This is a genomic window from Methanohalophilus sp. DAL1 (genome assembly GCF_001683555.1).
Lineage (GTDB): Archaea > Halobacteriota > Methanosarcinia > Methanosarcinales > Methanosarcinaceae > Methanohalophilus > Methanohalophilus euhalobius.
Window position 1 is genome coordinate 1 of record NZ_MAFX01000006.1, and the last position, 48,142, is coordinate 48,142.

Annotated in this window: 55 protein-coding genes and 1 pseudogene; 41 read left to right on the plus strand and 15 right to left on the minus strand. The window is 40.6% G+C overall.

From position 1 onward, the window contains the following. Positions 1–16 precede the first annotated feature (16 nt). Positions 17–1,615 carry a CHAD domain-containing protein gene (locus A9957_RS01555; protein ID WP_292342951.1) on the minus strand — a complete coding sequence of 533 codons (1,599 nt, stop codon included), beginning with the start codon at positions 1,613–1,615 and terminating at the stop codon, positions 17–19. 142 nt (positions 1,616–1,757) lie between these two features. Between A9957_RS01555 and A9957_RS01560 the strand changes: the two genes are divergently transcribed. After that, positions 1,758–2,132 (plus strand): hypothetical protein, encoded by a 375-nt coding sequence (locus tag A9957_RS01560; RefSeq protein WP_128753993.1) that lies wholly within the window; start codon positions 1,758–1,760, stop codon positions 2,130–2,132. Between the two features lie 15 nt (positions 2,133–2,147). Here A9957_RS01560 and A9957_RS01565 read toward each other — a convergent pair whose 3' ends face one another. Then, positions 2,148–3,191 carry a phosphate uptake regulator PhoU gene (locus tag A9957_RS01565; protein WP_128753994.1) on the minus strand — a complete coding sequence of 348 codons (1,044 nt, stop codon included), beginning with the start codon at positions 3,189–3,191 and terminating at the stop codon, positions 2,148–2,150. A gap of 398 nt (positions 3,192–3,589) precedes the next feature. Here A9957_RS01565 and psmB point away from each other — a divergent pair, with 398 nt between their 5' ends. Together psmB and A9957_RS01575 are read left to right on the plus strand one after the other, a co-directional pair. Continuing rightward, a complete protein-coding gene (psmB, locus tag A9957_RS01570; RefSeq protein ID WP_096711550.1) occupies positions 3,590–4,222 on the plus strand; it encodes an archaeal proteasome endopeptidase complex subunit beta in 633 nt (210 codons plus the stop codon). 78 nt (positions 4,223–4,300) lie between these two features. Further along, the gene (locus A9957_RS01575; protein ID WP_096711549.1) at positions 4,301–6,214 is read left to right on the plus strand and encodes a beta-CASP ribonuclease aCPSF1; all 1,914 of its coding nucleotides are present in this window, start codon (positions 4,301–4,303) and stop codon (positions 6,212–6,214) included. A gap of 4 nt (positions 6,215–6,218) precedes the next feature. Here the strand turns inward: A9957_RS01575 and A9957_RS01580 are convergent, their stop codons facing one another. Further along, complete coding sequence (locus tag A9957_RS01580; RefSeq protein WP_096711548.1) at positions 6,219–6,887, minus strand: HAD family phosphatase; 669 nt, start codon at positions 6,885–6,887, stop codon at positions 6,219–6,221. 86 nt (positions 6,888–6,973) lie between these two features. Between A9957_RS01580 and A9957_RS01585 the strand changes: the two genes are divergently transcribed. Further along, the gene (locus tag A9957_RS01585; RefSeq protein WP_258082578.1) at positions 6,974–7,099 is read left to right on the plus strand and encodes a hypothetical protein; all 126 of its coding nucleotides are present in this window, start codon (positions 6,974–6,976) and stop codon (positions 7,097–7,099) included. A gap of 169 nt (positions 7,100–7,268) precedes the next feature. Here the strand turns inward: A9957_RS01585 and A9957_RS01590 are convergent, their stop codons facing one another. The 5 genes from A9957_RS01590 to A9957_RS01610 all read right to left on the minus strand — a co-directional run bounded on the left by A9957_RS01590 (position 7,269) and on the right by A9957_RS01610 (position 10,440). Further along, a complete protein-coding gene (locus A9957_RS01590) occupies positions 7,269–7,631 on the minus strand; it encodes a transcriptional regulator protein (protein ID WP_241645728.1) in 363 nt (120 codons plus the stop codon). A gap of 460 nt (positions 7,632–8,091) precedes the next feature. Beyond that, complete coding sequence (locus A9957_RS01595) at positions 8,092–8,463, minus strand: YigZ family protein (protein ID WP_105460556.1); 372 nt, start codon at positions 8,461–8,463, stop codon at positions 8,092–8,094. Between the two features lie 183 nt (positions 8,464–8,646). Beyond that, positions 8,647–8,859, minus strand: a complete 213-nt coding sequence (locus A9957_RS01600) for a hypothetical protein (RefSeq protein WP_181079267.1) — start codon at positions 8,857–8,859, stop codon at positions 8,647–8,649. A gap of 143 nt (positions 8,860–9,002) precedes the next feature. After that, positions 9,003–9,803 (minus strand): ABC transporter permease, encoded by an 801-nt coding sequence (locus tag A9957_RS01605; RefSeq protein ID WP_105460557.1) that lies wholly within the window; start codon positions 9,801–9,803, stop codon positions 9,003–9,005. Continuing rightward, complete coding sequence (locus A9957_RS01610) at positions 9,796–10,440, minus strand: ATP-binding cassette domain-containing protein (RefSeq protein WP_105460558.1); 645 nt, start codon at positions 10,438–10,440, stop codon at positions 9,796–9,798. The genes A9957_RS01605 and A9957_RS01610 overlap by 8 nt, the downstream gene beginning before the upstream one ends. A gap of 407 nt (positions 10,441–10,847) precedes the next feature. Here A9957_RS01610 and mtaA point away from each other — a divergent pair, with 407 nt between their 5' ends. The 10 genes from mtaA (at position 10,848) to A9957_RS01660 (ending at position 18,584) form a co-directional block, all read left to right on the plus strand. Further along, positions 10,848–11,864, plus strand: coding sequence for a methylcobamide:CoM methyltransferase MtaA (gene mtaA / locus A9957_RS01615; protein ID WP_292342953.1), 1,017 nt, complete (start codon positions 10,848–10,850; stop codon positions 11,862–11,864). Between the two features lie 44 nt (positions 11,865–11,908). After that, the gene (locus tag A9957_RS01620) at positions 11,909–12,967 is read left to right on the plus strand and encodes a GTP-binding protein (protein ID WP_292342955.1); all 1,059 of its coding nucleotides are present in this window, start codon (positions 11,909–11,911) and stop codon (positions 12,965–12,967) included. A 56-nt stretch (positions 12,968–13,023) separates the two neighbouring features. Further along, on the plus strand, positions 13,024–13,287 hold the full coding sequence (locus A9957_RS01625; protein ID WP_096711541.1) for a hypothetical protein: 264 nt from the start codon (positions 13,024–13,026) through the stop codon (positions 13,285–13,287). Positions 13,288–13,438: 151 nt separating this feature from the next. Beyond that, complete coding sequence (locus tag A9957_RS01630; RefSeq protein WP_072357887.1) at positions 13,439–13,660, plus strand: sulfurtransferase TusA family protein; 222 nt, start codon at positions 13,439–13,441, stop codon at positions 13,658–13,660. Between the two features lie 14 nt (positions 13,661–13,674). Further along, complete coding sequence (locus A9957_RS01635) at positions 13,675–14,094, plus strand: DsrE/DsrF/DrsH-like family protein (protein WP_096711540.1); 420 nt, start codon at positions 13,675–13,677, stop codon at positions 14,092–14,094. An 8-nt stretch (positions 14,095–14,102) separates the two neighbouring features. Next, positions 14,103–15,269 (plus strand): cysteine desulfurase family protein, encoded by a 1,167-nt coding sequence (locus A9957_RS01640; protein WP_096711539.1) that lies wholly within the window; start codon positions 14,103–14,105, stop codon positions 15,267–15,269. A gap of 10 nt (positions 15,270–15,279) precedes the next feature. Beyond that, positions 15,280–15,915: an iron-sulfur cluster assembly scaffold protein gene (locus tag A9957_RS01645; protein WP_096711538.1), complete on the plus strand. Its 636-nt coding sequence runs from the start codon at positions 15,280–15,282 to the stop codon at positions 15,913–15,915. Between the two features lie 44 nt (positions 15,916–15,959). Beyond that, positions 15,960–16,532 carry a flavodoxin family protein gene (locus A9957_RS01650; protein ID WP_277749679.1) on the plus strand — a complete coding sequence of 191 codons (573 nt, stop codon included), beginning with the start codon at positions 15,960–15,962 and terminating at the stop codon, positions 16,530–16,532. 141 nt (positions 16,533–16,673) lie between these two features. Beyond that, a complete protein-coding gene (locus A9957_RS01655; protein WP_128753996.1) occupies positions 16,674–17,159 on the plus strand; it encodes an arsenate reductase ArsC in 486 nt (161 codons plus the stop codon). A gap of 162 nt (positions 17,160–17,321) precedes the next feature. After that, the gene (locus A9957_RS01660; protein ID WP_292342957.1) at positions 17,322–18,584 is read left to right on the plus strand and encodes a diaminopimelate decarboxylase; all 1,263 of its coding nucleotides are present in this window, start codon (positions 17,322–17,324) and stop codon (positions 18,582–18,584) included. A 37-nt stretch (positions 18,585–18,621) separates the two neighbouring features. Here A9957_RS01660 and A9957_RS01665 read toward each other — a convergent pair whose 3' ends face one another. After that, positions 18,622–21,654, minus strand: coding sequence for a tetratricopeptide repeat protein (locus A9957_RS01665; protein WP_292342959.1), 3,033 nt, complete (start codon positions 21,652–21,654; stop codon positions 18,622–18,624). Positions 21,655–22,322: 668 nt separating this feature from the next. Here A9957_RS01665 and A9957_RS01670 point away from each other — a divergent pair. Genes A9957_RS01670 through A9957_RS01680 form a run of 3 tightly spaced genes read left to right on the plus strand, consistent with a single transcriptional unit; the run spans position 22,323 to position 24,253 of the window. Then, positions 22,323–23,645: a TIGR00297 family protein gene (locus tag A9957_RS01670; protein WP_096711533.1), complete on the plus strand. Its 1,323-nt coding sequence runs from the start codon at positions 22,323–22,325 to the stop codon at positions 23,643–23,645. Positions 23,646–23,684: 39 nt separating this feature from the next. After that, positions 23,685–24,080: a Mov34/MPN/PAD-1 family protein gene (locus A9957_RS01675; RefSeq protein WP_096711532.1), complete on the plus strand. Its 396-nt coding sequence runs from the start codon at positions 23,685–23,687 to the stop codon at positions 24,078–24,080. A gap of 47 nt (positions 24,081–24,127) precedes the next feature. Further along, positions 24,128–24,253, plus strand: a complete 126-nt coding sequence (locus A9957_RS01680; protein ID WP_277749672.1) for a hypothetical protein — start codon at positions 24,128–24,130, stop codon at positions 24,251–24,253. Between the two features lie 9 nt (positions 24,254–24,262). Here A9957_RS01680 and A9957_RS01685 read toward each other — a convergent pair whose 3' ends face one another. Then, positions 24,263–24,454 carry a hypothetical protein gene (locus A9957_RS01685; RefSeq protein ID WP_292342961.1) on the minus strand — a complete coding sequence of 64 codons (192 nt, stop codon included), beginning with the start codon at positions 24,452–24,454 and terminating at the stop codon, positions 24,263–24,265. Between the two features lie 10 nt (positions 24,455–24,464). Further along, the gene (locus A9957_RS01690) at positions 24,465–24,773 is read right to left on the minus strand and encodes a hypothetical protein (protein WP_292342963.1); all 309 of its coding nucleotides are present in this window, start codon (positions 24,771–24,773) and stop codon (positions 24,465–24,467) included. A gap of 148 nt (positions 24,774–24,921) precedes the next feature. Between A9957_RS01690 and A9957_RS01695 the strand changes: the two genes are divergently transcribed. Beyond that, on the plus strand, positions 24,922–25,644 hold the full coding sequence (locus tag A9957_RS01695; protein WP_164908983.1) for a PAS domain-containing protein: 723 nt from the start codon (positions 24,922–24,924) through the stop codon (positions 25,642–25,644). Between the two features lie 191 nt (positions 25,645–25,835). Beyond that, the gene (locus tag A9957_RS01700) at positions 25,836–26,387 is read left to right on the plus strand and encodes a DUF1614 domain-containing protein (RefSeq protein ID WP_292342965.1); all 552 of its coding nucleotides are present in this window, start codon (positions 25,836–25,838) and stop codon (positions 26,385–26,387) included. On the opposite strand, the gene A9957_RS01705 is transcribed toward A9957_RS01700, so the two are convergent. Together A9957_RS01705 and A9957_RS01710 are read right to left on the minus strand one after the other, a co-directional pair. After that, complete coding sequence (locus A9957_RS01705; RefSeq protein WP_096711527.1) at positions 26,364–27,272, minus strand: ATPase domain-containing protein; 909 nt, start codon at positions 27,270–27,272, stop codon at positions 26,364–26,366. The two genes, A9957_RS01700 and A9957_RS01705, sit on opposite strands and share 24 nt — an antisense overlap. Before the next feature lie 72 nt (positions 27,273–27,344). Then, a complete protein-coding gene (locus tag A9957_RS01710) occupies positions 27,345–28,712 on the minus strand; it encodes a dihydroorotase (protein WP_105460569.1) in 1,368 nt (455 codons plus the stop codon). Between the two features lie 166 nt (positions 28,713–28,878). Here A9957_RS01710 and A9957_RS01715 point away from each other — a divergent pair, with 166 nt between their 5' ends. The 11 genes from A9957_RS01715 to A9957_RS01765 all read left to right on the plus strand — a co-directional run bounded on the left by A9957_RS01715 (position 28,879) and on the right by A9957_RS01765 (position 37,758). Next, the gene (locus A9957_RS01715; protein WP_164908984.1) at positions 28,879–29,034 is read left to right on the plus strand and encodes a hypothetical protein; all 156 of its coding nucleotides are present in this window, start codon (positions 28,879–28,881) and stop codon (positions 29,032–29,034) included. 305 nt (positions 29,035–29,339) lie between these two features. Continuing rightward, positions 29,340–30,227: a PstS family phosphate ABC transporter substrate-binding protein gene (locus A9957_RS01720; RefSeq protein WP_292342967.1), complete on the plus strand. Its 888-nt coding sequence runs from the start codon at positions 29,340–29,342 to the stop codon at positions 30,225–30,227. Between the two features lie 178 nt (positions 30,228–30,405). Then, positions 30,406–31,296: a PstS family phosphate ABC transporter substrate-binding protein gene (locus A9957_RS01725; protein ID WP_292342969.1), complete on the plus strand. Its 891-nt coding sequence runs from the start codon at positions 30,406–30,408 to the stop codon at positions 31,294–31,296. Positions 31,297–31,329: 33 nt separating this feature from the next. Further along, complete coding sequence (gene pstC / locus A9957_RS01730) at positions 31,330–32,223, plus strand: phosphate ABC transporter permease subunit PstC (protein WP_292342971.1); 894 nt, start codon at positions 31,330–31,332, stop codon at positions 32,221–32,223. Continuing rightward, positions 32,224–33,075 (plus strand): phosphate ABC transporter permease PstA, encoded by an 852-nt coding sequence (gene pstA, locus A9957_RS01735; RefSeq protein WP_292342973.1) that lies wholly within the window; start codon positions 32,224–32,226, stop codon positions 33,073–33,075. It begins immediately after the preceding gene. Between the two features lie 17 nt (positions 33,076–33,092). Then, positions 33,093–33,860: a phosphate ABC transporter ATP-binding protein PstB gene (gene pstB, locus A9957_RS01740; protein WP_292342975.1), complete on the plus strand. Its 768-nt coding sequence runs from the start codon at positions 33,093–33,095 to the stop codon at positions 33,858–33,860. Between the two features lie 4 nt (positions 33,861–33,864). Next, positions 33,865–34,515 carry a phosphate signaling complex protein PhoU gene (gene phoU, locus A9957_RS01745; protein WP_096711519.1) on the plus strand — a complete coding sequence of 217 codons (651 nt, stop codon included), beginning with the start codon at positions 33,865–33,867 and terminating at the stop codon, positions 34,513–34,515. 106 nt (positions 34,516–34,621) lie between these two features. Further along, the gene (locus A9957_RS01750; protein WP_292342976.1) at positions 34,622–35,749 is read left to right on the plus strand and encodes a methanogenesis marker 9 domain-containing protein; all 1,128 of its coding nucleotides are present in this window, start codon (positions 34,622–34,624) and stop codon (positions 35,747–35,749) included. Positions 35,750–35,760: 11 nt separating this feature from the next. Continuing rightward, positions 35,761–36,681 carry a triphosphoribosyl-dephospho-CoA synthase gene (locus A9957_RS01755; protein WP_128754007.1) on the plus strand — a complete coding sequence of 307 codons (921 nt, stop codon included), beginning with the start codon at positions 35,761–35,763 and terminating at the stop codon, positions 36,679–36,681. Beyond that, complete coding sequence (locus A9957_RS01760; RefSeq protein ID WP_105460574.1) at positions 36,681–37,304, plus strand: DUF447 domain-containing protein; 624 nt, start codon at positions 36,681–36,683, stop codon at positions 37,302–37,304. Before A9957_RS01755 ends, A9957_RS01760 begins: the two co-directional genes overlap by 1 nt. Further along, the gene (locus tag A9957_RS01765; protein WP_241645734.1) at positions 37,276–37,758 is read left to right on the plus strand and encodes a nucleoside deaminase; all 483 of its coding nucleotides are present in this window, start codon (positions 37,276–37,278) and stop codon (positions 37,756–37,758) included. Before A9957_RS01760 ends, A9957_RS01765 begins: the two co-directional genes overlap by 29 nt. A gap of 6 nt (positions 37,759–37,764) precedes the next feature. Here the strand turns inward: A9957_RS01765 and A9957_RS01770 are convergent, their stop codons facing one another. Continuing rightward, complete coding sequence (locus tag A9957_RS01770) at positions 37,765–38,631, minus strand: tetratricopeptide repeat protein (RefSeq protein WP_164908985.1); 867 nt, start codon at positions 38,629–38,631, stop codon at positions 37,765–37,767. A gap of 65 nt (positions 38,632–38,696) precedes the next feature. On the opposite strand from A9957_RS01770, the gene A9957_RS01775 reads away from it, so the two are divergent. The 11 genes from A9957_RS01775 (at position 38,697) to A9957_RS01825 (ending at position 47,922) form a co-directional block, all read left to right on the plus strand. Continuing rightward, on the plus strand, positions 38,697–39,176 hold the full coding sequence (locus A9957_RS01775) for a DNA-deoxyinosine glycosylase (RefSeq protein ID WP_096711514.1): 480 nt from the start codon (positions 38,697–38,699) through the stop codon (positions 39,174–39,176). A 142-nt stretch (positions 39,177–39,318) separates the two neighbouring features. Beyond that, positions 39,319–41,841, plus strand: a complete 2,523-nt coding sequence (locus A9957_RS01780) for a PAS domain-containing protein (RefSeq protein WP_292342978.1) — start codon at positions 39,319–39,321, stop codon at positions 41,839–41,841. A gap of 72 nt (positions 41,842–41,913) precedes the next feature. Next, complete coding sequence (locus A9957_RS01785; protein ID WP_105460576.1) at positions 41,914–42,789, plus strand: hypothetical protein; 876 nt, start codon at positions 41,914–41,916, stop codon at positions 42,787–42,789. A 214-nt stretch (positions 42,790–43,003) separates the two neighbouring features. Next, a complete protein-coding gene (rpl7ae, locus tag A9957_RS01790; RefSeq protein WP_096711624.1) occupies positions 43,004–43,366 on the plus strand; it encodes a 50S ribosomal protein L7Ae in 363 nt (120 codons plus the stop codon). Between the two features lie 29 nt (positions 43,367–43,395). After that, entirely contained in the window at positions 43,396–43,611 is a 216-nt protein-coding gene (locus tag A9957_RS01795; RefSeq protein ID WP_013037328.1) for a 30S ribosomal protein S28e, read from the plus strand. A 6-nt stretch (positions 43,612–43,617) separates the two neighbouring features. Then, the gene (locus tag A9957_RS01800) at positions 43,618–43,806 is read left to right on the plus strand and encodes a 50S ribosomal protein L24e (protein WP_072357968.1); all 189 of its coding nucleotides are present in this window, start codon (positions 43,618–43,620) and stop codon (positions 43,804–43,806) included. 14 nt (positions 43,807–43,820) lie between these two features. Further along, positions 43,821–44,270 carry a nucleoside-diphosphate kinase gene (ndk, locus tag A9957_RS01805; protein WP_096711511.1) on the plus strand — a complete coding sequence of 150 codons (450 nt, stop codon included), beginning with the start codon at positions 43,821–43,823 and terminating at the stop codon, positions 44,268–44,270. A gap of 44 nt (positions 44,271–44,314) precedes the next feature. Continuing rightward, the gene (infB, locus tag A9957_RS01810; protein WP_096711623.1) at positions 44,315–46,090 is read left to right on the plus strand and encodes a translation initiation factor IF-2; all 1,776 of its coding nucleotides are present in this window, start codon (positions 44,315–44,317) and stop codon (positions 46,088–46,090) included. Between the two features lie 28 nt (positions 46,091–46,118). Next, positions 46,119–46,523 carry a 30S ribosomal protein S6e gene (locus A9957_RS01815; protein WP_096711510.1) on the plus strand — a complete coding sequence of 135 codons (405 nt, stop codon included), beginning with the start codon at positions 46,119–46,121 and terminating at the stop codon, positions 46,521–46,523. A 676-nt stretch (positions 46,524–47,199) separates the two neighbouring features. Further along, on the plus strand, positions 47,200–47,592 hold the full coding sequence (locus tag A9957_RS01820; RefSeq protein ID WP_164908986.1) for a hypothetical protein: 393 nt from the start codon (positions 47,200–47,202) through the stop codon (positions 47,590–47,592). Between the two features lie 51 nt (positions 47,593–47,643). Beyond that, positions 47,644–47,922 carry a transcriptional regulator FilR1 domain-containing protein gene (locus A9957_RS01825; protein WP_165868953.1) on the plus strand — a complete coding sequence of 93 codons (279 nt, stop codon included), beginning with the start codon at positions 47,644–47,646 and terminating at the stop codon, positions 47,920–47,922. 7 nt (positions 47,923–47,929) lie between these two features. Here A9957_RS01825 and A9957_RS01830 read toward each other — a convergent pair. Beyond that, a pseudogene (locus tag A9957_RS01830) lies at positions 47,930–48,142 on the minus strand (pyridoxamine 5-phosphate oxidase); the annotation flags it as partial.

Consider the following 48,142-nt stretch of genomic DNA (forward strand, 5'->3'; position numbering starts at 1 on the left):
GTACTAAAAATATTAATCAAATATTCTTTGAATACATTCCTGCAATGGATTCTGCAAACATCTTCCCAAATTCCGGTTCGGTAATACTTTCCCATTCAGCAGGGAATTTATCCCGCAGTTTTTTTATTTCTTCTTCTTTGTAATGGATGAATGCATCAATGTGGCCATCAACAGCATTGTTTTCCTTTTCTCCCCATGAGGTACTTTTGTCTCCCCAGTGTCCACTTTCCTTGAACCCGTTCAGAAGTTCGACAGCAACGGCTGCATCGTGCATGTCTCCCAAATTATCCTGAAGACTCTTCAGCCGCTTTATTGTCTGTTTGGCTTCGTCTCCCAGGACTTCCTGGAAGAATTCAAAGGTATAACGCAGGATTTTCACATCTATACGTAATCTGTGCAGTACTTCCAGGGGTGCTTCATGGGGGTCAGGACCTACTTTGTCTTCATAGGCAAGAACATTTGCATATTGGCCATAAACAAGTGTGGGAAATACTTCTCGTACACTGGTAGGACGGGGAGTTCCTTTGCTATTTTCATCTTCCATCTTCCAGTAATTCTTTTTCCCCAGGGCATCCTCAAACTTTTTCTTGAACCTGTTGTACCTTTTGCTATCCAGGTATTCCAACATATTCCCTCTTTCTTTGGCCCTTTCTATCTCGATGTTATCTTTCAGGAAATCGAGTTCCCTTTTACGTTTTTCTGGTAACTCTTCACAATAATGGTCAATACGTTCAAGGAATACGTCCATGTCCCTTACATTACCTAGTGCTTTACGGGTGCGTTTTATTCCTTTGAGGTATCGGCCAAGTTCTTTCATATCAAGGTAGGGATTGAGAACTTCAAAACCGGCTTTGATACGCATTGCAGCCACCCGCATGTCATGTAGCTCTTCTATGTCCCTTCCAACTTTTGTTCCTATTTCATGCTTTTGCATTTTCTTGAAATGTTTCTGGAAGATCTTCCGGGCGGCTTCGGCCATTGTGTCATCGGTTTGGATTTCAATCTTCTTTTTTGATTTTTTGTTATCTTCTTTTTCTTCTTCAGGAGCGGCTTCTATCTGTTTTTCTTTCAGCTCCTCTGTAACTTTTAGTTCTTCGTCATCCTGATTCATAATGTATTCTCCCCCAATCTTGCTTTGGTATTCTTCCTCTTGATTACCTGTAAGTTCCATCATTATAAGTTGGGCCAGGGCAATAAAAAATGAATTATTTTTAGAGTTGTTTTTTAATTTATTGATCTCTAAAAGATGATTAAGCATTTCTTTGAAGATCCTTGTTATAAGAAAGAGTGTAGTGGCTAGATACCCCAGTGCAATATAGGACACGTTTGGATATATCCATTTTTCAGGATAGAGGGAAATAAACCCGCCTATAATGATTGCATATAAGATGGCACTTATCAGGGTGTAACCGTTTTCCTGTTTTATTAATAGATTCAATCCCAGCATTATGAGTGCTAGCCCTGTTGCAAATGCACCCATGGTCACCAGTATTTCCCCTGCCGGAGAATAACGGTTCAATTCCATCAACATAAGGGCCACAGCGCCCCCGATCCCCAGTGTTGCGCCTGCTATTACTGCAAAAAGACCAATTATCAATGATTTGCCCGAGCCCATGATGCTCTATGTATATTTGATTACTTTAAAAACTTCCCATCGTAATCAGAACTATTTTTAGATGAAGGTCTGGAATTCATGAACATTGTTACTTAATATGTGTACATCAAGTTAATAGAGATGTACATACAAGATTTTAATTATGGATTTCCTCGACTCATCCACCTTTGAGTATTCAGGAAAGGATTTGTTTGTTTTCCTTTCTGACATCAAATACATTATCCTATTCTACGTCTTCGGGGATTTCCTTACTACCATAGGTGCCCTGAATTTCGGGGTCGAGCAAAACGGATTTATAGCAGTCGTACTGGCGGAATTTGGCCTGGGGGCCTTTTTGCTTTTGAAAATCCTCTTTATTGGGGTGGTTTATTTGAACTACAAACTCATCAGGCAATCCGGCCTGTCCTGGAGTTCATTTCTGTGGAATACGTCCAAATTTGCTATTGCTTTTTTGGGTATTGTACTTGTAGTGAATAATTTGATGGTTATGCTGACCCAAACCAGTTTGATAGTCTAATCCTAAAAAAGTAAATTATGTGTTCAAGTCCTTTGTACTCATATTAATGGATATTTCTGCGATATCGCCACTGTATTCAGCAATCCTTTGCAGGCTTTCCACAATGAAGCCAAATTGGTGTGAGTTGGTGTTTGCCTGCCTGTTCTTGTATAATGCAGTACCTTCCAGGGAAATTTTCTTTGCATTCTTTATGACCATATTTGCTTCCATGGGATCGAGATTTGAAAGTAGGGCCATGGACTGCTTGAAGATAGTCTGGACATCTTCTGCCATTTTGAATACAGGGTCATCAGGTTCCACTTCATTTTCCATTTCAATCAGGTTCTTTGCAATCCTGACCACATGGTCTCCGATCCTTTCCATGCTTTTAGTAACAAGCCGATAGCCCAGGCACTCCCTGGGCCTTTCTATACCAATCTTTTCTGAAAGGTTGCGGTCTTCAATGGCTGCTTTCAACTGTCTTACAGTCAAAAGGTAAAACCTGTCTATCTCATTGTCCCTGAGGATTATATCCTGGGCGACTTCTTTGTCATTTTTCTCAATTGCTTCCATTATGTCGCTTAACATTGATGTTAATAGGCCGGACATATTTTGCATAGCCCTGTGGAGGGAAAGGTCCCTGTAATTGAGCAGGCTTTGCAGCACAAGTTCATGGTGGCTTTCCTCCACCACTTCAAGACCTACAAGCCTTTTGCGGGATGCATCTTTTATGAATTTACGATCGGCTGCACTGAATCCCTCTTTTGACTCCATTTTAATTATATCATAGCCAGCAAGATAATGAGAAATAAGTATCCTGAAAATGTCTTCCGGCTCGGCTACAGGAGGCTGATTATACATTTTTCCTTTTTTGGGGATCAGGCGATTAATTTCAATTTTGGTTTCGTATCTTTGATTTTTGTTGAGTGTATCAGAGGATATCAGGAGTGAACTTTTATTCTGGGGTGCAAGGATTACGCTATCTCCAGCTTCAAGACCGGCCCCTCTCACCCAGTTTATGGGGAGAGATACTATAAAGGTGGACCCTCCTGTGAGTTGTACTTTTCTTCTTTCAGACATGATAGTTTCCTTTGATTTTCATAAAAATATTTTTCAATTAATAATAGTAAGTGTTTTTTGATATAATGGTTGATTTGCCTGAGTGTTGTTATTGTTGGTTAGAAATATCTCAATGTGTATTCATATGGTTAGTAAATTATATATTTTGTCAATATATAATATATATTGATATTTTGTATATGTATTTTAATTACATAACACTAATACCTGTGTTTCTGGGGGTCAGTAGCAGTTGAGCAATTACTATTGGTTCATCTGTGCGATAAACTAAATTATAAGTGCAATATCTCTTCAACAGAAACTCTTATATAGCTAAATTGCCAATCATTTACTGTATTACCCTATACCATAGGTGTGTTTTTACAAATTAATTTCTCGTTTTTTGCTGAGGTATACTGATGGATAATGACAAACATTTAAAAGGCACGACCACTGTAGGCATAGTTTGCAGTGATGGAGTTGTTCTTGCCACTGAAAAAAGGGCAACTATGGGCAACTTCATAGCCAGCAAGACCGCAAAGAAGATTTACCAGATCGATGACCTGGTCGGGATGACCACTGCTGGCTCGGTAGGTGATGCCCAGCAACTTGTGCGGATGATTAGTGTGGAATCCAAACTCTATAAAATGAGGAGACAGGAATCAATAACCATCAAAGGCCTCACAACTTTACTCTCCAACATCCTTGGTGGGCAACGCTATTTCCCTCTAATGGTCCAACTCCTGGTAGGTGGCGTAGATAAGAATGGACCTGCCATATTTTCACTCGATGCGATGGGTGGAAATATTGAGGAGACAAAAGCCGTTGCTACGGGCTCTGGTTCACCGATGGCTTATGGTGTTCTTGAAGACCGCTATCATGAAGGTATCAATGTCGAAGAGGGTATGGAACTTGCAATCCGTGCTCTTTACAATGCCATGAAAAGAGATTCAGCTTCTGGAAATGGTATCGATGTTGTCAAAATAACTGCGGATAGCTATAATAGGCTTGATACCGGAGAGGTGGACAAAATACTTGAAAATCTGAAATAAGCTACCTTATTCATCTTATTTTTTAAAATACTCTTTCCCACATTTTCTACTTTTTTATAATACAGGAAGGCATTTTTAATGGTCATAGAAGATATCCTAGAAGGATTAAAGAAAAAAATCGAGAAGAATCTTCCGGCTGGCACTACAATTTCAAATGTAGAATTTGAGGGTCCTCAGCTTGTGGTATATACAGAAGAACCCCGGAAATTTGCTGATAATGGAAACATCGTACGGACCCTGGCCAAAAATTTAAGGACCAGAATAGTTGTTCGTCCTGATCCAAAGGTACTTTTGGCACCAGAAGAATCTATCGACCTTATCGATCAAACAGTTCCCGAGGATTCAGGAGTCACAAATTATGATTTTGCTCCGGATGTCGGGGAAGTGATAATTGAGGCGGAAAAACCCGGCCTTGTAATAGGCAAGCATGGGGAAACCCTTCGTGAAATAACCAAGAAGATAGGCTGGACCCCGAAAGTTGTCAGGACTCCGCCGATAAAATCCCGTACTGTGAAAAATATACGGGAATTTATGAAAAAGAACCATTCCGATAGAAAGAATATCCTTAAAACAATTGGGAGGAAAATTCACAGGGAATGTACTTCCAAGGACCAATGGGTACGTCTTACGTCCCTTGGTGGCTGTCGTGAAGTGGGTAGAAGTTGTTTCCTGCTCTCCACTCCGGAATCCAAGATTATGATCGATTGCGGTGTCAATGTAGGTTCCGACGATGACATGACTCCTTATCTTTACATTCCTGAAGTACAGCCCCTAAATCAGATTGATGCGGTTGTTATTACCCATGCACACCTTGATCATCAGGGTCTTGTGCCTCTTCTCTATAAATATGGTTATGATGGGCCAATTTATTGTACCCACCCAACCAGGGATATGATGGTCCTGCTTGAACTGGACTTTATCGACGTGGCTGCCAAAGATGGAAAGCGGGTCCCATATGAATCTGCGGATGTACGTAATGCACTAAAGCACAGCATCGTACTGGAATACGAAGAAGTGACTGATATTGCACCTGACATCAAGCTTACGTTCCACAATGCAGGCCATATTATTGGATCTGCAATATCCCATTTCCATATAGGGGACGGTTTGCATAATGTGGTAATAACCGGGGACTTCAAGTATGGGCCGACACGCCTTTTCAATCCTGCAGTAAACAAGTTCCCCCGGGTTGAGACCGTTATTACGGAATCAACTTATGGTGCCTCTAATTCTATGCAGCCTGCATTAAAAGATGCCGAAAAGAACCTGCAAAAGATTATCAAGGAAACTATAGATCGACAGGGTGTTGTGCTTATTCCTGCATTTGCTGTGGGAAGAAGCCAGGAGGTTATGATTGTCATAGAGGAAGCTATCAGGAAAGGAATTATTGATGAGGTTCCGGTTTATCTCGATGGTATGATATGGGAAGCAACTGCCATCCATGCTACCTATCCGGAATATCTAAATAATGATCTGAGACGCCTGATTTTCCAGAAAGGACAGAATCCATTCCTCTCTGAATGTTTCAAACCTGTGGATTCTAATGAACTCAGGAGAAATATTATTGAAAATCCACATCCATGTGTGATCCTGTCCACTTCCGGTATGATGAGCGGTGGGCCGGTCATGGAATATTTCAAAGCCTTTGCACCGGGTGAAAGAAATACTTTAGTGTTTGTTGGTTATCAGGCCGATGGAACTTTGGGTCGCCGTATCCAGAAAGGCTGGAAGGAAATCCCCCTGTCTTCCGGAGGCAAGGGTTCAGAAACTGTGCGAGTGAACATGGATGTTGAGATTGTGGATGGTTTTTCCGGTCACTCGGACCGCAGGCAACTCATGGAATTTTTCAAGCGCATGAAACCACAACCAGAACATGTGTTCACAGAGCACGGCGATGAACGTTCGTGTATAGACCTTGCAAGTTCTGTCCATAAAAGAAAGAAAATTGATACAAGAGCTCTTACCAATCTGGAAACTATAAGACTGGTATAAAGCTTTAATCAAGGAGACTGCGGAGGTACTCTACAAGTTCCCTGTGGTCTCTTACAACAATATCTGCCTTGTGGAGATGATCAGCGCTGACATAGGTTGGAACTGCAATGCAAAACAATCCTGCATTCTTTGCGGCTTCAACTCCCAAGGGTGCATTTTCCAGGACAATACATTTATCTTTTTGTACTGCAAGCCTTTCCACAGCAGTCAAATAAGGCTCGGGGTCAGGTTTGCCTTTTTCTACATCTGTTCCTGCAATCATTGTATTGAATATTTTGGGATAGAATTTTCTCATCAGCGTTTCTACAATGGCACGGTCGGATCCTGAGACTACTGCAAGTTTGAACTTTGCTTGCAGGGATTTGAAAGTTTCATCCATTCCATCAAATACACATGCTTTCTGGTTCTTGAAAAAAAGTTCTTTTTTCCGTTCATGTATCTGCTCAATATCCTCTTCAGTAGGCACCATTCCTTGCTTTTCAAATATTTTTTCTATAATCCCTCTGTGATTTGATCCTTCGAGAATGTATATTTCTTCTTTTTCGATATCTATCCCTGCTTCTTTGAAGGACGTTTTCCAGGCATGTGCATGGAATGGCATCGAATCTACCAGCACTCCATCGACATCTGATATGATTGCCTCTAAGTTTTCAGGTATTGCAGTTTTATCCATGACGGTTGAGTACTATTTTAGCTTATTAAAAGGTTGTTCGAAAAGATTATAACGATACAGGTCCCATGTTATTATGGTGAATTCGCATGTCTAAGTTCAACAAAAGGGATACAGAGAGAAAGGGTGCGAAAAAAAATGAAAACCTTGAAGAAAAACTCATTCAGGAAAATCTGAATGACCTTAAATCGGAAGGTGATGATTTTTCGGAATAAAAGCTTTTTTGGTGTGAGGTTATCCCTTTTGCAGTCTGTTATCTGCATTTCAGGATGGCCTGTGAAAAGTAGTTGAACATTCTTGACATATATCAAGAAACATTATTGATTCAAAAAAAGCCCAACCGGCCACTTATGGGCCGGTTGCCTCTCTACTAAATATAAAAAATTAGTCTTTGGAAAGTGATCTCAGCCTCTTGACGAGGGTGATCCTTGCATCGTTTTCTTCTTTAACTTTCTCTTCAAAATGTCTGACGATCTTGTTGAGAGGAGCTGCAAGACTGTAAATCTTTGTAGGCCTTCCTTTGCCGTTTAGTTTTTTGCTGCTTTCCTCTATCCAGTTATTCTTTCTCATGGAACGCATTGCAACACTTACTTCAGGTTGTCGCAATCCTGTGTTCATTTCAATATCCTGAGATGAAGCTTCGTCAACATTTTTTAAGTAAGCAATAGTAGTTGCCAGGTTTCTTGAAACTCCAAGGCCTCTAAATGCTTCTATCATCTCTTCATCTGACTCGTTTATTCTTGTCATGTACATCTTTAATCCTTCCTTTCATATCATTTGTCGAAGAGTCATACCCTACGGTAATTGGAATATTTTATTCTTCGATACCACCACTTCTATATAAGTACTATATTACACATGGTTTATATATTTTACGTTAAATTGACATTCATATAAAAAATTTAATGAGAAACGCAATTTGAATATTTCATCTCTGCGTCTGATCCCAACAGGCGGATAGCCTTTGTCTACTCATCCTGCTATTCATATACGATGATAGCATCGTATGCATGTATACATAGCAGTAAAAAAATTGTATGGATATTATAACATAATCCTGGGTGCTGGATTATTTGCCAAATGTTGGTTGTAGATCTATTATAGAGGAATTTAGTAATTATTGTTCTTCAAATAAGAGTTTGTATTTCCTTTTTATGGGTGAATTTATTTTCTTTTAAAGTCGGGTTATCTAAGTGTCTGGAATTTTCTAATTAATCAGTTTTTCCAATTCACCAATTTTGTCTTCTGCAACAGCAACTACGATTTCCACTATATCAGAATAGTGTTCATCCAGGATTGTGGCACAATTTTCAAGCATATGTTTTACAAACTGAATATTCCCATAGTCCACTATGATTTTCATTTCCTTTGTGGGCCTCTGCTCAACAACCCCGGCATCGTCTATAGCCTCAATAGCGGTTTGTTTGTAAGCACGGGATAGTCCGCCAAAGCCAAGTTTGATTCCACCAAAATACCGGCTGATTATAACCACAACATTATCAAGCCCCTTCAGTTCAAGGACTTTGAAAACAGGTTTACCAAAATTTACTGAAGGTTCTCCGTCATCATCATATTTCATAATCAGGTTTCCGTCACCTGTGATAGGTATGCAAATACATTATGGTTGGCGTCGGGATATCTTTGTCTGATGTCTTTCACAAAACGCTGTGCTTTAGTTTCGTCTGCAACCTTATAGTGCTTACACGTACGGCTTTTGGAATATAAGGAAGAAAGTCAAGAAGTCCCAACATTTATACTTTTTTTAAAGCATATCCCTGAACTTAACCCATCTGCGAGTCATGATAACAGTTTTATCAGTGCCACGAATGACCTGTTCAGGGAAAACATCCTTCATGAAGTTCTTGAAGAATGGGTGGGTAGTTGAGCCCAAATAAATCACATCATGATTCTCTGCTTCTTCATCGATAACAGAGACTGCATCATCACCAACAATAAACTTGCTTTCTGTTTCCACTCCCGATAAATGAGTGAAAACTCCCTGAAATACCTTGAAGAGAAAGGAGAAATACTGGGTAAGATTTTCTCTTTATGTGTTTGTATTGTTCGATAACAGAGGATAACTGATATCGATTTTTCAACTTTTCCATACAGATTTCTTCATGAAACATCCGGTGTATTTCGGAACACCTGATCATTCAATATCCCGTATTCATCAAAACAAATACGTGATGTCAGGAAAATTGCAAGTGTCACACATGTAACAGTGGATACATAAACAGAAACCATTACTGCAATCTGGTACTTGATTGCCAGGATCGGTGATGCTCCGGCTATCAACTGGCCACTCATCATGCCGGGGAGGTGAACTATTCCTATAGTAGAAATATCTCCTACAGCCGGTTTCAGGGAAGAACGGAGGCCTTTTCTTACATAGGGCATAAGTGCCTCATTCATTCCGGCACCAAAAGAAAGTCTGGATACATAGCGGTTCTCATTCCTTTTCAGGCTGCTGTAGAAATTTCCTACACCAATGATAGTTCCGCCAAGGGAATTACCAAGCAATATACCACCTATGGGTATGAGGTAAGGGGCTTCAAATACATTGGCCAGGTCAATTACAAAGAGGTTCACATACATAAGAATCAGGAACGTACCTCCCAGGAAAGCGCCAAGTGTAGGAATATAAAGGGATTTGAGATCCATTTCCTGACGCTGGACGGACTCAAATGCTGCAAATGAAACCATCAGGAAAAACCACAACAAATTCAATACAGGATTGTTCATATCAAACACAAATGTCAGGAATAGACCGGCAAGGAAAAGCTGTATCGTCATCCTGAAAATAGCTGAAAGGGATTCTTTACCCATATTCAGCCGTACATATCTCATTATCAATAAAGGAATAATGAGCAGAAGAAAACCAAAGAATAAACCTGTGTAGGAAATCTCATCAGGCATTTATTTCACATCCGTCAACAAATATTTCATCCATAGCTACTCTGTCCCATGTGTTGTCGTGGGACACAACAAGAAGTGTCCAGTCTTCATTTTCAAGAAAAAAATCCACAACTTTTTCCTTAAGTTCGGGATCCAGTGCCGATGTAACTTCATCAAGCAGGAAAATCTCCTTGCCCAGTAACACAGAAATTATTATGCATATTCTCTGTTTCTCCCCGCCTGAAAGATCCTCAAACTTCTTGTACACAATGGACCTGTCCAGCCCAAAGTATTCAATCAGGGAATTACGCTTCCTGTGATACTTTCTTCCCCGGTTATGGTCGAAAGAAAATATTTCGTTGATCAAATCCTTAACAATTCCCTCACCGATATCAGTATCCTGTGATACATATGCGATTTCTTTCCTGATGTCCCATATGTTAGAGGCCGAAACTTTCCTCCCCCTGTAAAAAATCTCCCCACCGTCGACATGTAAAATTCCCAAAATTATTTTGAGAAGAGTTGATTTACCGCTTCCTGACCGCCCTTTAAGTATCAATTTATCACCCTGATTGACAATCAGATTAAATTTAGAAAAAAGACGAGAACCATGAAAATCAACACATATATCCTTATAACGTATCAGTTCTGAACTCATTTATAAGCACCTCGCTCAAAAATCCTCCTTTCAGTAACACTTAAATCATAAATTGGAAACTTAATCATTCAATACAACATACCTATTACTTCTGCCATACATTTTGTTTTTTGTAAATTCGAACAATTAAATCCACTTTATTTGTTTTAATAATTAGATCATTTCAATTAAGAACCTATTATGCGCACATTAAATATGAATCTTGTTGATTATTTTTAACACGAAAGTTGTACTTGATTCTAAAAAAATCCATTATAATAACACCCATATTCCACATCGACAAAATACTATCAATGAAGCTAAAAACAAAAAGATTGAAGGATAACACTGAAGTACTAACCAAACTAAATCTAAAGGAAATAGAGAATAGAATAACTAGAATAGAATAACTTATACAAAGGTCAACCATGCAACAAAAACAGAGAATCATCAATGCACTGGAACGTAAACCAGTAGATAAAATTCCTGCAGGATTGTTCACAACCGCTGCTCCGCTGGAAATTATGGATTCATGTGGTGTTGCCAGACCCGAAGCTGACTTTGATGCTGAAAAGATGGCTGAGCTGGCAATAGCCACCCAGAGTATCCTTGGATTTGAGACTATACGCTACCCCTTTGACTTAACAGTGCTGGCAGAAAGTTTCGGCTGTAAGATTCACAGGGGATCAAAGGACATACCTCCTGCTGTACTCGAAGGACCGGAGATCAACATTGAAGGCATAGAAGTCCCTGAAGATTTGATGCAAAGAGGAAGAATGCCTGCAATTCTTGAAGCCACACATATTATAAAAAGGCAAGTCGGGAATGAAGTTCCACTTATATGTGGTTTTGCCGGTCCTGTGGACCTTGCTGTTAATCTGATGGGCATGAAGCCATTCCTGTTAAAAATACTGAAAGAACCACATAAAATAGAAAGATTAATGGAAGTCACTACCCAGGCATGCATAAAGGCTGCTAATGAAAGCCTGGAAGCAGGAGCAGATGTAATATGTTTCGGAGAAGCAGTTGTTTCCCCCGACATTGTTCCACCGGCTATGTTTAAGTCCGTCATAAAACCATACTATAGACAACTTGTAGATTCTGTTAACGGGAAATGTGTAATCCATGTATGCGGAAAATCTGATCCCGTAATAAAAGATATTGCCGAATGTGGATTTTGTGGTATAAGTGTTGAAGAAAGTGTTGAAGATCTGCAATACGCCATAAAAATGGCACATGAAGGTGGTGCTGCATTGATAGGCAATGTTTCAACTTCCACTACCATATACAATAAAAATGCTGAAGAAGTAAAAGCAGAAGCTTTGAAATGTCTGGAGGCAGGCGTGGACATCCTGGCTCCGGGTTGTGGGATCGCACCACAGTCACCCATAAAGAATATGCAGGCCCTTACACAGGCACGGAATGAATTCTGCGAGGAAAGATAAAAAACGGATCAAGAAGTAACTTACTTTTTCAAAAGGTGTAATAAATGAAAGTAATAATCATTGGCGGATTTCTGGGCAGCGGTAAAACTACTACCCTGCTTAAGCTGGGAAAATATCTCAATGATAAAGGCGAAAAAATCGCTATTATCGTAAATGAGTTAGGTGAAATCGGAGTTGATGGGACAACACTGGATATAGAAGGAGTGGAAACCAGGGAAATCACCAACGGATGTATTTGCTGCACTTTGAAAATCGATATGGAACAGGCGCTTGACTCCCTTGCCGAGGAATATGGACCGAACACGGTAATTATTGAACCTACAGGTGTTGCGTTCCCCCGGCAGATCAAAGAAGAAATTAAATTGATGAAAATTGCAGATATGGAGTTTTCCCCAATAATAAATCTGATAGATGGAAGCCGGTTCGATCTGGAAATTGAGCAGGTTCCAAAATTCATGAAGACCCAGATCGAGGATGCAGATATCCTGGGCATTAACAAGATAGACGTCGCGACAGATGAACAGATCAGTAAAGTCAAAGCGTTATTGCAACACTATAATACTGATGCAAGAATTCTGGAATTTTCTGCAAAGGAAAATGAAGGAAATTTTGAAGAATTAATAGAAACCATAAGTGGAGAAGGAAAACAAAGAGACCATTCTATAAAACAAAATTCTATTGCCGAATCAAATGTATCATCACATGCTATTGAATTTGCAATTGAGACAAATGATCTGGAAATCAAGAAAGGGCACAAACTGGCAAATGAAATTGTTGATTCCATACATAGCCAGTTCATTCAATTGAATCCGGATTTTATAGGCCATATAAAGATGTCCATGGACCTACCGAAAACTTTCCTGAAAATCAGCCTCACATCCTCTACAAACAAACCTGAAATAGAAATTTTTGAGAGGGAAAATGTTGCAAACCAAAAAGTTAGAGCATTGGCAGCTGTGACAAATATCAGACAGGATGATGTAGTCAAAATACTGGAAAACACTATTGAGGAAATGTTTGCGGAAACAGGAATTGATCTTCAGAGACTTCAGCAACATACAGACACAAAAAATATCATTAACCTGTGTGATATTTCTATATAAACAGAACCGGGGGTCTAATAATAACTGATAACAAATCGGAGCAAAATCAGAGAGTGATGCCTATATGGGTATCTGCAGGATCTATTGCGGGTGCACTCTACGGCAACCTGTTACTTGGACCGTCTATAGGAAGCGTGGGGCTTGGCACTATAATGGGTATAGCAATAGGGTCACTTGGTGGTGTTTCTTTCGGATTATCACAGATACGAAAGCAGGAAGGAGATGATAAATATGCCTTTGAAGGTGAAGAAAATCTCATGAAGATCATGGGAGCGGTCGCTATCATCCTTTTTGTAATTACTCTTGCTATGTTGTTCTGACCAGAAGAATGCCGATAAGGGTGATCGACATTCTTCAAATGAGCCATGCAGCCTGTTATGCTATGCGAGAAACTTATATATCATTTGCAAACATATAAACATGTTAACAATTGTGAAATTGCAGATATGATAGATATTCAGGGGAAAAGAAATGACAAAAATAGAAGTAGATACAAGGGGAGAGACCTGCCCGGTACCGCTAGTTGAATGCAGGAAGGCACTGAGAAAAGCTACACCGGGAGACGAAGTCATAGTCACCGGCACACATCCAGCTTCAAAGAAGGAGATACCAATGGCCTGTGAATCCATGGGGCTTGAAATTATAGGTATCGATGAAGAAGCTGATGAGTGGAAAATCAGAATTAAGCGTTAAAAGGGTTGGTTTCTGTGAGCAATAAAACCGTCATAATAGTCCATAGCGGAGACATGGACAAACTGTACAGTGCACTCATTATTGCAAATGGTTCACTGTCGATGGGAATGGAAGTTTCCCTGTATTTTACTTTCTGGGGCCTTGAGCGGTTGAAAAAAGGAGGACTCGAAAAGGGTCCCTTCTCCAAAATGAATTTCCTGGGGCTTGGAAAATGGATGGTCAAAAGCAGGATGAAAAAGGCCAATGTAGCTCCTCTTGAAAAAATGATGACCGATTTCAAGGAACTGGGGGGTAAAATAATTGCCTGTGAAATGACCATGGAAATTATGGGAATCAAACAAGAACAGCTACGTACCGAATGGATTGATGAATATGGTGCTGTGGGCACCTATGTCCATGAAGCAAAAGATGCAGAGATTACATTGTTTATCTGAGGAATTGTATGGAAGACAAAACTGCTTATTTTGATAATTCCGCAAGCACACGGTTGGATGAAAGAGTGTTTGAGGCAATGAAGCCGTATTATTTTGATACTTATGCAGTGGCAACATCAGAGTTTGCCTATTCGATGGGTATTGATGCAAAGGAGGCGCTTGAAGAAGCAAGGTCCACAATTGCAGATTCATTAAATGCTTCGCCGGGAGAAATTGTTTTCACATCCGGAAGCACCGAATCAAGCAATATGGCAATAAAGGGAGTAACATCTGCGCTCAAAAAGAAGGGGAAACACCTTATTGTCTCAAAAATCGAGGATTTCCCCGTCCTGAACACCGCAAAAGCACTGGAAAAACAGGGTTTTGAAGTCGATTTCATTGAAGTGGATGACACTGGTCGGCTAAATACAGAACAACTTGCCGAGACGATCACAGACGAAACTGTTCTCGTCTCGATACAGCATGCCAATCAGGAAATAGGTACGCTGCAGGATCTGGAAAGCATTTCAAACATATGCAGGGAGAAAGGAGTACTTCTGCATACAGATGCCACCCATAGTTTCACACGCGTTCCAATAGATGTACAAAAAATTCCTGTGGACCTGATAACGGTTGCATCACATACCATACATGGACCCCGTGGTGTTGGAGGGCTCTATATACGCAAAGACACACCTATCAATAAATGGATGGACGGTGGATTCCAGGAATTCAACCTCAGGGCGGGCCTTGAAAATATACCGGGGGCCGTAGGATTTGCAAAAGCAGTAGAACTTGTGACAGAAGAGGAAAACAGGCAGATCAAAGCACTTAGAGACCATCTTATAGAGAGAATATCCAGTGAAATTACGGATGTAATATTAAACGGAAGTAAGGAACACAGGAGTCCACATAATGCCAACATAACGCTCCATTATGTAGAAGGTGAATCACTTACTCTACATCTGGATATGCGTGGATTTGCGGTCAGCACTGGTTCTGCGTGCTTTAGCCGCTCCCTTGAAGCAAGTCACGTTATACTGGGCATAGGGGGAGACCATGAAAGGGCCCATGGGTCATTGCGCTTTACCTTCAGTCGTTACAATACCCTTGAGGAAACCGATGCCATGGTGGATGCGATAAAGGAAATCGTTGCTCAATTAAGAGAAATTAGTCCATTGTACGAGAAAAAGTGAGGTGTTTAATGTGAAATTCCCTTACAGTGAAAAAGTTCTTGATCACTTTAAAAACCCCCGGAATGTGGGTAAAATAGAAAACCCGGATGGCAAGGGGCTGGAAGGAAGTCCGGCATGTGGTGACATGGTGGCAGTATACCTGAATGTCAATTCCGAAACCTTGGTGATAGAGGATATAAAATTTGAATCCTATGGATGTGCATCCAATATCGCTACAGCTTCCATAATTACCGAAATGGCCAAGGGAAAGACCCTGGAAGAAGCCAAAAATATCTCATGGAAGCAAGCCACCGAAGAACTAGGGGGGCTGCCCACAGTAAAAGCACACTGTTCAGTACTGGCTGTGGAAGGTTTGAGGGCGGCAATTAGGGATTATGAAGAAAAGCATGGCCTTGTGAGTGAGAAAGAAACTACTACTGAAGAAGTCGTCAGAAGGCGCCTGAAACATGTCATGAATCCCATGGCGGGGCTGGATATAGTCAGGACGGAACTTGTGACAAAGATAGAGATAAATGAGGGTTCTGTGAGAATACTTATAGACCTTCCTTCAGATCACCAGTTCGCATCGGCTATTAAAGAGGATATTCTGGAGAAAGTAGAGTCACTCTGGGATATCGAAGAAGTGAAGGTCGTTTTCACAGAATAATTACAGAAGAGGAGGAATATAGTATTACAATAGATATTCTGGGAATCTGCGCAAGTCCCAGGAAGGCAGGCAATACTGACGTATTGCTGGATGAGGTAATGGAAGGCGCAAAAAGTAACGGTGCTACAGTCGGGATAGTACATCTGCGGGATTACAGTATCGAGTCTTGCGTGGGATGTGAGCAGTGCAGACAGGATAATACCTGCACCCGATTCTATGACGGCATGAGCCTGCTGTATCCGAAAATAGAAGAAGCAAAGGGCATGGTGCTTGGTTCCCCTACCTACAATTACAACGTTACCTCCCTTATGAAAACCTTCATAGATCGCCTCTATCCTTACTACAATTTCACAGATGACAGACCACGTGAGTATTCCAGCCGGCTGGCAGGACAGGGAAGACGTGCCTGCGTTTTCACCATTGGAGAGCAATCTATCATTGAAGATATCGGGTTCAGCCTGGAAGCCATGAGTTATCCCCTGGAAGCCCTGGGATACACAGTGGATAAGGCGATGCCTGTGCTTAACCAATTTGACAGGGGAATTATCAAAAAGGATGAAGCAGCGCTTAAAAAGGCTTTCGAAATGGGCGAGGAACTTGCCGGGAAATTAAAGTGAAGGATTGTCTGTTGGATTAATAACTAAAATACAGATTTGTTATTGAAGAATCACAGGCACAATTGATCGGTACTGTTTGATATAGAATCTACATAATCTATGCAGGTAACACTTATTGCCACATCAGCTCCTCTACATTTCATGAAAGAAAGCAACGAAAATGTCAAAGTACTTTTCATTTGTGTGCACAACAGTGCAAGAAGCCAGATAGCAGAAGAATACCTGAAAAGACTTGGAGAAGGCAAGTTCGAAGCTGAGAGTGCGGGTTTTGAACCCGAACAGATTAATTCACTCGTCCTTGAAGTAATGAAGGAAGATGGATTCGACCTCACAAAGAAAAAGACCCAGGATGCATGGGACCTTTTCCGGGCAGGTAAATTTTTCCATTTCGTAATCACTGTTTGCGACAGAGAGCACGAGAAGAGATGTCCTATATACCCAAAACCCTTTGCAAAATTATACTGGCCATTCCCGGAACCTGAAAATTTCACAGGCACACATGAAGAAAAGCTGGAACAAATGAGGAATTTGAGAGATACAATAAAAAAGAGAGTAGCACAAATTCGTAGAAGAAACAAGTGGCTTTTCACACGGATCAAAATAATTCAACCCTGGAATACTTTTTAGGTGGAGGGCATAAATCACCCCACATAATGCTTTTTTTGTTTCTTATTCAGATAAGGATAAACTATATAAGAAACCTTCATCACAGCAATAGCAATAATCATCTTAATAAAAATACACCACTGAGTGTATCGTCTTTATTTTACAATTATTGAGGAGAAAAAAATGGTATCAAAAGAAGTACCTTTTACTAAAGAAAAAGTACAGGAGATCGCGGAAATATATCCTACTCCTTTCCATCTCTATGATGAGAAAGGCATACTGAAAAATGTGGAAAAACTTAAAGAAGCCTTCGGGATTCTGGAAGGTTTTCAGGAATACTACGCTGTAAAAGCCCTCCCCAATCCATATATACTCAAAATCCTGAAAAACCAGGGATTTGGTGCCGATTGCAGTTCCCTTCCCGAACTTGTACTTGCTGAAAAAGCGGGTATTGTTGGTGGAAATATTATGTTCAGCTCCAACGATACACCAGCAGAAGAATTCGTCAAGGCAAAAGAACTGGGCGCTATAATCAATCTTGACGACATAAGTCATATCGATTACCTTGAAAAACATGCAGGCCTGCCTGAAATGATATGTTTCCGTTATAATCCCGGTGCATTAAAAAAAGGTAACAAGTTCATAGGCAATCCTGAAGATGCAAAATACGGTTTTACCCGGGAACAGCTCTTTGAAGGATATAAAAAACTGGCCGATAAAGGGGTCAAGAGATTCGGTATCCACACAATGGTAGCATCCAATGAACTGGACCCTACCTATTTCATAGAAACTGCCAGGATTCTCTTTGAAGTTATCGCCGATATTTCAAAGGAACTCGGTATCAAATTCGAATTCGCGAATCTGGGAGGCGGTATAGGAATACCCTACGAGCCAGACCAGGAGCCAGTCCCCTATGATGTTATAGCAAAGGGTGTTAAGGAAGAATATGATAAAATAATTTCCGCAAACGGCCTTGACCCCCTCAAGATCTACCTTGAATGCGGGAGAGTAATCACCGGACCCTATGGATACCTTATCAGTAAAGTACGCCATCTCAAGCATACCTACAAGGATTTTGTAGGAATGGATGCCACAATGGCAAACCTTATGAGGCCGGGCGTTTACGGCGCTTACCACCATATAACTGTACCTGGCAAGGAAAACCAGCCTCATGACCATACATATGATGTGACAGGCTCTCTTTGCGAAAACAATGACAAATTCGCCATAGACAGGAAACTGCCTGAAATCGAAATTGGTGACATCCTGGCAATGCATGATGCCGGAGCACACGGCCATGCAATGGGATTCAATTATAATGGAAAATTACGCTCTGCTGAAATTTTGCTCAGGGAAGATGGCAGTGCTGTACAAATCAGAAGAGCAGAAACTATGGAAGACTATTTTGCCACACTGGATTTTGAAGGTCTCGAGAATTTTAAATGAAATGACCTGAAAAAAATATAATCGGGTATAAACCCGATTATTTATTATACCACCGTAAAGGCAGCTCATATCCCAGATTGGGATCGTATTCCTTTGGCAGGAAGAATTTCGTTCCCCTGTTGTCCAGAGCCTCTTCAAAACCCGGATCTATGGAATCAAGTTTCAATTTGGTTGTCTTTGCCTCTGAAGATTTACCTATCCTATAAAGGGCAAACCGCTTATTATAAAGTACAGAAGGATTGTTCGGATCAATCGAAAGGGCTTGATCATAGCATTCGATTGCCTCATCGACATTACCCATCATGTTATTGGCAAATCCTTTGTTGTACCATGCAGTAATGCAATTGGGTTTCACCTCAAGTAGGCGGTCATAATATATTATTGACCCTGCATAGCTACTCAACAGGTACTTGATAGTAGCCTTGTGATAGAGAGCGTCAGCGTTGTTGGGCTGGAGTGCTAGAATCTGGTCGTATACAATATCGGCTTTATTGTACTCTCCAAGAAGGTATAGATTAAACCCTTTATGCTCCATTGCAGTAGCATGCTGTGGATTAACGGCAAGTAACTGTTCATAGCATTCGATTGCTTTCTGGTATTGCCCGATATTTTCAAAAGCCAGCCCCTTATTGAACAATGCATCCTGATTTTTGGGGTCAGAATCCAGAATTTTATCATAAACAACTATTGCATCACTGAAACGGCCCATCTTTTCAAGGTTGTCAGATTTGAGGTACAGAGCATCCTGATTTGAAGGCTGATTATTAATGACAGTATCGATTGCATTCAGGGATACATCATACATCCTTGCCTTGTGTGCGGATTGAGCCAGCAGATACCATGCATTCATGTCTTTTGGCTCCAAACTGAGATATTTCTGGTAAGCATTGGCTGCATTCCTGAAACTTCCAAGTTTGTCGTATATCAATCCCCTGTTATACAGAGCATCACCATTATCCGGGTCATTCTCTACTACTCTTCCATAAGCATACAGGGCAGTCTGGAGGTCACCTGCCTTTTGTGATACTATTGCGTATTTATGCCACAATTTCACAGAATCGGAATTAACTGAAAGAGCCTGTTTAAACGCATCTGAAGAATCGTCCCATTGATTGTATTTTTTGAAAAGATCCCCTTTACCTTCCCAGGCAGCTGCATAATCAGGTTCTATCATTGTAGCCATTTCAAATGAAGAGAGGGATTTATTCGTATTATTTACGGCTGACATTGTCATGGCGCGTGAATACCATAGGTATTCGGGAGCTGGCAGCTCACCATCTTCAATAGACGCAAGGGAGTTGACAGACACATCTGTCCCACTTCCCATGAAAGTCAGATCAAATCCGTTACTTTTAAGGAAATCAAGGAACGGGGAATTGCCTGTATAATGAAAATTATTCCTATGATCAGATTCTTTTTGATTGGATTGCGATAGCTTACTCTGATCAGTCCTTAGTTGATAACTGGCTGCTGAGTGACCAGGATTCAGTTCAAGGACTTTTTCATAAGAAGTGATAGCTTCATCATACCTTCCAAGTTCATCCAGAACGGCCCCTCTCTCATACCACACCTGTGCTGAGGATGGCTCAAGTTCACAGACTTTATCATAAGCCTCTAAAGATTGCTCATATTTACCCAGTATTTTCAGGTCAACAGCCATCTCATACCAGGCAAGGGTATAGTTCCCATCCCTTTCTGTGGCCTCCTCATAGCTCTTAACTGCTTTTCCATACTCGCCTATCCTGTCTAACAATACCGCCTGTTCATACCATACAGCAGGAGCATCCGGCTCAATGCCAAGGGCTTCTCCATAGCTATCGATAGCTTCTGAAAAATCACCATAGTTTTTAAGAATAGTAGCTTTTCGGTACCATACGACGGCATGAGGTTCTGTTTCAAGTACGTCATTGTAGCATTCAAGTGCATCCTCATATTTTTCCAGCCTGTAGAATGCTTCACCTTTATTGAACAGTATCTGGGCAGACTCTGAATCAAACTGGGGTGTTTCATAGAAAACCTCATGGGAATCGGTTTCAATCATAATTGAGGGAGCCTCTGAAACACGTCCGATACCACGTGCATGATCCGGATTTAATTTAAGGGCCTGGTCATAACATTCAATCGACTCCTCATACCTTCCAAGTTCATCCAGTAATTGCCCCTTCAGGTTCCATAGTGTTTTATTTTCCGGATCGTATTCCAGTGCCTGATTGTAACAGGTTAGTGCATAATTATTCTGACCCAGTTCTTCAAGACTGCGGGCTTTGTATCTCCATGAATCCACATTGTATGGTTGTATTTCAAGCACCCTGTCATAATATTCAATGGCTAGGTTGTAATCATCCATTTTTTCTGCAACAAGACCATACTTCAATAATAATTCAGAATTATTTGGATCCCTTAGGAGGGCTTTATCATAATTATCCTGTGCTTTCTGATACTCTCCCATGGCTTCATAGCATTCCCCCAGCTGTGTCCAGGAATCTGTTTTGGAGGGATTGATACGCAAAGCAGCCTGGAAATGTTCGATTGCATCCTCGTACTTGCCTTCATTTTTGTAATACAGACCTTTGTTATAGAGGTCCTCAGAATGATATCCATAAGCACTTAATGCTGCATCCTGATATGTAAGCGAATCATTATAATTACCCTCTAAATGGCTTATTTTTCCTTTAAGGAATAGAATTGGCAACACTTCCAGATCGGGATTATTGACCATTTCAGTTATATTTTGATCAGCGTCCTTCAGGTTCAAAAGAGCTTTTTCATAGTACTGTGTGGCTTCATTCTCACGAGCCAGATTTTCGAGACTCAGGCCAGCTATATAAAGGGCATAAGTAGAATTGGGATTGGAATCTAGAACCCTTTTGGAAACTTCCAGAGATTGATCATAGTTTCCTGATAAATAAAAAGATGAAATGTTCTCATATGTGTCACTATAAAGGTACTGAGAATCATTTGTCTGTGTAATATTTACTTCCTGTGTAATATTTACTTCATCCGAATAAAGGGATATACCATCATTCAAATTGTCAACAGCAACAGCTGGATGACATAGAGTAATTGCCAAAAATAAGACTAAAGTAAACATTGATAAAATGTTTTTGAACCCCATCACCATTTAAACCTATCACCACGGTCCATTAAATCAATTAATATAATACAATGCTTACTAAAATTTAAAATTATTGTTTGGATATAAAATCACCACAGGACAATAAAAAAAGACATAAAGATTTAATCAAAGGGGTTTGGCAGTCCACATTCTTATTTGTCTATAATCAATGTTAGCACCTATTGATTTTGCTTTTTGCTATTTGGCACATTGTAAACCTTCATGTTAGCATATCAGAATTGAATCTATTCTAGCCTGGCCTTTTTGAGTCCAGTAATGGCAGCATTCACATATCTGATAATCATTGTTTTCCCTGAGATCTGTTCCGCAAACCGGGCAATTTTTTAAGAGATAGTCATATCGGTTCATTGTACCACTCCTTAATGGTCCTAAGGCAGGAACATTAATATATAGTTTTGGAATGTAAACTATAAAAATAGTGAACTAATATATAGTTGGTATGCATGATTTCTGGTTACACCTGGAATCTGAATCGTCTCATTCAAATCTTCAAAAATTAATTTTACCATTTGTGCACAAATACATATATAAAAACAAATTAAACTAAAAGATGACTTTTATAAATAATCAGTGCTTTATTAAACAAAAAATCTCTGATTTTCATGACAGGCTGGCCAAAATGCTTTACCGGAGAAGATATAGGGAAAAACTATACCCTCTATTTAATAACTATCGCATTAGTTTCCATGCTCATATTTCCATTCTTAAGCAGGGAAATCTTACTCCTGATTTTTGCAGGTGCGGGTGTATATGGCTACATAACCAGTAGCAATCGGAATATAACCAATCTTATTGTCTCAGTAGTTTTGCTACTTTTGATAAGTATTACTGCGAATCACTATTCCTATTCCCTACCAAAATACATAATTATATCAGCAATCCAGATCTCCACCATTGGCTTCACAAGTGCAGCCATAGTGCGCCGGGGCACCAAAAAGGACTCACAAGAAAATACTACCAATCTCCCATCAAGCCTTGCTTTATTAATAGCAGGGGCCGCTTCTGCCTTTATAGCAGGTTCATGGTATGCATACTGGACAGCCGCTGTATCATACGAACTTATATTTTTCATAGCAGTAATCGGAGCAATTACAGCAGCTCTATTTGAATCCATACCATCCTCCGTAGATAGGCTTTTTTCAATGACCCTGGGTTCGGCAATGGCAATGTGGATTCTTGCATCCTTTGGTTACACAGTTGCTCCTTTCCATTTATTGATTGCATTCATTTTTGCACTCTTTTTGGGGTATCTGGCATATCGCACCAATATAGCCGATATTTCCGCAGTGTTGAGTGCTACACTTATGGGAGTTTTGATAATTGTTTTTAGTAACATCCTCTGGTTTGTTTTGCTACTTACCTTTTTCATACTCGGAGGAGTATTCACCAAATACAAATACAACTATAAGCTCGATCTGGGTATCGCACAGGAAAAGGGAGGAGTAAGGACTTATGAAAATGTATTCAGCAACAGTACTGCTGCCCTTGTGCTTGCCATTGCATGTGGCATATATCCCCAACATAGCAATCTAATAACATATGCTTTTCTGGGAACCGTAGCAACAGCTGCAGGGGACACCCTTGCAAGTGAAATCGGAACAACTGCACGCCAGTCACCCAGGATGATAACAAACTTAAAACCTACAAAAACCGGTACTGACGGGGCTGTAACTTCCCTTGGAGAACTTGCAGCCTTTGGGGGAGCACTGGCAATAGGAATACTCGGAGCAGCCTTTGGGTTTGTGGAGCAGATAATTCCTGCCATACTTATTACATGTGCAGGCGGATGGGGAGGTACAAATATCGATAGTTTACTTGGTGCTACATTCCAGAAAAATGGTTACCTGTCCAATAGTGGAGTCAATTTTGTAGCAACTGCCATAGGTGCCCTCATATCCGGTATACTGTATATTCTTGTCCTGTAATGACAAAAAAGATATACTTACCGCAACTATATCTAATACATGAAAGTAGAGGGGATTGCCCGGGAAACACTGAAATTTATATTGAAAAGTAGTGAATCAACATATCCCCGGGAATTTGTGGGTTTACTGGAAACAGAAAAAGGCATAATAAGCAATGTGATGATTCTGCCTGGAACAGAGAGCAGTGAAATGAATGCAGTAATCAAATTATTCATGATGCCAAATGTACAATCCGTAGGTTCGGTGCACAGCCATCCGGGACCCAGTTATCGGCCCTCAAATGCCGACCTTATAATGTTTGGTAAGACCGGGGACTGGCATATAATTGTTGCCGAGCCTTTCGATGAGAACAGCTGGCAATGCTATAACAGGAAAGGGTATCCTGTAGACCTGCCGGTTCTTGATGTAGAATTGGACCAGCCGGAACTGCCCTAACAAAAAAAATATGAAACGAAATCGAACTCTTTAAAGGGTTGATAAATATGGAACCTGAAGACTATGTGATAAAAGAAGGACCAACACCACATGAAAACGCTAAATTTGGAGCCGGCCTTGTAATATTGATTCTATATATTATTGTGCTTGGAAGATGGCTGGGAGTATTTTAATCCCCTTACTTATTTTTCCTGCAGGACCGAATATGCAACTCCTCCAAGCCAATAGCCGATCATTCCAAAAAGAAAAGCTGCAGGTATTAATACAAGAGACTCATAGCCCAAGTCCAATATCCATTCAAAAGCCATTATTACAAACAGGATTACAAAAAGAACATATCCTGCATACTTAGCACTTTTTTTACCCCGATACATTTGGATCACTTTAAATCATCTGGCAGGCAGATTTTCCAAACCCACATCTGGACATCATAGAGTCTATTTGCTCTTCAGAAGAAAAATTATCATATGCCTTATTCGCCTCCTCCACACTGGAATAGAGGCGTGCAAAGATACAATCCCAGTACTCATCATCACTTTTTACAATTGCATGATATTGATTTGTTTCAGCAGGTGCCCATATCAGCACCTGACCACCGGTTCCCTCCTGGGACTGGACTTCAATCTTCAACCTTCCAAGAGCCTTTATTTCATGATTAATATTATTATTATTATTATTATTATTTTCTGCCATAGCGTTCCAATATAATTCCATCATTTTTAACCTATTGGGTCACCGGAAATACTTTGTACTTAAGAATTAATAAACAATATTCGACAGGTACTTAAAGAAGATAAATTAAAGAGGAAATGTAAAAGAAATAATGGGGGTAATTATTCCTATGCAGGACAAAAATCAAGAGTATGAAAATCCCATAATAGTTTTCCTATGGAATGCAGAAAAGGACTGGCCGGTTGAATTTGTATCCGATAACATACAACAATTTGGGTACAATGCCGATGATTTTATATCGGGAGGAAAGACCTATGCACAAATAATCCATCCACACGATATCGATGAAGTCAGAGAAAACATACACCGCATCTGTAAGAAAGGCATTAAAGAATACACCCATCGATACAGGATACTAACTGCTGATGATGAGGAAAGATGGGTTCTGGAAAAGACCCTTGTGGAAAGAGACATCGAGGATGAACCATGCCATTTCCAGGGTTTTGTAATGGATATCACTGGCCAGATGGATTCTGAAGAGATGAGTGTGGATATGATATCTACAAAAAGTCCTGTTGTAGCATTTGTCTGGAAAGTAGAAAAGGGGTGGCCTGTAGAATACGTCTCAGATGAAATTGAAAAGTATGGCTACACGACCGAAGAATTCCTGTCAGGTAATCTTAATTACGGGGATATTATCCACAAAGACGATCTAAAGAGAGTAGAGGACGAACTGAGCAGGAGATGCCGGGAAGGATACAATGATTTCTATCAGGAATATCGGATATGCACAAAAGAAGGCCAGATACGCAAAGTTGCTGAAAGGACCCTTATAATTCGTGATGAAGATGGAAACCCTTCAAAATACCAGGGAATCATTGAAGACCTCTGATTCCCGATAAATTATATATAAAATAATATTATATTTTAATAGTAAGTATGCGTGCCTACGTCAACAGAAAAGGTTTGAGAGACTATATAATATACACACTGGCCTTGCTACCCATAGCCATGTTGTGTTACAAGCAACAGCTAACTCTTGGACCAATTTCATCATACCCTCTCTTTTTAATCTTATTCCTGATGCCAATTGCGTCAAATATAGAAATACCGCTAACCAAAATCAGAACTCGCAAAAACCAGCATATGCATAGGGACGCCCTCCTTCTGGAGGAAACGTACGGCGTGCCCGTGATAAAAGAACTTGCAACAGGCACAAACCTGATCTATGACACAAAAATCACACTTAATGTAGGCGGATTTATAATTCCCATGTTAACAATTCTGTATCTGCTTTTCAGTAAAATGGATTTTGTCGCTTTGGAAATAATGCTCATAGTGCTGGTTGTCGTTGCATTACTGGCTGATTTTGTTGACGGGGTCGGAATAGTGATACCTTCATATGTAGGAATATTTACAATTCCACTGGCATTGATATTAGCCCCTCAGAATGCAGCTACTATCATATTCATCGCCGGGACAGGCGGAATCATAGCAGGTTCTGTGGCATCCTTGATGGCCTTGAAAAGAGAGGAAAAGGGAAGCGCTTATATCGATATAGGCGGAGCAGCCTGCTTTCAGGCAATATATGTAACCATTTTACTGGCCGCATTAATATCCGGGTTCATTCCTTGAATAAGGACTACTATTACCTTGATTTCCAATTTTATTTTGCAGAACTTTTGATGTTTGGATGGAACGATATTTTTCAATCCCTTTCTCACCGAACCTGAATGATTGAGGCGTGGGATCTATTTTTGTAGCCCTCATTTTTTGTATGGCCATAACAGGAGTTAAGGTGGTATCAATATCATTTAATTGCATGGAATCAAGAAATATGATACCATCACCCAGAAAATCATATTCATCAAAATCTTTGGTATCAATACCATGCTTTTTTTCAGTTATTAAAAATGAAGTTATACCCCTATTTTTAATCGTCCTGTGTAACGAACGCCAGCCTCCGGAATTGCGGAAATTTTCAGGATTGCTAAAAACATTAAGGGAATCAAACACTATCCTGCAGGGCTTATACGTCTCAATAATCTCTGTGATCTCTTCAAAGGTCAGCATCGACATCCCAAAAACTTCCAGGTAGCCATCATCGATGTATTTTGCAACATCCCAGCCAAATCTCATAAATTGTTGCACTAGCTGTGGAAGACGTTCTTCAAAGGAAAAAAGGACACATTTCTCTCCTTTAGTTACACCCTCCATAAGATATTGCATGCAAAGAGTGGTCTTTCCCGTTCCAGGAGGACCTGTAATAATCACTGAGAAGCCTTCCGGTATACCTCCTTCCAGCATATCATCCAGCCCAACAATACCGGTACTTATCCGTTTTATTGAACATTGCAAATTACCGGCATCCATTTTTGACCTGAAGCGCCCCTTGTCAAGCGAGAGTAAAGCTTTCTCGAGTACAAGGTTTTTAGCACCAAGTTCTTTTTCATACCTATCAAGAACTTTAATGGCATCCGAACTGAGTGTCGTATGAACCGGGTATTTGTTACGTACCATGCTTTAAGAATATAGTCCATAGTGCATATATAATTTTGCGCACCATGGACATAAAAAAAGAAAGTATGTACATCAATCGTCGTCTTTAACAGAACCGGCACCCGGAAGGAAATTACCTCTTCCTCGCCTCCCCACAATATCACCATCCCAGATAATCTCCCCGCGGGAAATGGTATATTCGGGGAATATGCCTTCCATCCCTTCATACGGAGTCCATCCTGCCTTACTGTGCAACATATCTGAATTAATAGATTTCACATTTCTTGGATCCATGACTATTAGATCAGCATCATAGCCTTCAGCAAAAACACCTTTTCCGTGGTTGTCAAGTCCGAATATTCTTGCCGGATTGCTGCTTGTGACTTCAATGAGACGTTTGAGAGGAAAAAGATTTCTTTTAACTCCCACCATCATAAGGGGCATAAGAGTTTCCACTCCCGGTACACCCGAAGGAGCGCTCTTAATGTCTCCCTCCTTCTCCGACATCCTATGAGGAGCATGATCCGAAGATACAACATCCACAGTACTATCATTTATTCCATTAACAAGCGCTTTCACACTTTGTCGGTTCCTAAGGGGAGGATTCATTTTGCCGAAAGTACCAAGCCTATCCCAATCACGGTCTGAAAGGAAAAGGTGATGGGGAGCTACCTCAAAGCTTAAATGACGCGAAGCTTTTTCTTTTTCAAGAATGTATTTTTCCCTTTTTAGCTGACCAAAAGCTTCCAGGGTACTGATGTGGCAAAAATGAGTATTTACGGAGGTTAAACCAGATAACTCGAGCGCTTTCTTAACTGCCATTGCCTCACATTGATTGGAGCGAATCCGGGAATGGGATAGGGGAGTGAAGTCTTTCTTGAGTAAGATTTCATTATCGCATTTGATATTTTCATCCTCAGCATGGATACAGGCCAATGCTCCAAGTTGCTGGATTGTTTCAAGAGCCTCTTTTAGCAAATCTGAATCCAATCCCAGATCGGCAGTTGATTCTGCCATGAAAATCTCCCCAAAAGCCGTAATACCCAGCCCCCAGAGACTTTCCAGCTTTTCAATGTTCTTTCCTACACCACCATTAATTCCAAAATCAATGATGGATTTACGATTTGCCAGTTTGAGCTTTTCCCTGAAAGATTTTCTGTCAATAACCGGCGGCAATGTGTTGGGGTGTTCCACAACTGCCCCAATACCACCTGCAGCAGCCGCACAGCTTCCTGAATACCAATCTTCTTTGTGAGTCATACCGGGCTCCCGGAAATGCACATGTACATCGATGCCTGCTGGAATAGTAAGTCCCCCGTGTGCATCAATATGTCTGTCCGCATCCTCGTCCTTCAGATTTTTGGCAATTTTTTTTATTTTACCTTCATTTATAAGCACTTCGCCGGGTTGCAACTGATTCTTATAAAAAACTTTAGTGTTCTTAATTAATATATCATTCATACTCTTCCCTTCGACTAGTTATAGGTAGGTATGCATATTATTTTTCCCATTTTACATCTTCCGACCGGATGGAAATAATGATTTAAATTTTATATATAGATATTTGGGATAAAGTATATATTAATGGAATTCATTACTTATTTTAGAGGAGGAAGTGATAGACAATATGAAATGCATTGAGAAAAATGAAAGGGAACTTATATCCCAAAAAGGTAAACCGAACATTTCTCATACAATATATAGGGGAAGAATTAACGGAAACCTTGACAATGAAGAAATGGACCTTTACAGATTCCTCATAGGTGGAATCGAAGGAAAATGAGTGCAAAAACAATGTCTAATGTTGTGCCAGGCAATATACGATGTTATTTTTGCAGTTCATATCTTGAGAACAGGCGCCTGGGAAATATGGCCATATACTTTTGCAACACTTGCAATCATATAGTACCAAAAAAGATTGAACAATACTAAATGTTCAATTACTTTTTTAGATTTTATATGTGAAGAGTAATTCAATATGCTCACAGCATGGAATATATACACATATATAGAATATATTAACAAATATCTATAAATGGCTAGTTCACTTATTTTAAAAAGAAACTTTTCTTACATTAGAGGATTAATATGATAAAATCACACAAGCCATTAATAATTATACTTATTTTATTGTTGGCATTGTTTGCTGCAGGATGTCTTAATGAAAGTGATAACACACAAGACGAGAAGACAAATGAAACAGTAACAGAACATACTAAAGTCGAAAAGATCAACATAGAAGGATCCACAACTGTCTTCCCTCTTGCACAGGCAGCTGCTGAAATATATATGGAAAATCATCCTGAGAAGTCAATAAATGTTATTAGTGGGGGATCAACCACGGGCATAAAAGCCCTGACCGAGGGTGAAGTAGATATTGCAATGGCATCCAGGAAAATGAAATATTCCGAAAAAAAAGCAGCAGAAGAAAATGGAATTGAACCTGTTGAACACGTAATTGCATGGGACGGACTCACAGTAGTTGTAAACCCGGAGAACCCTGTAGATCAGCTGACCTATGAGCAAATAAAAGGGATCTACGATGGGTCCATAAGCAACTGGGCAGAGGTAGGCGGAGAAGACCAGAAAATAATAATACAGAACCGTGACCCCAGTTCCGGAACATATGGCTATTTCAAAGACGAAATATTAGGAGATGATAAATTCCGCCCGGATTTAGTATCCCGGGATTCAAACGGAGCCATTGTCCAGGCAGTCACCCAGGAAGATGCAGCAATTGGATACATAGGTTTTGCATATCTGGATGATAGTGTGAAGGCTGTAGATATAGATTCAGGGAATGGAATGGTTGAGCCTACTTCCGAAAATATCCTTTCAGGCAAATATCCACTTGCCAGACCCCTGCACTTCTACACAGACGGACAGCCTACCGGCCTTGCTGCAGACTTCATAGGATTTATCCTGAGCGAAGAAGGTACAATAATTATAAATGATGTGGGGTACTTCCCCGCCTAAAAAGGCCTGCTCTTAGCCCTCTATTTTTAAGTATCCTGAAATTACATACACAATATATCTATATAGACTATATGTTGAAATATAGTGTAGCATAGAATATTGCGATAAAGACTATAAGTACGGTATCCATTACTTTTTCCGAGGCTTAAGCCTTCAAAAGGAAAAGGATAATGTAACTATGGTAGAAAGGTCAAAGATACTTTCAATAGCACTTACTTTAGTAATGGTACTGGCGTTATTTACCGCCGGCTGTGTCAGCAATGACGAAGAACCAACCGAAAGTTCTGGTGATAAAGATTCAACCGGTGCTGAAGAAATCAATGTAAAAGGTTCAACAACTGTACTCCCCCTCGCACAGGCAGCAGCTGAAACCTACATGGAAAAACACCCTGAGGCTTCCATCAGTATCAGTGGTGGCGGCTCGGGTACAGGTATTGCAGCCCTGATAGATGGCGACGTTGACATCGCAATGGCTTCTAGGAAGATGAAGGATTCAGAAACCGAAGAAGCAGAAGCAAACGGAATTGATCCTGTAGAACACGTAATTGCATGGGACGGACTTACAGTAGTTGTAAACCCGGAAAACCCCGTAGACCAGCTTACCTACGACCAGATTAAGGGAATCTATGACGGTTCCATCAGCAACTGGGCAGATGTAGGTGGCCCTGACAAGGAAATTGTAGTAATTAACCGTGACAGCAGCTCCGGTACATACGGCTACTTCCAGGAAGAAGTACTCGGTGAAGACAACGAATTCCGTGAAGACGCAATCGCACAGAGCTCAAATGGTGCTGTGGTACAGGCAGTTTCACAGAACGATGCAGCAATCGGTTACATCGGTTTTGCTTACCTCAATGAAAACGTAAAAGGTGTCGATGTCGACAAGGGAGACGGGATGGTTGCGCCAACTTCCGAAAATATCCTTGCAGGCGACTATCCACTTGCCAGACCCCTTTATTTCTACACAGATGGACAGCCTACCGGCCTTGCTGCAGACTTCACAGAATATATCCTGAGTGAGGAAGGTACAGAGATCGTCTACGATGTAGGATACTTCCCTGTTGAGTAAATGATTTGAAGCATGAACCCTTAGAGGTGAGCGATGTTTCACAGAAGACTTAAAGAGAAGGGCATTGAGATAGGCCTGTTCTTAGCAGCGGCAACGACTGTCGTTGTCCTTCTCTTCATTTGTATTTTTCTTTTTAGAGATGGATACCTATTATTCGAAACAAGTTCTTTTATTGGTTTCATAACCGGTAGTTCATGGTACACCGCTTCAACCCCACCACGTTTTGGAATACTCCCCCTTTTATTCGGCTCATTTCTGGTCACAGCAGGCGCAATAGCCATAGCTGTACCCCTGGGCCTTGCTGCAGCAATATATATTTCAGAGTTGGCAAGCCCAAAAATCGCTGACTTACTGAAACCATTCATTGAAATCCTTGCAGGCATACCTTCCGTTGTATACGGTTTCTTTGGTCTGGTAGTCCTGGTTCCTCTTATAAAAGATATTTTTGATATACCCACAGGCCAAACAGCCCTTACGGGTTCTATAATGCTTGCAATGATGGCACTACCCACAATAATTTCAATTTCCGAAGACGCTATTAATGCGGTACCACTGGCACTTAAAGAAGGTTCATTAGCTCTGGGGAGTACACAATGGCAGACAATTTATAAAGTAACATTGCCGGCTGCCCTTTCCGGAATATCCGCCGCAGTGATATTGGGAGTAGGCAGAGCAATCGGTGAAACAATGACAGTATTGATGGTAACAGGTAACATGGCCATAATACCTGGATTCCCCGAAGGATTTCTTGATCCTGTCAGGACAATGACAGCAACTATTGCACTTGAAATGGGAGAAGTACCCAAAGGCAGCCCGCATTTCCATGCATTGTTTGCAGTTGGTTCAGTATTGTTTATTACGACTTTTATAATAAATATGGTTGCAGATAGGATAAAGAGAAAATATAAACTCAAGGAGGGGCTCTGATTGGATTCAAGAACTACTGAAAAAATAGCATTTGGTTTCCTCAGAGCATGTATGTGGGTTGTTGTTGCATTTGTAGCAATCCTTATACTCTACATTGTAATACAGGGATACAGCATAATAAGCTGGGAGTTCCTGACTGAGATGCCCAAAAACCGGATGACTGAAGGTGGCATCTATCCCGCTTTGATGGGGACTGCATATCTTGTTGGCATATCTATGGCTGTAGCAATTCCCCTTGGTGTCCTTTCAGCTATCTATTTAAATGAGTATGCAAAGGAAAGCCGTTCGACCTGGATCATTGAAATGGCAATCAACAATCTTGCCGGAACCCCTTCCGTAGTATTCGGATTGTTCGGATTGGCATTGTTTGTCAAATATTTAGCATTTAAACCGTCAATTATCTCGGCATCCCTTACCCTTTCCCTCTTGATATTGCCAGTTGTAATCAGAGCAAGCAAAGAAGCCCTGATAACCGTTCCTCAGGCACACAGGGAAGCTTCTCTTGCCCTTGGCGTAACAAAATGGAAGACCATAAGTAGTATAGTATTACCAGAAGCATTACCCGGAATAGTAACCGGAATTATCCTGAGTATCGGGAGGGTTGCAGGTGAAACAGCCCCCATAATGTTCACAGGTGCAGCTTTCTTCTTACCACGTCTGCCGGAGTCTGTATTTTCACAATTCATGGCTTTGCCCTATCATTTGTTCATACTGGCTACATCCGGTCTCAACCCAATGGAAACCAGGCCCATACAGTACGGAACTGCTCTTGTGTTACTGATATTGGTACTGCTCATAAACAGTATAGCAATTATTATCAGAAAACATTACAGGAAAAAACTTCACAGATAATTATTCGAGGATAAGAGATGAGTGAAATTAATGATTTCGCAGACATAGAGGTTGAGGATCTCAACCTATGGTATGGATCCAATCAAGCTCTCCAGGACATAAATATTAAAATCCCCAGCAAAAGTGTAACCGCCCTTATAGGTCCTTCAGGATGTGGAAAATCCACATTCCTGCGCTGTATAAACAGGATGAATGATCTTATAAAAGTATGTCATATCGAAGGCAGGGTAAAAATCGACAATAAAAACATCTACGATGAAGATGTGGACGTAGTTGAACTCAGAAAGAAGGTTGGTATGGTTTTCCAGAAACCAAACCCATTCCCCATGTCAGTTTTTGATAATATTGCCTACGGTCCAAAAATCCACAAAGTTCCCAAAAAAGATATAAAGGGCATCGTTGATAAAACCCTGCAGGATTCAGCTCTTTACGGAGAAGTATCTGACAGGCTGGATTCATCAGCCCTGGACCTCAGCGGAGGACAGCAGCAGAGACTCTGCATTGCAAGGACCATGGCCGTAGAACCGGAAATCATACTTTTTGATGAGCCATGCAGTGCCCTTGATCCCATATCTACAAATAAGATAGAAGACCTGATTCTTGAATTAAAAAAGGATTACACAATTGTAATTGTTACCCACAATATGCAGCAAGCGGCCAGAATTTCTGACTACACCGCATTTTTCCTTATGGGAAAAATAATCGAGTTTGGAGAAACAAACCAGATATTCGAAAATCCCAAGGAAAAACGTACTGAAGACTACATCACGGGAAGATTCGGGTGATTAAATGGTTCGTGAGAAATACCATGCTGAACTTGATGAACTAAAAGAAAACATCTCTGATATGAGTGCCGTGTCCCAGGAAATGTTCAGGAAATCTATAAAGGCACTTGCAAATATTGATAAAGAACTTGCTCAGGAAATCATTGAAATGGATCAGACAGTAAATGATTTTGAAGAGAAAGTTGAAACCCGAATCACAAGATTACTGGCATTACAGCAGCCAATTGCCAGTGACCTGCGACTTATAACGGCTTCTTATCGAATATCAATCGATCTGGAAAGAATGGGCGATCTGGCAGTGGATGTGGCCAAAAGAATAAAAAAGATGGATACTGAGAAGGCTCTTTCAATTTCTGAATGTAAACCTATTATAGCCACATGTGAAGAAATGATAGAACAATCCATTAAAGCCTATTCAGAACTGGATACTGAGCTGGCAAAAGGTATCACTACAAAAGATGACATCGTCGACAGGAATGTCTACGCAGGCTGGCAGGATCTGGTCCAGATGATGATCGACAACTCAACGGTTATTGAAAACGCAGTGGAAATGATGTTTGTTCTCAGGTATCTGGAACGTATTGCAGACCATACATGCAATATATGTGAAAGTATTGTATACATTGCAACTGCTAAAAGGGTCGATCTGAACTGATTGATCCTTTATTTTTCATTGTTCATCCTATTTTTCAATTCGTAAAATTAATATGCTGAAGTCTCTTCTATTGACCCCTGAATAACGAGAAATAGAGGCTTTCAACGTGACCCAAGAACTTTTTGATCTAAATATAGGATATATCCACTTAAAAAATCCAGTCGCCATCGCTCCAATGGCGGGTATTACAGACAGTTCATTCATAAACAATTATGGCAAAAGTGCCGCACTTGTGATAATGGGCGGATACAACCTTGATGAGAAAACCAATGCTGCAGCATGTGAACTCATAGAAAGGGGAAGAAAAGAATTTGTATCACAGGAGCCAATCGAATATATCACAAAAGAGCTAAATGCCGTTGATTTCAATGGGACAGCGGGAATAAACCTGCGCAGCAGTGAACTTAAACCCTTACTTGATGTGGCAGAAATCATCAGGGATGCTGGTGCATTAATGGAACTGGACGCACACTGCCGCCAACCTGAGATGAAAGAAATAGGAGTTGGAGAGGCCCTGATGGAAGACCTCCCACGTCTTACAGAATGGATAAGGCGGATAAAAGAAACTGGTGTCGTGCTTTCAGTCAAGATCAGGGCAAATGTTGTTGATGACATACAACTTGCAAAGGCAATTGAAAGTGCAGGTGCTGATATAATCCATGTCGATGCCATGAAAGAAGGTGCAGGTGCCGATCTTGATACTATCCGCCGCATCCGGGATGCAACACGTATTTTCCTGATAGGCAATAATTCGATACAGAGCTTTGATGATGCAAAGGAGATGTTTTCCAGAGGTGCAGATATGGTATCTGTGGGAAGACAGGCAATGGACTCTCCGGAAATTATAGATTCCCTTGTAGATGCTGTTTCTGAATTTCAGGAAAGTACCGGCTGGTATAATGCTCCAAAACATATTTGCAGAGGACAGGGCGATCTGCGAGGACTGACTTTCTGTTGCCTCCCGGTAAAACCCTGTGCTGTACATAATAAGGCCAAACAACTGGGATTCAGTCCCCGGGAATTTGCAAACCTGAAAATGGAATTTGTAAAAGGTACCCCCCTTGAATACGGTGACAGTACCTGCTTTGGTAGTCTTGCATGGTGTTGTAAGATCACAAAACCGTGTTTCATGAGAGATGGTGTGCTGGATCTTATAGACCTCTCCCCACAGGAGTACATGAAACTCAAAAAACAAATGGCTGACTACATCCTCGACCATGCCAAAGAAAAATAAACGGTGGGGATATGAATTCCTGTTACAAGATACAGCCCTCCGAGGTTGCCCGCAGTGCCCAACTTGCAATGATACTGGAGGTATCGGCATCACCAAAACCCGGAAATATTGACAGGACGCATGATTATGTCGATACCTGTTATGAACATTTCCTCGCATCTGCAACCGGTGTTTATCCAGTAATTGAAAGGGCTGCTTCTGGAAAAGAAAAGATAGGGCAATTGCTCAAAGAAGCCGTGCTTGAAAGCAATAAATGGCAAAAAGGAGGAAACACACATTTTGGTGCGTTCTTACTCCTTCTTCCCCTGGCAAAAGCTGCAGGTCAGCTGAGTCAGGAAAATGAAACGTTTGATATGAAAAAAATGGTTGAGAGGGCTCACTGGATAGTTAAACATACAGATGTAGAGGACTCGATTAATTTCTATCAGGCTTTTGGAAAAGCACATGTCTGCGTACAGGATGTAGAAGATCTTGATCTCAACGATTCGGATTCCATCACAATCTTAAGGAAAAATCAAACCAGCCTTTTCGAATTGATGGAAATATCCGAAAACTACGACATGATAGCTAAAGAGTGGACCCATGGTTTTGAACTGTGCTGCCGGTGCAGCGAACAGATCACTGACTTTATGGAAGAAAAAGGGATTTGTACAGACATAAATTGCTCCATTGTTTACACTTTCCTCAAGTTATTGTCGAAAAATCCCGATACATTCATACAAACCAAGTTCAACCGGGAAACTGCAGTCGAGGTTTCAGAAAAGGCAACCGCTATTGTCACACAGATAGAAGCATCCGGGTATGAAGCAACCCTTCCTTCAATAATTGAACTTGATGAAGAGTTACTCAAAAAGAAAATAAATCCCGGTTCAACTGCAGATATAGTTATAGGCGGGCTTTTCCTTTCAATCATGGGAGGCATGCGGTTTTGATGGAAATCTCAGAACTTGACAAATACGGTATATGCGATGGAATTTCCGAGATCATATTGACATCCGGAATAGAAAATCCCAACGCTGCTCCAATTGGTCTGATTCGCAAAGATAACAGGATTTTCATAAGACTTTATAAAGGTTCTACAACTTATGAAAATGTGAAACAGGATAAAAATTTTGCCGCCAATGTGACCTGTGACCCTTTACTTTTTGTAAAATCGACTTTTTCGAATCTCAAAAATGAGTATTTCAAATACTATTCCCTGAATTCAACAAAAATACCACTGCTAAAAAATTCAGCCAGCAGTGTTATTTTCATGTGCGGTGAAATAAAACATACAGAACAGGCCATGACAGCAGAAATCATCCCAATGGATGCGGTAGCCAATGATTATAGACCAAAGGCCATCAACCGGGGCCTTACAGCAGTTATTGAGGCAGCAGTGCATGCTACTCGTTATGAATTAACAGGAGATAATAAGTTTCTCGACTTGATTGACCAGTGCATGGAAACTACCTACAAATGTGGAGGACAGAGGGAAAAAGATGCCGCTGACATTCTCTTATATGAAATTGATGAAATTAAGAAACATGTATCCGGGGGCAAAGACACTGAATAATTTCATGGAAATTGCCATTGAGCAAGCCCGAATGGGCATGAAACACAATCTGGGAGGGCCCTTTGGAGCTGTAATTGTAAAAGATAAAACTGTAATCTCCAGAGCACATAACAGAGTACTTGATTTTAATGATCCGACGGCTCATGCTGAAATAATGGCAATCAGGATAGCCTCATCAAATCTGGAAACATTTGACCTGTCTGGCTGCGAAATATATACCACCTCTTATCCATGCCCTATGTGTATGTCAGCTCTGTACTGGGCACGCATCAAAACGCTTTATTATGGGACAACAACAGCCGAGGTAGAAAAAATCGGATTTGACGACGGACAGATATACAGGGCTCTCTGTAAAGGTACTGATACAGAAATGAATGTGGAAAAGCTGGACAGCAAAATATGCCAACAATTGCTGTCCGAATGGGAAGAAAAAGAAGACAAGTATATGTACTGAAGATCCTTACTCTTTATCTTCAGCAGGACTGGCAGGTTTTATGTGATCTTTTGCCTGAGAGTTTTCAGGATCAAGTTCCAATAACTTTGCAAAGGCCTTGTCGGCCCTATCATTGTTTCCAATTTTCAGGTAAGTATTTGCAAGACCCTGCCATATTTGGGGAGATTCTGGCTCTATATCAATGGCTTCTGTAAATGCTTCTATAGCCTCTTCAAATCGTTCCAATTTGAACAAAGTATTACCTTTCCCATATAAAATGCCTGCAGCATCTTTTTTAAGTTTGGGTTTGGGATTTATGTTCAAAAATGAATATTGTGGAAATGCAAAATCCTTAACATCTGAATGTTGTGCCGCTCTATCATAGCATTTGAGAGCTTCTGTAAATTCATCATTCTGATAAAGAAGAGTGGCTTTACAATACCAGGCGTCTGAGAAAGCAGGATCCAGGTCCAGACATTTCGAAAAGGATTCAATCGCTTTTTGATGCTGTCCTATCGATTGCATTACAAATCCATGTCCAAACCATTTACCGGCATCTTGCGGATCTTCTTCAAGAAAACTATCAATTACTTCAAGAGCCTCTTCATGCCTTCCCATCCTGTAAAGGACAAAACAACGGCTATAAAGAACATTCTGGCATTTTTTTCTCAAAGTGTTCAGGTCATCTTCCATATCATCTTCAAGCTCACTTAATTTATTTTCCAGTTCACCCCATATAGCGGCCGCCTCATTGTATTTTTCCAGCGCCTCTTCATAATTGCCCATTTCAAAAAGTACATATCCATTCCCATAGATTTCCTCACCGCGTCTATAGAGAGTCGTGAATTGTTTTTTCCGGGAAACTTTATCGTACCATTTTTTCAGAAAACTCATGGCAATAGAATAAGCCTTCTCTGTATCATATATCTTTTGTAATATAAGGCACATCAAATTTGTAGATGGCAAAAAAAGGACTTGAGCCGATAATTCATCAGGACACCGAAATCTTAATTATGGGATCCCTGCCAGGAGAAGAATCCCTCAGACAACAAAAATATTATGCCAATAAAGGAAATGATTTCTGGAAGCTCACAGGTGATGCTATCGGAGAGGAACTTGACAATAAGGAATATCCAGAAAAATTAAGAATTCTAAAAGAACATAAAATAGGCCTCTGGGATGTTTTCAGGCAAGCAGAAAGAAAGGGAAGTGGTGATTCTGAAATCAGGTATGAGGTTATCAATGATTTTTCCCTGCTTGAAGTGATAGCACCTAACATACGTAAAATCCTTTTCAATGGAAAAACAAGAGCCGGGAAATATGAGTATTTGTTACAGGAAAAGGGATACGATACAGCAGTATTGCCTTCATCCAGTGGAGCCAACAGACAAAACAGAATTGAAAGAGAAAAAATATGGAAACAGCAATTGCAATGCTGATTCGGTACAGTATATTATATAAGTGTTCAGATACCAATTTTAATATGTAAGATCAATCAGTAGAAGTGATACCATCGCAACTCCCAATCATCCATCCCCCAAAAATTACAGTTCTTTTTCTGCAGGTATTGACACACCAACCATGAAAAGCGTACTTGAAGATATTGTCAATGCAAGCCCTGTTATTGTTTTTGTATGGAAGGAAGAGGACAGGTGGCCAGTGGAGTTCGTCTCGAAAAATATTTCTCTTTTTGGCTATACTCCCAATGATTTTATTTCGGGCACCTTAAGGTATAGTGACATAATCCATCCGGACGACCTTGAAATGGTAACTGATGAAGTGGAAAAACATCTGGAAAGCGGAGATGAAAAATTTAATCTTACCTATCGTGTCCTCACCGGGAAAAAAGATGTACGCTGGGTCGAAGAACGTACCATGATTCATCATAATCCGGATAACACCTACTATGAAGGAATTATCATGGATATTACTTCCAGGAAGATGGAAGAAAAAAAGATCATTGATGGTGCCCTGGAGATGAAAAAAGCCCTCGAGACAGTAATCAATGCAAGCCCTGTAATTGTTTTCCTGTGGAGAGCAGAAGATGATTGGCCCGTGGAATTTGTCTCGGAAAACATTACACAATTCGGATATGAAGTTGAAGAATTCACATCAGACAAACTGGTGTACGGTGATATCGTTCACCCTGATGATATAGAGAAAGTGCGCCAGGGGATGGCTCGGTGTGTCGCAGAGGGTAACAGAGAGTTCACCAAAGAATATCGTATCCTGACAAAAGATGGAAATGTACGCTGGGTGGATGAACGCACAAAAATCCAGCAAAATGATACAGGTGATGTGACATATCTGCAGGGTATAATTGTTGATATAACAGAAAGAAAGAATGTGGAAAATGCTCTCTATCTTGAAGAAAAACGTCATGAAGCTCTTTTAAAACTATATGCCATGTCTGATTCTTCAATTCAGGAAATAATGGATTATGCGCGTGAACAGGCAGTCTCACTAACTGAAAGCAAGATTGGCTTTCTGGCATTCCTGGATGAAACGGAAACAAACTATGCGGTTATTTCCTGGTCAAACGGCAAACAGAGTTCCGATAAGGCTCCGGCAGAGAGCTACAGTATCTGGGATGAAGCACTTTACCATCGCACTCCCATAATGAACAATGAATATTTAACTGATAAAGATACTGATCCTAAATTAATCCAGAGAAATCTGAGCGTCCCCATTTTTGAAGGCGGTAGAATTGCAGGTATTGTGGGTGTTGCCAATAAGGGACAGGATTATACATCTACAGATGTGAGGCAGTTAAAATTACTCATGCAGGGTATGTGGAACATAATCCAGCAAAAACTGGCTGATGAGGAATTATACCAGTATATGGAAGATTTGAAAAAATCAAGTGAAATAAAATCAGTCCTTTCTGATGTCATTAAGAACAGCCCTGCAGTCGTATTTATATGGTGGGCCGAAGAAGACTGGCCTGTTGAATTCGTCTCCGAGAATGTAACACAGTTCGGTTACACTGTGGATGATTTCCTTTCGGGTAAACTGGTCTACGCTGACATAGTACACCCTTATGACCTGAAAAGGGTCCAGAACGAACTCGCAAAAAGAATCGATGCGGGACAGACTGATTTCAATCAGGAATACAGGATAATGACGAAATTTGGAGATGTCAGGTGGATAGATGAAAGGACTTTTATCAAATATGATGAAAATGGAACAGTAACGTATCTGCAAGGTATCATTGTAGACATCACAGAAAGAAAGCATTCCGATGATTTCATGCACCTGCAGTATGATCTTGACAGTGTTCTCAGCTCTGCCACATCAAATGGCGAGATCTTCAACAGGCTACTGGATCTTGCACTGAAAATCACACCCCTTGATTCAGGAGCCCTGTACCTTGTTGACGATAAAACAGGAGACCTGAACCTGGTAGCTCATCACGGGCTGTCTGAGCAGTTTGTGAATAGTACCTCCCACTATGAAAGGAATTCAGTACATACACGCCTTGTTATGAGCGGACAGGCGGTGTATAAACATCATTCCGAACTCAGCGCAATCACCACAGGCAAGAACCTCCGGTATGAAGGCTTGCATGGAACTGCAATAATTCCGATTCGATACCACAACGAGATAATAGCTGCTCTCTATCTGTCCTCACATTCTGAATATGAAATCCCCGATAAATCCAGACATGATCTCGAAACGATAGCAAAACAAATCGGGAAAGTCCTATCAAATATGCACAAAGAAGCATCCGCCCAAAAGGAGATCAGTGATTTGCAGATATTGATTGACAATGTAAAAGAAGGTATCACTGTAACCGATAAAAAGGGAGCATTGCTTTATACAAATAAGATACTTGAGAAGTGGATACGATACTCTGCAGATGAGCTTAAAAAGATGGACATTACAGATATATATCCGCTGAGATACAGGCATGTCCTGGATTCCGTAAACAAGCCAATAAACCAAAACAGGCCTTATAGTGAAGATATCAGGTTATATTCCAGCACAGGAAGAGAAATTCCCTGCAGAGTAACTTTTAAGAATATAAAATGGAACGAAAAGGATTGCATACTTGGAATCTACGAACATATCAATACATCAGCAACCTCCATTCATGATACATAAAGTCCGAAGATATTTATATATTAGAAGGACTATCGTAGTTAAATTCAACAGGGATGACTGCGGAGTGAATTCATGAGTCCTAGAAAAAAAGATGAAAAAAAATATACAAAATATGTAGGTATATTCCTTGCAGTAATAATGGTCGGGTCAATCGGCATGTTCTTTTTCAGCGGCGGGTCAACCAACAACAACAATGAACAATCTGAAAATGTTCAGGTATCTGGTTTTGAGAGTGTGCCGGGTGAACATATAGGGATAAAATTAAACTCCATTCAGGATGGTCTGCAGGTAACTCCAGATAATGTTACTACAGCCAGATACATGAACATCGCCTACCTGAACGGTACGCCACTGCAATATCTTATAGGTAATACATCCGTTTACAATAATTTCTACGGGTCAAATGTAACCAAACTGTATTCAGCAGGATATGATAATTCTTCATGGATAGAAATGCATGAGATCGACCCAAAGGTTGTGGCATTCCAGTACTATACTGCTCCTGAAACATATAAGGGATACCAGCCCCTTTCCAGAGGACAGGGTATCTACAACGTCATAGGAACTCCCATGCTATTGGGAGAACAACAAAGTGTTGAAGACACAATAGATGTAATTGAAGGAGATGCAAAATCCGCCCATAAATTCAATGAAATACTCCAATTCGCAAGTACAGATGCCCCTATACAGCAAGTTGTCGATCTGGAAAATGAATTCGCAGACCAGTATTATGTTGAATGGGCTATTGAAGATGGCAGCAGTTTCAGAAGAACTGCCCTGTATGCCGATCCCACTGAAAACACAATGACCAACCTGACAATAAGGGCATCCAACACAAGCCAGAGAGGCCTAAATTACAACATTACAGATTACGGAAATATTACCAAGGTGGACATCACTGCCAATGCATCTAATTTCTATGCACTGGCTATGGAACCCATCCAGTAATTTTCCTTTTACTTTTTTAAATCGATACCAGAAGTTTTATAATCGATAGGCATCTTCAAGAAGTGCAATCGAGTTGTCGCAAGTTATATATGTACCAGTGGCGATTCATACCAAATACTCCAACGAATGTAAACAGTATGGTAGAATTGACCATTGTTTGCATCTATACAATGAATAATGACAAACCGCGGTGTAAACCGTGATTTCGAAGGAGATAGAAATTATGGCAAAATTTGATGTTCCAGATGAACTAATAGATAAAGCTCTTGAAGCAGTAGAAGTTGCCAGAGATACTGGCAAGGTAAAAAAAGGAGCTAACGAAGCTACAAAGGCTGTAGAAAGAGGTATTGCAAAACTGGCAGTCATTGCAGACGATGTTGAACCTGCAGAAGTAGTAGCTCACATTGGCCCCCTTTGTGAAGAAAAGAATGCACCTTACATCTACGTGAAACAGCAGAAAGAACTTGGAGCTGCCTGCGGAATAGGCGTTGGCTGTGCTGCAGTAGTAATTACAGATGCAGGTAAGGGCGCAGAGACCATCGAGGACCTGGCCGAAAAAGTCAGTGCCCTCAAATAAACTTACCCATAAAAAAGGAGTAATTCTCCATGGCAGATGAAAACTTAGGATATGCCGCGGAGGTCATAGATGTCATCGGCAATACCGGCATGCATGGCGAAGCAAGCCAGATCCAGTGCAGGGTACTGGATGGCCGGGACAAGGGCAGGATCATCACCCGTAACTGTATGGGCCCTGTTCGTATCGGCGATGTGCTGATGCTGATGGAGACTTCCAGAGAGGCAAAGAAACTTACAACAAGGTGATGCGCAATGGAAACCAAGAAATGCTCTTTCTGCGGAACTAAACTGGAACCTGGAACTGGTATCCTTTTTGCAAAGAAGGACGGTTCTACCTACAATTTCTGCTCCTCTAAATGCAGGAACAATTACAAGATGGGTAGACTTCCAAGGCGTACTATCTGGACCGAAACGGGCAGAACCTACATGAAAAAAGCCTGATGAGGAATTAATCAATGGAACGCACATATGTTATGATCAAACCAGATGGTGTCCAGAGAGGACTTATTGGAGAGATCATAGGAAGAATCGAAAGGAGAGGTCTCAAGATAAGTGCAATGCGCATGAATGTTATCGATGAGAATGATGCAAAGGAACATTACAGCGAACACTGTGAAAAACCATTTTTCGGTTCACTTATATCCTATGTGACTTCCGCTCCTTCAGTTTCAATGATTGTTGAAGGTAAGGATGCAATAAAATCCATGAGGACAATAAATGGCGCCACCAATCCATCCGAAGCAATGCCCGGTACAATCAGGGGCGATTTTGCTCTTGAAACCGGTAGAAATGTGGTACATGCATCCGATTCAGTAGAATCAGCTGAAAGAGAAATCAGCATCCATTTCAAGGATGATGAGACAAACGAATATTGTCGTATAGACGAAGAATGGCTCTATGAGTGAGTACCCTTTTGCTCACTCCCCTGTTTCTTAAGGAAGGGATGCATATTACCGATAACGAAAATCTCAGGACACCCATTGTATGCGTTATGGGACATGTGGATCACGGTAAGACCACACTGTTAGACAGGATACGCGGTAGTTCTGTGGCTGCAGGAGAAGCCGGTGCGATCACCCAGCATATCGGTGCAACGGAAGTGACGATCGATTCCATAATAGAACATAGTGGTGCTTCCGGGATGAAGAACAATTTCATAGTACCCGGTCTTTTATTCATAGATACACCGGGACACCATGCATTCACATCCCTGCGTAGCAGAGGAGGAGCACTTGCAGATCTGGCAGTGGTAATTGTAGACATTAATGAGGGCTTCATGCCCCAGACAAAAGAAAGTCTGCAAATACTCAAGCGGTTCAAAACTCCCTTTGTGGTTGTTGCAAATAAGATCGACAGGATACATGGTTGGCAACCACATGAAAGCGCGAGTTTTCTGGAAACTTACAACAAACAAAGTGAACGTGTAAGAGCCGATCTTGATAACAAGTTCTATGAAATTGTCGGGGAACTATATAACAGTGGTTTTAATTCCGAACGCTATGACCGTGTATCTGATTTCCAGAGAAATATAGGAATAATACCTATAAGCGCGGTTACCGGCGAAGGTATACCTGACTTACTTATGGTATTACTGGGGCTGGCCCAAAAATTCCTCGAATCTAATCTTCATTATAACGCAAGTGGACCTGGTGAAGGAACAATACTTGAAGTAAAGGAAGAAAAGGGATTGGGAACTACTATCGATATTATTCTCTATGATGGAACCCTCAAAAAAGGGGATACTATTGTAGTCGGAAGTCTTGGGGAGCCTATTCAGACCAAAGTGAGGGCTTTGCTAAAACCCAATCCAATGGGAGAAATATCCGCCGAGGAAAAGTTCCAGAATGTGGAATCAGTTACGGCTGCTATTGGTGTAAAGATATCTGCGCCAAATCTTGATGGTGCCCTGTCAGGAGCCACTGTAAGAGCGGCCAACCCGGAAAACCTTGATACGATTGTCAAAGAGGTTCAAGAGGAACTTGACGAGGTACAGATTAGTACGGGCACCACAGGTGTGACTCTTAAAGCAGATACAATCGGATCACTGGAAGCGCTTGTTAATGAACTCCAGAAGGAGGATATACCCATCAGAAAAGCCGAAGTAGGAGACATATCCCAGAGGGATATTATCGAGGTTTCGGCTATCGAAGATCCTTTTAATGCGGTTCTTATTGGCTTTAATGTAAAGATGTTACCTGATGCAAAAGAAAAAGCAAAGGGTGGCGATCTTAAAATATTCCAGAATGATGTTATTTACAGGCTTATTGATGATTACAAAGACTGGGTCAAAGAAAAGAAGGAGAAATCCGAACAAACAATATCCCAGCTCATAGTAAAACCTGCAAGATTCCTGCTTCTTCCAGACTGCACGTTCAGACAAAGCAAACCTGCTGTTGTTGGTGTCAGAATCACAGGCGGAAAGGTCAAAACTAACATCGGTGTTACAGATAACAGTGGCAGAGTTGTAGGCACAATCAAAGGACTCCAATTAGAAGGAGAAAACATCAAGGAAGCCAGTGCAGGGATGGAAGTTGCAATGGCGATTGATGGACCAACAATAGGTCGCCAGATCAAAGAAGGTGATGTACTTTATTCAAATATTCCCGAAAAGCATGCAAAGGTGCTTGAAACGGAGATACTTGACTCACTTTCGGCAGATGAGATGGAAACCCTCGATGCTTTCCTTGAAATCAAACGCAGGGATAATCCGTTCTGGGCCAAGTAATAATATTAATTGATGTTGGAGGTAAATAATGGTAGATTTCAAAATTGTCGTATCAGATCCAAAAGCCAAAGCATACCAGTTCGATGTGAGTGGTGCCGAGGCAAATAAGTTCATAGGAAAAGCAATAGGCGAAACTGTAGAAGGAACAGTAGTCGGTCTTCCCGGTTACACCATCCAGATTACCGGCGGAAGTGACAGAAGTGGTTTTGTCATGCGCAAGAACGTACCCGGTCCCAAAAGGCAGAGGTTACTCGTAGCCGAGGGTGTCGGATATAAGCCAAAAGACAAGGGAATGCGTCGCCGTAAATTCCTCAGAGGAAGAGAAATAGCTCCGGATATTGTCCAGATCAACACAAAAATTGTTGGATACGGAGACAAAACCATCGAAGAAATTCTCGGTGGCGGTGAAGAGGGAGAGACTTCCGATGAGTAAATCTCCCGCCCTTTTTTATTTCAATTGATATTTCACCCCTGAATATTCCTTGTTGGCTACACATTATTATATCTTCAATTGCATTTAATACAATAGTTATTTATAAAAATTAATTATATTGTATATATAGAGAATTGAGGATAGATGTGACATGGACATCCGAAATCCAAATGTGAAACAACTTTTCTCTTATGAGAAAAAAGCCAGCATACTTGAATTATTTTACAGGGTCATTTATTCCATTCTTATAAGAATTGTACTCTATATACGGGATATTTACAGGAATCTGTCTTGTCTTTCAATGGTTCGTAATCCTTATGCAGGAAGGAAAATCGAGAGACTAAACCGTATCATAAAGGGCTTGAGTACTACACTCATGTCATAGGATATCTTTTTCTCACAACTGATGTCAGGCCTTCCATAAAACCGTCTTCAATAACAATATTTGAAAAGAAGCTGTACTATGACAGGGATACAGTAGAGATACTAAAATGATGCTTACTCAAAAGTATAAATAGATATAATCTAATTGACATATATAAAATATATAAAAGAAGTCGATGTGTAGACAGATTTTGTACCAATTAAAAGCAAAGCAGGAAGAATAGATATGAGGCGCTCACTTATTGACATTACATGTTTTTCCGAAAAACGTAAGCGCCTTCTTCTCCTGCTTATGGAAGGCAAGAAGGATATTGATGAAATAAAAGAGATTCTTGATGAAACTTCGCCTTCAATTCTTCCCCAAATAAAAATATTGAAAGAAAATGGCCTCATAGTTCAGGAAAATAGTACGTATTCATTAACCAGAATTGGCATATTGCTGGTGCACATGCTCCAGGAGGTCTTTAAAACATTTGATGTACTTGAACATCATTTCGATTATTTAAATGAACATGATTTAACTCCTATTCCAAAAGAATTATTGCACCGTATCGGAGAATTAAATAATAGTGAATATATCGTACCTTCACTTACTGATGCATTCGATCCTTTCGCAAAAATAAAACCACTTACAAAAGCGTCTATCTGGATTAAAGCTTTTATTGCAGTCTATCATCCGGCATAGCCTCCGTGTGCCTCTGAAATGGCCTCAAAAGGAGCAAACTTATCGTTGATAATGACAGAACCGATATTTGAAAAAATGAAAAATGATTATCCTGAAGCAACCCGGATACTCAAAAATTCAGACAATTCCCGGATATTGATCTACAAAGGAGAAGTTAAGCCCTCCTTAATTATTGCTTCTGACCAATATTTCCTTTTATCCCTTATGTTGAATAACTGTCGTTATGACAACAGTTACCTTATGGGTACAGAAAAAGAAGCCATCGAATGGGCAACCAAGCTCTATGAATGGTATGAAAAAAATTCAGAGTTAGTCCCAAAAAAGGACTAACATCATTTCAGAGCAACTTCTTTCCAGCTTCAGGGCCACTTTTACACTCAAAGACATCGGTAATTTTCATGACAATCAGGGCTTTGGCAGGATATTTCTCTCCTTTTTCCTTTGCCATGGCATATGCAGCGTCGTAATCATCACCTTCAGTCTTAATTTCTACATCACCTTTTATCTGGAAACAGCCTTTTGAGCCTTCACCCCATACATAAAGTGATGC

Excerpts from the sequence above, each read along its gene's own strand:
- A9957_RS01760 (WP_105460574.1), top strand. The coding sequence starts at position 36,681 with ATGGAAATCTCAGAACTTGACAAATACGGTATATGCGATGGAATTTCC.
- A9957_RS01675 (WP_096711532.1), top strand. The coding sequence starts at position 23,685 with ATGAAAGTAGAGGGGATTGCCCGGGAAACACTGAAATTTATATTGAAA.
- pstB (WP_292342975.1), top strand. The coding sequence starts at position 33,093 with ATGAGTGAAATTAATGATTTCGCAGACATAGAGGTTGAGGATCTCAAC.
- A9957_RS01765 (WP_241645734.1), top strand. The coding sequence starts at position 37,276 with ATGTATCCGGGGGCAAAGACACTGAATAATTTCATGGAAATTGCCATT.
- A9957_RS01625 (WP_096711541.1), top strand. The coding sequence starts at position 13,024 with ATGCCTATATGGGTATCTGCAGGATCTATTGCGGGTGCACTCTACGGC.
- A9957_RS01630 (WP_072357887.1), top strand. The coding sequence starts at position 13,439 with ATGACAAAAATAGAAGTAGATACAAGGGGAGAGACCTGCCCGGTACCG.
- A9957_RS01825 (WP_165868953.1), top strand. The coding sequence starts at position 47,644 with ATGACAGAACCGATATTTGAAAAAATGAAAAATGATTATCCTGAAGCA.
- pstC (WP_292342971.1), top strand. The coding sequence starts at position 31,330 with ATGTTTCACAGAAGACTTAAAGAGAAGGGCATTGAGATAGGCCTGTTC.
- A9957_RS01585 (WP_258082578.1), top strand. The coding sequence starts at position 6,974 with ATGTCTAAGTTCAACAAAAGGGATACAGAGAGAAAGGGTGCGAAAAAA.
- A9957_RS01555 (WP_292342951.1), bottom strand. The coding sequence starts at position 1,615 with ATGGGCTCGGGCAAATCATTGATAATTGGTCTTTTTGCAGTAATAGCA.
- A9957_RS01670 (WP_096711533.1), top strand. The coding sequence starts at position 22,323 with ATGACAGGCTGGCCAAAATGCTTTACCGGAGAAGATATAGGGAAAAAC.
- A9957_RS01705 (WP_096711527.1), bottom strand. The coding sequence starts at position 27,272 with ATGGTACGTAACAAATACCCGGTTCATACGACACTCAGTTCGGATGCC.
- A9957_RS01775 (WP_096711514.1), top strand. The coding sequence starts at position 38,697 with ATGGCAAAAAAAGGACTTGAGCCGATAATTCATCAGGACACCGAAATC.
- A9957_RS01610 (WP_105460558.1), bottom strand. The coding sequence starts at position 10,440 with ATGAGTTCAGAACTGATACGTTATAAGGATATATGTGTTGATTTTCAT.
- A9957_RS01710 (WP_105460569.1), bottom strand. The coding sequence starts at position 28,712 with ATGAATGATATATTAATTAAGAACACTAAAGTTTTTTATAAGAATCAG.
- A9957_RS01700 (WP_292342965.1), top strand. The coding sequence starts at position 25,836 with ATGCCAATTGCGTCAAATATAGAAATACCGCTAACCAAAATCAGAACT.
- mtaA (WP_292342953.1), top strand. The coding sequence starts at position 10,848 with ATGCAACAAAAACAGAGAATCATCAATGCACTGGAACGTAAACCAGTA.
- A9957_RS01690 (WP_292342963.1), bottom strand. The coding sequence starts at position 24,773 with ATGGCAGAAAATAATAATAATAATAATAATAATATTAATCATGAAATA.
- A9957_RS01605 (WP_105460557.1), bottom strand. The coding sequence starts at position 9,803 with ATGCCTGATGAGATTTCCTACACAGGTTTATTCTTTGGTTTTCTTCTG.
- A9957_RS01795 (WP_013037328.1), top strand. The coding sequence starts at position 43,396 with ATGGCAGATGAAAACTTAGGATATGCCGCGGAGGTCATAGATGTCATC.
- A9957_RS01815 (WP_096711510.1), top strand. The coding sequence starts at position 46,119 with ATGGTAGATTTCAAAATTGTCGTATCAGATCCAAAAGCCAAAGCATAC.
- A9957_RS01685 (WP_292342961.1), bottom strand. The coding sequence starts at position 24,454 with ATGTATCGGGGTAAAAAAAGTGCTAAGTATGCAGGATATGTTCTTTTT.
- A9957_RS01655 (WP_128753996.1), top strand. The coding sequence starts at position 16,674 with ATGAAAGAAAGCAACGAAAATGTCAAAGTACTTTTCATTTGTGTGCAC.
- A9957_RS01580 (WP_096711548.1), bottom strand. The coding sequence starts at position 6,887 with ATGGATAAAACTGCAATACCTGAAAACTTAGAGGCAATCATATCAGAT.
- A9957_RS01595 (WP_105460556.1), bottom strand. The coding sequence starts at position 8,463 with ATGAAATATGATGATGACGGAGAACCTTCAGTAAATTTTGGTAAACCT.
- phoU (WP_096711519.1), top strand. The coding sequence starts at position 33,865 with ATGGTTCGTGAGAAATACCATGCTGAACTTGATGAACTAAAAGAAAAC.
- A9957_RS01560 (WP_128753993.1), top strand. The coding sequence starts at position 1,758 with ATGGATTTCCTCGACTCATCCACCTTTGAGTATTCAGGAAAGGATTTG.
- A9957_RS01590 (WP_241645728.1), bottom strand. The coding sequence starts at position 7,631 with ATGACAAGAATAAACGAGTCAGATGAAGAGATGATAGAAGCATTTAGA.
- A9957_RS01780 (WP_292342978.1), top strand. The coding sequence starts at position 39,319 with ATGAAAAGCGTACTTGAAGATATTGTCAATGCAAGCCCTGTTATTGTT.
- A9957_RS01660 (WP_292342957.1), top strand. The coding sequence starts at position 17,322 with ATGGTATCAAAAGAAGTACCTTTTACTAAAGAAAAAGTACAGGAGATC.
- A9957_RS01785 (WP_105460576.1), top strand. The coding sequence starts at position 41,914 with ATGAGTCCTAGAAAAAAAGATGAAAAAAAATATACAAAATATGTAGGT.
- ndk (WP_096711511.1), top strand. The coding sequence starts at position 43,821 with ATGGAACGCACATATGTTATGATCAAACCAGATGGTGTCCAGAGAGGA.
- A9957_RS01640 (WP_096711539.1), top strand. The coding sequence starts at position 14,103 with ATGGAAGACAAAACTGCTTATTTTGATAATTCCGCAAGCACACGGTTG.
- A9957_RS01720 (WP_292342967.1), top strand. The coding sequence starts at position 29,340 with ATGATAAAATCACACAAGCCATTAATAATTATACTTATTTTATTGTTG.
- psmB (WP_096711550.1), top strand. The coding sequence starts at position 3,590 with ATGGATAATGACAAACATTTAAAAGGCACGACCACTGTAGGCATAGTT.
- A9957_RS01800 (WP_072357968.1), top strand. The coding sequence starts at position 43,618 with ATGGAAACCAAGAAATGCTCTTTCTGCGGAACTAAACTGGAACCTGGA.
- A9957_RS01620 (WP_292342955.1), top strand. The coding sequence starts at position 11,909 with ATGAAAGTAATAATCATTGGCGGATTTCTGGGCAGCGGTAAAACTACT.
- A9957_RS01820 (WP_164908986.1), top strand. The coding sequence starts at position 47,200 with ATGGAAGGCAAGAAGGATATTGATGAAATAAAAGAGATTCTTGATGAA.
- A9957_RS01575 (WP_096711549.1), top strand. The coding sequence starts at position 4,301 with ATGGTCATAGAAGATATCCTAGAAGGATTAAAGAAAAAAATCGAGAAG.
- A9957_RS01755 (WP_128754007.1), top strand. The coding sequence starts at position 35,761 with ATGAATTCCTGTTACAAGATACAGCCCTCCGAGGTTGCCCGCAGTGCC.
- A9957_RS01565 (WP_128753994.1), bottom strand. The coding sequence starts at position 3,191 with ATGTCTGAAAGAAGAAAAGTACAACTCACAGGAGGGTCCACCTTTATA.
- A9957_RS01770 (WP_164908985.1), bottom strand. The coding sequence starts at position 38,631 with ATGAGTTTTCTGAAAAAATGGTACGATAAAGTTTCCCGGAAAAAACAA.
- A9957_RS01680 (WP_277749672.1), top strand. The coding sequence starts at position 24,128 with ATGGAACCTGAAGACTATGTGATAAAAGAAGGACCAACACCACATGAA.
- A9957_RS01695 (WP_164908983.1), top strand. The coding sequence starts at position 24,922 with ATGCAGGACAAAAATCAAGAGTATGAAAATCCCATAATAGTTTTCCTA.
- A9957_RS01715 (WP_164908984.1), top strand. The coding sequence starts at position 28,879 with ATGAAATGCATTGAGAAAAATGAAAGGGAACTTATATCCCAAAAAGGT.
- A9957_RS01725 (WP_292342969.1), top strand. The coding sequence starts at position 30,406 with ATGGTAGAAAGGTCAAAGATACTTTCAATAGCACTTACTTTAGTAATG.